Source organism: Oryzicola mucosus, from assembly GCF_014534685.1.
Taxonomy (GTDB): Bacteria; Pseudomonadota; Alphaproteobacteria; order Rhizobiales; family Rhizobiaceae; genus Oryzicola; species Oryzicola mucosus.
In genome coordinates, this window is sequence record NZ_JACVVX010000002.1 from 510,792 (window position 1) to 565,692 (window position 54,901).

At 63.6% G+C, this 54,901-nt stretch carries 57 protein-coding genes, 1 tRNA gene and 1 riboswitch (2 of these 59 only partly in view); of the genes, 27 read left to right on the forward strand and 31 right to left on the reverse strand.

Annotated features, from left to right (window positions below; translation table 11 throughout):
* From hflK to ICI42_RS08865, 4 genes are all read left to right on the forward strand, one after another.
* Window positions 1-793: the 3' portion of an FtsH protease activity modulator HflK gene (gene hflK, locus ICI42_RS08850; RefSeq protein ID WP_188164183.1), read on the forward strand. The gene continues 308 nt to the left of window position 1, outside the view; 793 of the gene's 1,101 nt are visible here — the last part of the coding sequence; the start codon falls outside the window, past its left edge; its stop codon occupies window positions 791-793.
* Entirely contained in the window at window positions 793-1,776 is a 984-nt protein-coding gene (hflC, locus tag ICI42_RS08855; RefSeq protein ID WP_188164184.1) for a protease modulator HflC, read from the forward strand. The genes hflK and hflC overlap by 1 nt, the downstream gene beginning before the upstream one ends.
* A gap of 11 nt (window positions 1,777-1,787) precedes the next feature.
* Window positions 1,788-1,973 (forward strand): DUF2065 domain-containing protein, encoded by a 186-nt coding sequence (locus ICI42_RS08860; protein ID WP_188164185.1) that lies wholly within the window; start codon window positions 1,788-1,790, stop codon window positions 1,971-1,973.
* 140 nt (window positions 1,974-2,113) lie between these two features.
* A complete protein-coding gene (locus tag ICI42_RS08865; protein ID WP_407945147.1) occupies window positions 2,114-3,595 on the forward strand; it encodes a DegQ family serine endoprotease in 1,482 nt (493 codons plus the stop codon).
* Between the two features lie 86 nt (window positions 3,596-3,681).
* Here the strand turns inward: ICI42_RS08865 and ICI42_RS08870 are convergent, their stop codons facing one another.
* From ICI42_RS08870 to serB, 3 genes are all read right to left on the reverse strand, one after another.
* Entirely contained in the window at window positions 3,682-4,668 is a 987-nt protein-coding gene (locus tag ICI42_RS08870) for a Bug family tripartite tricarboxylate transporter substrate binding protein (RefSeq protein ID WP_188164187.1), read from the reverse strand.
* 73 nt (window positions 4,669-4,741) lie between these two features.
* Window positions 4,742-5,314: a GNAT family N-acetyltransferase gene (locus ICI42_RS08875; RefSeq protein ID WP_188164188.1), complete on the reverse strand. Its 573-nt coding sequence runs from the start codon at window positions 5,312-5,314 to the stop codon at window positions 4,742-4,744.
* Window positions 5,311-6,198 carry a phosphoserine phosphatase SerB gene (gene serB, locus ICI42_RS08880; protein ID WP_188164189.1) on the reverse strand — a complete coding sequence of 296 codons (888 nt, stop codon included), beginning with the start codon at window positions 6,196-6,198 and terminating at the stop codon, window positions 5,311-5,313. Before serB ends, ICI42_RS08875 begins: the two co-directional genes overlap by 4 nt.
* Between serB and miaA the strand changes: the two genes are divergently transcribed.
* On the forward strand, window positions 6,197-7,105 hold the full coding sequence (miaA, locus tag ICI42_RS08885; protein WP_188164472.1) for a tRNA (adenosine(37)-N6)-dimethylallyltransferase MiaA: 909 nt from the start codon (window positions 6,197-6,199) through the stop codon (window positions 7,103-7,105). The two genes, serB and miaA, sit on opposite strands and share 2 nt — an antisense overlap.
* A 42-nt stretch (window positions 7,106-7,147) precedes the next feature.
* Here miaA and ICI42_RS08890 read toward each other — a convergent pair whose 3' ends face one another.
* The gene (locus tag ICI42_RS08890) at window positions 7,148-9,130 is read right to left on the reverse strand and encodes a BCCT family transporter (protein WP_188164190.1); all 1,983 of its coding nucleotides are present in this window, start codon (window positions 9,128-9,130) and stop codon (window positions 7,148-7,150) included.
* A 426-nt stretch (window positions 9,131-9,556) separates the two neighbouring features.
* Here ICI42_RS08890 and ICI42_RS08895 point away from each other — a divergent pair, with 426 nt between their 5' ends.
* From ICI42_RS08895 to ICI42_RS08925, 7 genes are all read left to right on the forward strand, one after another.
* Window positions 9,557-11,344, forward strand: coding sequence for an acetolactate synthase 3 large subunit (locus ICI42_RS08895; protein ID WP_188164191.1), 1,788 nt, complete (start codon window positions 9,557-9,559; stop codon window positions 11,342-11,344).
* Window positions 11,345-11,431: 87 nt separating this feature from the next.
* Window positions 11,432-12,004, forward strand: coding sequence for an acetolactate synthase small subunit (ilvN, locus tag ICI42_RS08900; RefSeq protein ID WP_188164192.1), 573 nt, complete (start codon window positions 11,432-11,434; stop codon window positions 12,002-12,004).
* Window positions 12,005-12,084: 80 nt separating this feature from the next.
* Window positions 12,085-12,681, forward strand: coding sequence for a LysE family translocator (locus tag ICI42_RS08905; protein ID WP_188164193.1), 597 nt, complete (start codon window positions 12,085-12,087; stop codon window positions 12,679-12,681).
* Between the two features lie 56 nt (window positions 12,682-12,737).
* Window positions 12,738-13,358, forward strand: coding sequence for a nitrile hydratase subunit alpha (gene nthA, locus ICI42_RS08910; RefSeq protein ID WP_188164194.1), 621 nt, complete (start codon window positions 12,738-12,740; stop codon window positions 13,356-13,358).
* Complete coding sequence (gene nthB / locus ICI42_RS08915) at window positions 13,355-14,014, forward strand: nitrile hydratase subunit beta (RefSeq protein ID WP_188164195.1); 660 nt, start codon at window positions 13,355-13,357, stop codon at window positions 14,012-14,014. Before nthA ends, nthB begins: the two co-directional genes overlap by 4 nt.
* The gene (locus ICI42_RS08920; protein ID WP_188164196.1) at window positions 14,001-14,363 is read left to right on the forward strand and encodes a nitrile hydratase accessory protein; all 363 of its coding nucleotides are present in this window, start codon (window positions 14,001-14,003) and stop codon (window positions 14,361-14,363) included. The genes nthB and ICI42_RS08920 overlap by 14 nt, the downstream gene beginning before the upstream one ends.
* Before the next feature lie 57 nt (window positions 14,364-14,420).
* On the forward strand, window positions 14,421-15,548 hold the full coding sequence (locus ICI42_RS08925) for an ATP-dependent DNA helicase (RefSeq protein ID WP_188164197.1): 1,128 nt from the start codon (window positions 14,421-14,423) through the stop codon (window positions 15,546-15,548).
* Here the strand turns inward: ICI42_RS08925 and ICI42_RS08930 are convergent, their stop codons facing one another.
* Entirely contained in the window at window positions 15,549-15,938 is a 390-nt protein-coding gene (locus ICI42_RS08930; RefSeq protein WP_188164198.1) for a SpoIIAA family protein, read from the reverse strand.
* 174 nt (window positions 15,939-16,112) lie between these two features.
* Between ICI42_RS08930 and ICI42_RS08935 the strand changes: the two genes are divergently transcribed.
* The 5 genes from ICI42_RS08935 to ilvC all read left to right on the forward strand — a co-directional run bounded on the left by ICI42_RS08935 (window position 16,113) and on the right by ilvC (window position 22,027).
* Entirely contained in the window at window positions 16,113-16,856 is a 744-nt protein-coding gene (locus ICI42_RS08935; RefSeq protein ID WP_188164199.1) for a pyridoxine 5'-phosphate synthase, read from the forward strand.
* Window positions 16,857-16,987: 131 nt separating this feature from the next.
* On the forward strand, window positions 16,988-18,910 hold the full coding sequence (locus ICI42_RS08940; RefSeq protein WP_188164200.1) for a potassium transporter Kup: 1,923 nt from the start codon (window positions 16,988-16,990) through the stop codon (window positions 18,908-18,910).
* A gap of 65 nt (window positions 18,911-18,975) precedes the next feature.
* Window positions 18,976-20,226, forward strand: coding sequence for an FAD-dependent oxidoreductase (locus ICI42_RS08945; RefSeq protein WP_188164201.1), 1,251 nt, complete (start codon window positions 18,976-18,978; stop codon window positions 20,224-20,226).
* Between the two features lie 94 nt (window positions 20,227-20,320).
* Window positions 20,321-20,980 (forward strand): TetR/AcrR family transcriptional regulator, encoded by a 660-nt coding sequence (locus tag ICI42_RS08950; RefSeq protein ID WP_407945144.1) that lies wholly within the window; start codon window positions 20,321-20,323, stop codon window positions 20,978-20,980.
* A gap of 27 nt (window positions 20,981-21,007) precedes the next feature.
* Entirely contained in the window at window positions 21,008-22,027 is a 1,020-nt protein-coding gene (gene ilvC / locus ICI42_RS08955) for a ketol-acid reductoisomerase (RefSeq protein WP_188164202.1), read from the forward strand.
* Window positions 22,028-22,265: 238 nt separating this feature from the next.
* On the opposite strand, the gene ICI42_RS08960 is transcribed toward ilvC, so the two are convergent.
* Window positions 22,266-22,808, reverse strand: a complete 543-nt coding sequence (locus ICI42_RS08960) for a BA14K family protein (RefSeq protein WP_188164203.1) — start codon at window positions 22,806-22,808, stop codon at window positions 22,266-22,268.
* Between the two features lie 141 nt (window positions 22,809-22,949).
* Here ICI42_RS08960 and ICI42_RS08965 point away from each other — a divergent pair, with 141 nt between their 5' ends.
* Both ICI42_RS08965 and ICI42_RS08970 read left to right on the forward strand, forming a co-directional pair.
* A complete protein-coding gene (locus ICI42_RS08965) occupies window positions 22,950-24,062 on the forward strand; it encodes an endonuclease/exonuclease/phosphatase family protein (protein ID WP_188164204.1) in 1,113 nt (370 codons plus the stop codon).
* A 5-nt stretch (window positions 24,063-24,067) separates the two neighbouring features.
* Window positions 24,068-24,790: a hypothetical protein gene (locus ICI42_RS08970; protein ID WP_188164205.1), complete on the forward strand. Its 723-nt coding sequence runs from the start codon at window positions 24,068-24,070 to the stop codon at window positions 24,788-24,790.
* A 9-nt stretch (window positions 24,791-24,799) separates the two neighbouring features.
* Here the strand turns inward: ICI42_RS08970 and ICI42_RS08975 are convergent, their stop codons facing one another.
* The 3 genes from ICI42_RS08975 to ICI42_RS08985 are packed head-to-tail and all read right to left on the reverse strand — an operon-like array spanning window position 24,800 to window position 28,045.
* A complete protein-coding gene (locus ICI42_RS08975; protein ID WP_188164206.1) occupies window positions 24,800-26,011 on the reverse strand; it encodes an ABC transporter permease in 1,212 nt (403 codons plus the stop codon).
* A complete protein-coding gene (locus ICI42_RS08980; protein WP_188164207.1) occupies window positions 26,011-26,715 on the reverse strand; it encodes an ABC transporter ATP-binding protein in 705 nt (234 codons plus the stop codon). Before ICI42_RS08980 ends, ICI42_RS08975 begins: the two co-directional genes overlap by 1 nt.
* A 4-nt stretch (window positions 26,716-26,719) precedes the next feature.
* The gene (locus ICI42_RS08985; protein ID WP_230980230.1) at window positions 26,720-28,045 is read right to left on the reverse strand and encodes an efflux RND transporter periplasmic adaptor subunit; all 1,326 of its coding nucleotides are present in this window, start codon (window positions 28,043-28,045) and stop codon (window positions 26,720-26,722) included.
* A gap of 120 nt (window positions 28,046-28,165) precedes the next feature.
* On the opposite strand from ICI42_RS08985, the gene ICI42_RS08990 reads away from it, so the two are divergent.
* The gene (locus ICI42_RS08990) at window positions 28,166-29,080 is read left to right on the forward strand and encodes a PhzF family phenazine biosynthesis protein (RefSeq protein ID WP_188164208.1); all 915 of its coding nucleotides are present in this window, start codon (window positions 28,166-28,168) and stop codon (window positions 29,078-29,080) included.
* 29 nt (window positions 29,081-29,109) lie between these two features.
* Here ICI42_RS08990 and ICI42_RS08995 read toward each other — a convergent pair whose 3' ends face one another.
* Both ICI42_RS08995 and ICI42_RS09000 read right to left on the reverse strand, forming a co-directional pair.
* Window positions 29,110-29,391 carry a hypothetical protein gene (locus ICI42_RS08995; RefSeq protein ID WP_188164209.1) on the reverse strand — a complete coding sequence of 94 codons (282 nt, stop codon included), beginning with the start codon at window positions 29,389-29,391 and terminating at the stop codon, window positions 29,110-29,112.
* A gap of 334 nt (window positions 29,392-29,725) precedes the next feature.
* A tRNA-Lys gene (locus ICI42_RS09000) sits at window positions 29,726-29,801 on the reverse strand.
* A 298-nt stretch (window positions 29,802-30,099) separates the two neighbouring features.
* On the opposite strand from ICI42_RS09000, the gene ICI42_RS09005 reads away from it, so the two are divergent.
* From ICI42_RS09005 to ICI42_RS09025, 5 genes are all read left to right on the forward strand, one after another.
* Entirely contained in the window at window positions 30,100-30,477 is a 378-nt protein-coding gene (locus ICI42_RS09005; protein ID WP_188164210.1) for an MliC family protein, read from the forward strand.
* Between the two features lie 51 nt (window positions 30,478-30,528).
* Complete coding sequence (locus ICI42_RS09010) at window positions 30,529-31,005, forward strand: HXXEE domain-containing protein (protein ID WP_188164211.1); 477 nt, start codon at window positions 30,529-30,531, stop codon at window positions 31,003-31,005.
* A gap of 421 nt (window positions 31,006-31,426) precedes the next feature.
* Complete coding sequence (locus tag ICI42_RS09015; protein ID WP_188164212.1) at window positions 31,427-31,621, forward strand: hypothetical protein; 195 nt, start codon at window positions 31,427-31,429, stop codon at window positions 31,619-31,621.
* A 110-nt stretch (window positions 31,622-31,731) separates the two neighbouring features.
* Window positions 31,732-32,058 carry a BRA0787 family protein gene (locus ICI42_RS09020; protein ID WP_188164213.1) on the forward strand — a complete coding sequence of 109 codons (327 nt, stop codon included), beginning with the start codon at window positions 31,732-31,734 and terminating at the stop codon, window positions 32,056-32,058.
* A 137-nt stretch (window positions 32,059-32,195) separates the two neighbouring features.
* On the forward strand, window positions 32,196-32,348 hold the full coding sequence (locus ICI42_RS09025; protein WP_188164214.1) for a hypothetical protein: 153 nt from the start codon (window positions 32,196-32,198) through the stop codon (window positions 32,346-32,348).
* A gap of 101 nt (window positions 32,349-32,449) precedes the next feature.
* Here ICI42_RS09025 and ICI42_RS09030 read toward each other — a convergent pair whose 3' ends face one another.
* The 8 genes from ICI42_RS09030 to cobA all read right to left on the reverse strand — a co-directional run bounded on the left by ICI42_RS09030 (window position 32,450) and on the right by cobA (window position 40,561).
* Entirely contained in the window at window positions 32,450-33,472 is a 1,023-nt protein-coding gene (locus ICI42_RS09030; RefSeq protein ID WP_188164215.1) for a sulfate/molybdate ABC transporter ATP-binding protein, read from the reverse strand.
* Entirely contained in the window at window positions 33,469-34,359 is an 891-nt protein-coding gene (gene cysW, locus ICI42_RS09035) for a sulfate ABC transporter permease subunit CysW (RefSeq protein ID WP_188164216.1), read from the reverse strand. The genes ICI42_RS09030 and cysW overlap by 4 nt, the downstream gene beginning before the upstream one ends.
* Window positions 34,359-35,183: a sulfate ABC transporter permease subunit CysT gene (gene cysT, locus ICI42_RS09040; RefSeq protein WP_188164217.1), complete on the reverse strand. Its 825-nt coding sequence runs from the start codon at window positions 35,181-35,183 to the stop codon at window positions 34,359-34,361. Before cysT ends, cysW begins: the two co-directional genes overlap by 1 nt.
* A gap of 314 nt (window positions 35,184-35,497) precedes the next feature.
* Window positions 35,498-36,484 carry a sulfate ABC transporter substrate-binding protein gene (locus ICI42_RS09045; protein WP_188164218.1) on the reverse strand — a complete coding sequence of 329 codons (987 nt, stop codon included), beginning with the start codon at window positions 36,482-36,484 and terminating at the stop codon, window positions 35,498-35,500.
* Window positions 36,485-36,663: 179 nt separating this feature from the next.
* Window positions 36,664-37,674, reverse strand: a complete 1,011-nt coding sequence (gene cobT / locus ICI42_RS09050; RefSeq protein ID WP_188164219.1) for a nicotinate-nucleotide--dimethylbenzimidazole phosphoribosyltransferase — start codon at window positions 37,672-37,674, stop codon at window positions 36,664-36,666.
* A 24-nt stretch (window positions 37,675-37,698) separates the two neighbouring features.
* A complete protein-coding gene (locus ICI42_RS09055; RefSeq protein ID WP_230980231.1) occupies window positions 37,699-38,466 on the reverse strand; it encodes an adenosylcobinamide-GDP ribazoletransferase in 768 nt (255 codons plus the stop codon).
* Window positions 38,463-39,776, reverse strand: coding sequence for a cobyrinate a,c-diamide synthase (locus tag ICI42_RS09060; protein ID WP_188164220.1), 1,314 nt, complete (start codon window positions 39,774-39,776; stop codon window positions 38,463-38,465). The genes ICI42_RS09055 and ICI42_RS09060 overlap by 4 nt, the downstream gene beginning before the upstream one ends.
* On the reverse strand, window positions 39,773-40,561 hold the full coding sequence (gene cobA / locus ICI42_RS09065) for a uroporphyrinogen-III C-methyltransferase (protein WP_188164221.1): 789 nt from the start codon (window positions 40,559-40,561) through the stop codon (window positions 39,773-39,775). Before cobA ends, ICI42_RS09060 begins: the two co-directional genes overlap by 4 nt.
* A gap of 53 nt (window positions 40,562-40,614) precedes the next feature.
* On the opposite strand from cobA, the gene ICI42_RS09070 reads away from it, so the two are divergent.
* Entirely contained in the window at window positions 40,615-41,730 is a 1,116-nt protein-coding gene (locus ICI42_RS09070) for a cobalt-precorrin-5B (C(1))-methyltransferase (RefSeq protein WP_188164222.1), read from the forward strand.
* Here ICI42_RS09070 and cobM read toward each other — a convergent pair.
* The 3 genes from cobM to cbiE all read right to left on the reverse strand — a co-directional run bounded on the left by cobM (window position 41,697) and on the right by cbiE (window position 44,336).
* On the reverse strand, window positions 41,697-42,461 hold the full coding sequence (gene cobM / locus ICI42_RS09075; protein WP_188164223.1) for a precorrin-4 C(11)-methyltransferase: 765 nt from the start codon (window positions 42,459-42,461) through the stop codon (window positions 41,697-41,699). The two genes, ICI42_RS09070 and cobM, sit on opposite strands and share 34 nt — an antisense overlap.
* A gap of 217 nt (window positions 42,462-42,678) precedes the next feature.
* A complete protein-coding gene (locus ICI42_RS09080; protein ID WP_407945145.1) occupies window positions 42,679-43,137 on the reverse strand; it encodes a cobalamin biosynthesis protein in 459 nt (152 codons plus the stop codon).
* Entirely contained in the window at window positions 43,122-44,336 is a 1,215-nt protein-coding gene (gene cbiE / locus ICI42_RS09085; RefSeq protein WP_188164224.1) for a precorrin-6y C5,15-methyltransferase (decarboxylating) subunit CbiE, read from the reverse strand. The genes ICI42_RS09080 and cbiE overlap by 16 nt, the downstream gene beginning before the upstream one ends.
* Window positions 44,337-44,550: 214 nt before the next feature.
* On the opposite strand from cbiE, the gene ICI42_RS09090 reads away from it, so the two are divergent.
* Window positions 44,551-45,318, forward strand: coding sequence for a cobalt-precorrin-6A reductase (locus tag ICI42_RS09090; protein WP_188164225.1), 768 nt, complete (start codon window positions 44,551-44,553; stop codon window positions 45,316-45,318).
* On the opposite strand, the gene ICI42_RS09095 is transcribed toward ICI42_RS09090, so the two are convergent.
* The 9 genes from ICI42_RS09095 to ICI42_RS09135 form a co-directional block, all read right to left on the reverse strand.
* On the reverse strand, window positions 45,282-46,046 hold the full coding sequence (locus tag ICI42_RS09095; RefSeq protein WP_188164226.1) for a precorrin-3B C(17)-methyltransferase: 765 nt from the start codon (window positions 46,044-46,046) through the stop codon (window positions 45,282-45,284). The genes ICI42_RS09090 and ICI42_RS09095 overlap by 37 nt on opposite strands.
* Window positions 46,043-46,792: a precorrin-2 C(20)-methyltransferase gene (locus ICI42_RS09100; RefSeq protein WP_188164227.1), complete on the reverse strand. Its 750-nt coding sequence runs from the start codon at window positions 46,790-46,792 to the stop codon at window positions 46,043-46,045. The genes ICI42_RS09095 and ICI42_RS09100 overlap by 4 nt, the downstream gene beginning before the upstream one ends.
* Window positions 46,789-47,421: a precorrin-8X methylmutase gene (locus ICI42_RS09105; RefSeq protein ID WP_188164228.1), complete on the reverse strand. Its 633-nt coding sequence runs from the start codon at window positions 47,419-47,421 to the stop codon at window positions 46,789-46,791. The genes ICI42_RS09100 and ICI42_RS09105 overlap by 4 nt, the downstream gene beginning before the upstream one ends.
* A complete protein-coding gene (cobG, locus tag ICI42_RS09110; protein WP_188164229.1) occupies window positions 47,418-48,881 on the reverse strand; it encodes a precorrin-3B synthase in 1,464 nt (487 codons plus the stop codon). Before cobG ends, ICI42_RS09105 begins: the two co-directional genes overlap by 4 nt.
* Window positions 48,878-52,210 carry a cobaltochelatase subunit CobN gene (gene cobN / locus ICI42_RS09115; protein ID WP_188164230.1) on the reverse strand — a complete coding sequence of 1,111 codons (3,333 nt, stop codon included), beginning with the start codon at window positions 52,208-52,210 and terminating at the stop codon, window positions 48,878-48,880. Before cobN ends, cobG begins: the two co-directional genes overlap by 4 nt.
* Window position 52,211: 1 nt before the next feature.
* Complete coding sequence (gene cobW / locus ICI42_RS09120) at window positions 52,212-53,249, reverse strand: cobalamin biosynthesis protein CobW (protein ID WP_188164231.1); 1,038 nt, start codon at window positions 53,247-53,249, stop codon at window positions 52,212-52,214.
* Complete coding sequence (locus ICI42_RS09125) at window positions 53,246-53,665, reverse strand: DUF1636 family protein (RefSeq protein WP_330999135.1); 420 nt, start codon at window positions 53,663-53,665, stop codon at window positions 53,246-53,248. Before ICI42_RS09125 ends, cobW begins: the two co-directional genes overlap by 4 nt.
* A gap of 36 nt (window positions 53,666-53,701) precedes the next feature.
* A riboswitch (cobalamin riboswitch) is annotated at window positions 53,702-53,902 on the reverse strand.
* A 46-nt stretch (window positions 53,903-53,948) separates the two neighbouring features.
* Window positions 53,949-54,179: a tautomerase family protein gene (locus ICI42_RS09130; RefSeq protein ID WP_188164232.1), complete on the reverse strand. Its 231-nt coding sequence runs from the start codon at window positions 54,177-54,179 to the stop codon at window positions 53,949-53,951.
* Window positions 54,180-54,230: 51 nt separating this feature from the next.
* A protein-coding gene (locus tag ICI42_RS09135; protein ID WP_188164233.1) for a winged helix-turn-helix domain-containing protein crosses the window boundary here: on the reverse strand, window positions 54,231-54,901 show its 3' portion. It continues 538 nt past the right edge of the window; the window shows 671 of its 1,209 coding nt (coding positions 539-1,209); its start codon lies off the right edge, out of view; the stop codon is at window positions 54,231-54,233.

The window sequence follows — 54,901 nt, forward strand, 5'->3', positions numbered from 1 at the left end:
GCAGGAGCTGTCGCAGCCGGGCCTGCACTTCCACTTCTGGCCGATTGAAACGGTCGAGAAGGTGTCGACGGCTGAAAAGCTCATCCAGATCGGCGAAGGCCGCGGCTCGACCTCGTCGGGACTGATGCTGTCGGGCGATCAGAACATTGTCGACGTGCGTTTCTCCGTCGCCTATCAGGTCAACGATCCGCAGGCTTATCTGTTCGGCGTCGCCGAGCCCGACGACATGGTGCGCCAGGTCAGCGAGAGCGCGATGCGCGAAGTGGTTGGCCGTCAGCCCGCGCAGGACATTTTCCGCGACGATCGACAAGGCATCGCCGATTCGGTGCGTGATGTCCTGCAGGGCACGCTCGACCAATATGGCGCGGGTCTTGCAATCAACGCGATCTCCATTGAGGACGCAGCGCCGCCGCGTGAAGTTGCCGACGCGTTCGACGAGGTTCAGCGCGCCGAGCAGGACGAAGACCGTTTCGTCGAAGAATCCAACCAGTATTCCAACCAGAAGCTCGGCCAGGCCCGAGGCGAGGCCGCGCAGATCCGCGAAGACGCCGCGGCCTATAAGAGCCGGGTCGTGCAGGAAGCCGAAGGTGAGGCGCAGCGCTTCGTCTCCGTCTACGACCAATATGCCAAAGCACCGGATGTGACGCGCAAGCGCCTGTTCCTGGAAACGATGGAAAAGGTGCTTGGCGGCTCCAACAAGGTGATCGTGGAGCAGGGCAACGGGCAGGGCGTCGTGCCCTATCTGCCGCTACCTGAACTGCAGCGTCGCAACACCACCGAGGGAGCGAACTGATGTCGAATCGTTTTGCTGTCATCGGGATCGCGGTCGTCCTCGGCCTGATCCTGCTTTACTCCTCGGTTTTCGTCGTGACCGCACGACAGCAGGCCATCGTGCTGCGCTTCGGTGAAATTATCGATGTGAAGACCGAGCCGGGCATCTATTTCAAGGCGCCTTTCTCGTTCTTCGGCGCCGACAACGTCCAGGTCATCGAAGACCGCGTGCTGGCCTTCGATCTCGACAACATCCGCGTCCAGGTTTCGGGCGGCAAGTTCTACGATGTGGACGCCTTCCTGGCCTACCGCATCAATGACGCGCGCCGCTTCCGGTCCACGGTGTCCGGCAGCGTCGAACTGGCCGAACAGCGCCTCAAGACGCGCCTCGACGCAGCCCTGCGCCGGGCATACGGCGTGCGCGGCTTCGAATCCGCTTTGTCAGAAGAGCGTGGTTCGATGATGCGGGAAGTCGCGGAGCAGCTTCGCCCGGATGCAACCTCGCTGGGTCTCGAAATCGAGGATGTCCGCATTCGTCGGACCGACCTGACGGCGGAGGTCTCGCAGCAGACCTATGAACGCATGAAGGCGGAACGTCTTGCGGAATCCGAGCGCCTGCGCGCCCGTGGCCGTGAAGCCGCGCAGCGTATCCGCGCCCGTGTCGACCGCGAAGTCGTCGAGATCACTGCCGAGGCTCAGCGTGAAGCCGAGATCGTCCGCGGTGAAGGCGAAGGCGAACGAAACCGCATCTTCGCCGACGCTTTCCAGCGCGATCCGGAGTTCTTCGATTTCTATCGATCGATGACCGCCTACAACAACGCCCTGAGCTCGAACGGCACCACGATGGTGCTCACTCCGGACTCGGAATTCTTCCGCTACTTCCGGGGACCTGAAGGGCTTTCGGGTGCAACGCCACCAGCAGGCGCACCCTCTGGCACGCCTGCTGCAACCGGCGCAGTCCCGCCCGCACCAGCCTCCCCGGCGCCTGCCGCTCCCGCAAACTAAGCGCGGCGGCAGTGCAGGACTTCTTAGCCGCCATAGGCCTCTTCCTCGTCTTCGAGGGATTGGTCTATGGCGGCTTTCCTGCTTTTGCGAAGCGTCTCGCAGCGCAAGCGCAGGACGTTCCCGAAAGCAGCATGCGCATCATGGGAACGGTAGCGGTCGCCATTGGCGTCGGCATTGTCTGGCTCGTTCGGGGATAACGCAGGATTTATCCGCTTCTCCTGGCCAAAGCCGCAAACGCGCCGTATTTGTTTCCATCATGTGCGCCATGCGCCGAGCGCCCCATCCATCCAACGCCGGGAGGCTATCCCTGATGACAACCAGGACCGTGATGCACGCCATGCGAAAGGCATGTCTTGCCGTAACCGTTGCGGCAATGACCGCGACAGTGGCTATACCGAGCTTCGTGACGCCAGCCGCCGCGCAAGGCCCTGAATCGGTCGCCGATCTGGCCGAGGGACTGCTGGGTGCGGTGGTCAACATCTCTACCTCGCAGAACGTGAAGGGCAGCGAAGGCCCCAACACCGTGCCGATGCCGAAGCTTCCCGAAGGGTCGCCGTTTCAGGACTTCTTCGATGAATTCTTCAAGGACCGCCAGGGTGGCCGCGGTGGCGAGGGCGGCTCCCGTAAGGTGCAGTCCTTGGGTTCGGGCTTCGTCGTCGATGCCGAACAGGGCTTCGTGGTCACCAACAACCACGTCATCGCCGATGCCGACGAGATTGAAGTGAATTTTTCCGACGGCTCCAAGCTGAAGGCGGAGCTGGTCGGCACCGACACGCGCACCGACATCGCGGTGCTGAAGGTCGATCCCGCCGGCAAGAAACTGACGGCGGTGAAGTTCGGCAATTCCGACACCATTCGGGTCGGCGACTGGGTGATGGCCATCGGCAACCCATTCGGTCTGGGCGGAACCGTGACTGTCGGCATTGTGTCAGCACGCAACCGCGACATCAATTCCGGACCGTATGACGATTTCATCCAGACGGATGCGGCGATCAACCGGGGCAATTCGGGCGGTCCGCTTTTCAACATGCAGGGCGAGGTTGTCGGCATCAACACCGCCATCATCTCGCCGTCGGGCGGCTCGATCGGCATTGGCTTCTCCATTCCTTCGGCGCTTGCGTCCGGGGTGGTCAACCAGTTGCGCGAGTTCGGCGAAACGCGCCGTGGCTGGCTCGGCGTTCGCATCCAGTCGATCAGCGACGAGATCGCCGAAAGCCTCGGCCTCGATTCCGCCAAGGGCGCACTCGTGGCCGGCATCATGAAGGGCGGGCCGGTCGATAACGGCTCGGTGCAGCCCGGCGACGTCATCATCAAATTCGACGGAAAAGACGTCGATGACACGCGCGACCTGACGCGCATCGTGGCCGAAAGCCCGGTCGGCAAGGAAGTTGATGTCGTTCTGATGCGCAAGGGCAAGGAAGAGACCGTCAAGGTCAAGCTCGGCCGCCTCGAAGACAGCACCGACACCGCCGAAGCCGACGATCAGGATACGGGTGAGGAACAGAACGACGTCGCGCCGACCGCCTCGGTGCTGGGCATGACGCTGACTGAGCTCAACGATGCCTCGCGCTCGGAATTCGGTATCGCCGAGGATGTCTCCGGCGTCGTGGTCAAGGAGGTGGCTGCGGACTCGGCTGCCGCCGAGCGTGGCATCGCTGCCGGCGAGGTGATCACCGAAATCGCTCAGGAGACCGTCTCGTCGCCAAAGGATGTGATCGATCGGATCGAGGCGCTGAAGAAGCAGGGCCGCAAGAACGCGCTGCTGATGTTGGCGGCGAAGTCGGGCGAGTTGCGCTTCGTGACCGTGCGCATGGATTGAGTCGGGAAAGCCGGTTAAGGCACTGAAATAAAACAAAAGGCGGTCGATCGACCGCCTTTTCTTTTTGTAAGCCGTAGAGGTTTTCGTCAGTCCAGCGAGACGCCGGCATCCTTGACGATGGGCTCCCATTTGGCCATCTCGGCCTTCACATGCTCGCCAAGTTCCTCCGGCGTCGAGCCGACGATGGTGGCGCTGAAATCGGCCATGCGGGACACGACGGCCGGATCGGCCATGGCCTTCTTGGCGGCCGCGTTGAGACGGGCCACGACCTCCGGAGGCGTGCCTTTCGGCGCAAACAAAGCGTTCCAGGTGTAGGTCTCGTAGCCGCTGACAGTTTCGCCGATCGCCGGCACGTCGGGGAAGGACGGCGCGCGCTCCTTGGTGGTGACACCCAGCGCCTTAAGCGTGCCTGCCTTGATGTGGCTGGACGACGAGGGGAGGTTGTCGAACATGATCGGCACCTGGTTGGCAACCACGTCGTTCAGCGCGGGACCAGCGCCCTTGTAGGGGACGTGCTGCATCTCGACGCCCGCCAGACTTTTGAACAGTTCGCCCGACAGATGCAGCGGCGTGCCGTTGCCGGAGGACGCGTAGCTGTACTGGTCGGGCGATTTTTTCAACAGGTCGATGAGTTCGGCGACGGAGTTGACGGGCAGCTGCGGATTGACCACCAGCACATTGGGTACCACCACAAGCAGCGATACCGGGGAAAAGTCGGTGATTGGATCATAGGGCTTGGTCTTGAGCATCAGCGGGTTGAGGGCATGGGTGGCCACTGTGCCCATCAGGATGGTGTAGCCGTCAGGATCGGCGCGGGCGACACGGTCGGCACCGAGATTGCCGCCGGCACCGCCGACATTCTCGACCACGATCTGCTGGCCGAGATCATCCGACATTTTTTGCGCAATGACACGCGCGACAAGATCGGTCGATCCGCCCGCGGCGAAGGGCACGACGAGGGTAATGGTGTTGGTCGGGAAATCTTGCGCGTTGGCCGATTGTACTCCGGCCAATGCAACACCGGCAGCCAGCGCGAGCGCGCCAAGGGTCGCGCGACGGGTCAGTTTCTTCATGAGCCTAATTTCTCCTCCGAGATGGTGGAGGAGCAGGATGCCTGCCCTATGCCGGTGTGGCAAGCGGAAGTGTTCAGGCGTCTTTTTGCCGTCGCGCCAGCCAAGTGGCGCGGGTAAGCCGGTAGAGGGCGTGGCACTTGAGGTGCGGATGGCTGTCGGGCACGCTGGGATGGTCGAAGAAGCCGTCTTCGACATGCTCCATGCCAAGCCGTTCCATCACCGAGGTCGACCGCGCATTGTTCCACACGGCGAAGGAGACGACCTCTTCTTCGCCCAGCGTCTCGAAGGCATAGTCGAGAAAGGCTTTAGCACCTTCGGTAGCGTAGCCCTTGCCCCAATATTCCGGAGCCAGCCGCCAGCCGATCTCAAGCGTGCCGCGCGGCACGAAGGGCTCGATCTTGGTGCGGTTGATGCCGATGAATCCAATGCATTCGCCGGTTGCGACAAGCTCGGCGGCCATGAAGCCGAAGCCGTTTTCGGCGATGTAGGCGGAGACCGTGTCCATCACTTCGTCGCTTGCGGCACGGTCGCGGCGGACGGCGAAAAACTCCATGATGGCGTCATCGGAGTTGAGCCGATGGAAGAACGGTCGGTCCTGTTCCTGCCAGTTGCGCAAGATCAGGCGTTCGGTGCGAAGAACCGTCATTGTTTGAAATCCTCGAGCCGGTAGCCCTGCAGATAGAGCAGGGCGCTGAGATCGCCATGATCGATGCGAACGCGCGCCAGAGCGGCGACGGCGGGCTTGGCATGGAGCGCCACGCCCATGCCGGCGAGGCGGATCATGTCGAGGTCGTTGGCGCCGTCGCCGACAGCCAAGGCATCGCCCAGGTCTAGCCCGAGCCGGGCGGCTATTTCGGTAAGCGCTGTGGCCTTCGCCTCGCGCCCCAGGATCGGGTCCGTCACCGTGCCGGTCAGGATGCCGTTCTCTTCGCTGAGCCGATTGGCGCGGTGCTCGTCGAAGCCGAACATGGCGCCGATCCGAGCGGTGAAGACGTCGAAGCCGCCGGACACCAGGGCGGTGTAGGCGCCATTGGCTTTCATGGTCTGCACCAGCGCCCGCCCGCCTTTGGCAAGCGTCAGCCGGTTTTCGATGATGCGGTCGACGATGCCGATATCGAGGCCTTTGAGCAGGCTAACGCGCTCGCGAAGCGCGGGCTCGAAGGCGAGTTCGCCATTCATGGCGCGGGCAGTGATCGCGGCGATATGGGCGCCGACGCCGATCTCGTCAGCCAGTTCGTCGATGCATTCCTGGTCGATCATGGTCGAATCCATGTCGGCTATGAGGATTTTCCTGACGCGGTTTCCCGCCTCCTGAACGACGATGTCGAGGGGTTCGCCGGCAAGGGCTCCACGCAGTGCCTGCTCCGCCTCTTCAGCCGAGATGCCGGATGGCAGTTGGAGATCGGCCGCTATATCCGAGGCCAGCCAGGCGATGCCGCTTGCGCCAACCGCCTGGAACGCTTTATCGCCTAGCGACTTGTGCAAAGCCGGCTTGGCGGGATTGGAAATCAGCGTGGCAACCAGGGACATGGCATCTTCCGGACGGGATAGAGGGCGGATCAGGAACGCGATCCTGATAGCTGGGCCGACCGCGAGCGGCAAGTCGGCACTGGCCATGCAACTTGCCGAAAAGCATGACGGCGTGATCGTCAACGCTGATTCCATGCAGGTCTATTCGGTCCTGCGCATTTTGACGGCGCGCCCCTCGGATGCGGAGACCGCTGGTGTGCCGCACCGGCTCTATGGCCACGTCCACCCTGGCGATGTCTATTCGACAGGCGTTTGGCTGCGCGATGTCAACGATCTCGTGGAGGACGGAGTGTTCGAAGGTCATCGGCCGATCTTCGTTGGCGGCACCGGGCTCTACTTTACCGCGCTGACCATGGGTCTGTCTGAGATGCCCGATGTGCCGAGTGACATTCGCGAGCGCTGGCGCTGGCGTCTGAACGAGCAAGGGTCGGCGCGGCTGCACGATATCCTGCTGCGGCTCGACAGCGCTGCTGCGATTGGCTTGCGGGCAAGCGACGGGCAGCGCATCGTCCGTGCGCTGGAGGTTCTGGAGGCGTCGGGCAAGTCGATCCTGTTCTGGCAAAAGCAACGCAGCGAACCGCTGGTGGATTTTACGACCGCCGATGCCGTGGTGGTCGAGCCCGATCGGCAGTGGGTGATCGATCGCATCGAAGCGCGGTTCGACGCGATGATGACGCAAGGTGCCGTGGAAGAGGTGCAGTCGCTGCTTGCATTGCGGTTGCGGCCCGAAGTTCCGGCAATGAAGGCAATTGGGGTGCCTGAGATCACCGCAGCGCTTTCCGGCAACATCACCTTCGAAGAGGCCAAGGTGCTTGCGAAAGCCGCTACGCGGCAGTATTCGAAGCGGCAATCGACCTGGTTCCGCAATCAGTTCGGGCCGGAGTGGCGGCGTATACGTCCCGGCTGATCGCTCAATGTTTCTGCCTGCGTCACCCTCAGGCCGGCCTCCTCACGAGTGCTCCGGAGCGGTCACCACCAGCGAGGTTTGCTCAGACTGGACGATGTTGAGATAACGCTCGTACTGGAAAAGAACATCGGAGATGATCTGCTCCCGTGACATCCCCATGATGTCGTAGCCTTTGCTTCCATCGGAGAAGAAGGTCTTCGCTTCATAGCGCTGGTCCATCTTCACGGCTTCGAAAACCGAGAACGCGGGCAGCTTGTGGCCCTTGCGTTGGACGCCATAGATGAAGTTGCGAAAATCCTCGGCCGGCGCGTTGAGAGAGACGGTTTCGGCTTCCGCGTTGTGTTCCACCGTGGCAGGGCGGCCTCGGCGCGACAGCTCTTCGGCAACGCTCTCGAGAGCCGGCAAGGCCGTCCTCTCGATGAAGCTGTCGATGTCCTTCACCGTCGGTGCGTTGATGATGAGCGCAAGTCTTCGTTGCCAGGTTATACCTGTCGCCGGATGGGCCTGCTTGGCAGGCTGGCCGTGCGCGTTCCCTTGTGCGACATCGGCTTTCATGCCCTTGAAAAGGGCCCAGACGAGAACAAGCAGGACAAATGTGAACGGCAAAGCCGTCGCAATTGTCGCGGACTGCAGCGCTCGGAGCCCTCCGGTCATGAGAAGCACCGCCGCGACGGTGCCTTCAATCGCGCACCAGAAGAGCCGCTGTGCCGCACCCGTGTTGGTCTCGCCGCCCGAGGCAATCGTGTCGACAACGAGTGACCCGGAGTCCGATGAGGTAACGAAAAAGATCGAAACCAGCAGGACCGCCAGCGTGGACGTGACGGCAGGCCATGGGAGATATTGGAAAAACTGGAAAAGCCCGACCGAAATGTCCGCCTGCACGTCTTTGGCAAGCTGTCCTGCGGCGACGGTCTGGTCGAGGAAAATCGCAGTGTTGCCGAAAACGGTCATCCATAGGAACGTGAAGCCAGCCGGGATGAACAGGACGGCGACGACAAACTCGCGGACCGTGCGACCTCGTGAAATACGGGCGATGAACATGCCCACGAAAGGCGACCAGGAAATCCACCAGGCCCAGTAAAACAGCGTCCAATTGTCGACCCAAGGTGTCGGTTCATACGCATAGATATTGAACGTGCGTAGCAGGAGGGTATCCAGATACAGCCCGATGTTCTGAACAAAATCGCGCATCAGCTGCGAGGTCGGGCCGACGGCAAGAACAAAGAGCATGAGCAGCACGGCGACGCCGAGATTGACCTCACTGAGGATACGAACGCCTTTCTCAACGCCGGTCACGACGGAACAGGCGGCAATCGCCGTGATGACGATGATCAGACCAACCTGCATGGTGATGGTCGCTTCGAGACCGAGCAGATACTCAAGTCCGGCGCTGATCTGCAGCACGCCGAAGCCAAGCGAGGTCGCCAGACCGAAGACGGTGCCGCAAATCGCGGCGATATCGACGACATGTCCCCAGAAGCCGTAAATCCGATGTTTAAGCAGCGGATAGAGGCCGGAGCGAATGGTGAGGGGAAGGTTGTAACGGTAACCGAAATAGGCGAGCGAAAGGCCGACGACGGCGTAAATCGCCCAGGCGTGAATGCCCCAGTGGAAGAACGTCACGCTCATCGCTTCGCGCTGCGCAGCGGCGGTCAGCGGATCCGCCGTTGGAGGAACCGCGTAATGCGTCAGCGGTTCGCCGACTGCGAAATACATCAGGCCGATGCCCATTCCCGCGGCGAAAAGCATCGCCATCCAGGAAATATAAGCAAAGTCAGGTTCGGAATCGTCAGGCCCGAGCTTGAGATCGCCGAACCGCCCGGCGGCCAGAATGATGACGGCGAATAAAAAGATGCCGACGGCCAACAGGTAGAGCCAGCCGAAACGCGCCAAAATTTCGGCTTGCAATGTGCCAAAAATGGCTTCCGCCTGTTCCGGGAGCAGCGCGCCAACACCGACAAACAGCGTTATGATGGCGACCGACCCAAAGAAAACCGGCTTATTAATTACGAACGTTGAAAACATATAGTCCCCCAAAACCATGAAGGACATTAGAAATGACTTAAAAACGTATGCTTCAGCCCCTCAACAACAGGAGTAAACTATGAACCGGTCATATGGTTCCAATAAAAGACGTAATGTCCGACGATGTTGCTCTCGGTTTCCGGCGACATGCGTTCATGCGCTGGACGATTGGTGGCTCGTTAGCGCGACCGCGATTATAATCGTGGAAGCCGTTGACAGAAGGCGATTTCCGTCATTATTGTCCCACCCATGAACAAAGCAACCATTCTTGTAGTAGGACTGCGCGTGGGCAAGGCGGTGTAACCGCCGGGCGAAATCCTCCCATGCGCAGAAGACAGGCTCCCTCGGGGGCCTTTTTTATTGCCTGAAAGACCCTTAAACGATCACCAGCCGCCGCCGGGGCGGACATAAGACGGGAAGAGACAAATGAGCAACGGACGTGGCCAGACAGAACGGCGTGAGATGACAGGCGCCGAAATGGTTGTTCAGGCGCTGAAGGACAACGGCGTGAAGCATCTGTTCGGTTACCCCGGCGGTGCCGTTCTTCCCATCTATGACGAGATTTTCCAGCAGGATGCCGTCGAGCATATTCTCGTCCGTCACGAGCAGGGCGCCGGCCACGCAGCGGAAGGCTATGCGCGTGCCACGGGCAAGCCGGGCGTCATGCTGGTGACGTCAGGTCCGGGTGCCACCAATGCGGTGACGCCGCTGCAGGACGCGCTGATGGACTCCATCCCCTTGGTCTGTATCACCGGACAGGTGCCAACGGCGCTGATCGGCTCGGACGCTTTCCAGGAATGCGATACGGTCGGCATCACGCGCCCCTGTACCAAGCACAATTGGCTGGTGAAGGACGTCAACAAGCTGTCGGCAATCATCCATGAGGCGTTCCATGTCGCCACAACGGGCCGTCCCGGTCCGGTGGTCATCGACATCCCCAAGGACGTGCAGTTCGCCAAGGGCATCTATACGCCGCCTCAGACCGCGCCGCGCACCAGCTATCACCCCAATCTCCAAGGCGACATGGAGAAGATCAAGGCCGCGGTCGCGCTGATGGCGTCGGCCAAGAAGCCGATTATCTATTCGGGCGGTGGGGTCATCAATGCGGGGCCGGAAGCGAGCCAGTTGCTGCGTGAGCTGGTTGAACTCACCGGTGCGCCGATCACCTCGACGCTGATGGGGCTGGGCGCCTATCCCGCAAGCGGCAAGAGCTGGCTCGGCATGCTGGGCATGCATGGCAGCTACGAAGCCAATATGGCGATGCACGATTGCGATGTCATGCTGTGCGTTGGCGCGCGGTTCGACGACCGCATCACCGGTCGGCTGGACGCGTTCTCGCCTTACTCCAAGAAGATCCATATCGACATCGATCCGTCGTCGCTGAACAAGAACGTGCCCGTCGACATCCCGATCCAAGGCGATGTCGGCCGCGTTCTGGAGGACATGGTGCGGCTGTGGCGCGCCACTTCCAAGACGGACAAGAAGGTGCTCTATCCGTGGTGGGAGCAGATCGCGAAATGGCGCGCGCGCGACAGCTTCGCGTTCAAAGGCAATGCGGATGTCATCATGCCGCAATATGCCATCCAGCGACTGTATGAGCTCACCAAGGACCGCGACACCTATATCACCACCGAGGTCGGCCAGCACCAGATGTGGGCTGCGCAGCATTACGGGATCGAGAAGCCGAACCGCTGGATGACGTCGGGCGGGCTCGGCACGATGGGCTATGGCCTGCCGGCGGCGCTCGGCGTGCAGATCGCGCATCCCGATGCGCTGGTCATCGATATCGCCGGCGACGCCTCGGTACAGATGACGATGCAGGAGATGTCGACCGCTGTGCAGTATGAGGCGCCGATCAAGATCTTCATCCTCAATAACCAGTATATGGGCATGGTGCGCCAGTGGCAGCAGTTGCTGCATGGCAACCGGCTGTCGCATTCCTACACCGAGGCGATGCCGGACTTCGTCAAGCTGGCGGAAGCCTATGGCGGCCACGGCATTCGCTGCGAAAAGCCGGGTGACCTGGATGCCGCGATCCAGGAAATGATCTCGGTGAAGAAGCCCGTCCTGTTCGATTGCCGTGTTGCCAACCTCGCCAACTGCTTCCCGATGATCCCCTCGGGCAAGGCGCATAACGAAATGCTGTTGCCCGACGAGGCAACCGACGAGGCCGTTGCGAACGCCATCGACGCCAAGGGCAGGGAGCTGGTGTGATCCGATGGACACATATCCGATCACCGTGGTCCAAGATCGCTGCAATGCTCCTGACGAAGCGCTTGAAAATCTAAGGAATTCGCTGACATGAACGCACAGCTACAGCCCACCGGCTCCGCCTATTTCATCGCCAAGGAAACCCAGCTTCCCGAGAGCCATACGCTGTCGGTGCTGGTGGACAACGAGCCGGGCGTCCTTGCCCGCGTGATCGGGCTGTTTTCCGGACGCGGCTACAATATCGAGAGTCTGACCGTGTCGGAGACCGAGCACGAGCAGCATCTGTCGCGCATCACGGTGGTGACGCGGGGCACGCCGCATGTGCTCGAGCAGATCAAGCACCAGCTCGAGCGCATCGTTCCGGTCCATCGCGTGGTCGACCTGACGGTCAAGGCGCAGGAACTCGGCCATGGCACGCCGCTGGAGCGCGAACTGGCGCTGGTCAAGGTCACCGGCACCGGGGACCATCGCGTCGAGGCGCTGCGTTTGGCCGAAGCGTTTCGCGCGAAGGTAATCGACGCCAACACCGAGCATTTCATCTTCGAGATCACTGGCAAGGGCTCCAAACTCGACCAGTTCATCGCCATCATGAAGCCGCTCGGCCTGGTGGAAATCTGCCGCACCGGCGTAGCGGCGATGAATCGCGGCCAGCAAGGGATGTAGCCGATAAAGGCGTTCGGCAGGCGCTGTCCTTACCGACCGTCGGTCGACCGGACAGCAGCGGCGTTCAACCGGGTAGCTTGATGTCTTATGACCTTTTTCTGGCTCTGCTCGCCTATGCCTTTGTGACTTCGATCACACCGGGGCCGAACAATTTCATGCTGCTTGCGTCAGGCGTGAATTTCGGCTTCGTGCGCACCATTCCGCATATGCTGGGCATCGGTGCGGGCTTTCTGTCGCTATTGCTTGGCGTCGGGCTGGGGCTCGGCGCGCTGCTGACGGCGTTTCCGGCGCTGCATGTGGCGCTGAAAATCGCCGGTGGCGCCTATCTGCTCTATCTCGCCTGGCGCATCGGCATGTCGCGCAGCTTGGGCAAGCATGGTGAGACCAAAGCTCGGCCGATGACATTCCTGGAGGCCGCCTCCTTCCAATGGGTCAACCCAAAAGCCTGGGTGATGGCTGTGACCGCCATGGCCGTCTACACCAGCCCCGAAGCGCCGTTCCTGTCGGTGCTGATCATCTCCATCGCGTTTGCGCTGGTCAACCTGCCGAGTGTTTCGAGCTGGGCCGGTTTTGGCGTCGTGCTTCGCGGCTTCCTGTCGGACCCGGTGCGACTGAAATGGTTCAACATCGCCATGGGCCTGCTTCTCGCGGCAACCTTGTGGCCCATGCTGCGCTGAGCGGTGGATGTATGATCCGTGTTGCGGGCTTCGCCGCCTGCGCTTAGGCTACGATCATGACCCACGATCACGACCACGATCATCACGACAACGATCTCGACCCGATGGCGGCGCGGGTGCGTGCGCTGGAGACGATCCTGACCCGCAAAGGTCTGGTCGATGCGGCGGCGATCGACGCCATTGTCGAGACTTACGAAACCAAGGTGGGACCGCGCAACGGCGCCCATGTAGTCGTCAAGGCCTGGAGCGACCCGGCCTTCGCCGATTGGCTGCGTCGGGACGCCACCGCTGCAATCGCCTCTCTGGGCTATGCCGGCCGGCAGGGCGAGCATATGCAGGCGGTGTTCAACACTGCAGAAACGCATAACCTCGTCGTCTGCACCCTGTGCTCCTGCTATCCATGGTCTGTGCTCGGGTTGCCGCCGGTGTGGTACAAGGCGCCGCCCTATCGCAGCCGTGCGGTGCTCGATCCGCGCGGCGTGCTGGCCGAGTTCGGTTTGGTCCTGCCGGAGGGACAAAAGGTCCGGGTTTGGGATTCGACCGCTGAACTGCGCTATCTCGTCATTCCCATGCAGCCGGAAGGCACGGAAGGCTGGAGCGAAGACCGCCTCGCGAAGCTTGTATCGCGCGACAGCATGATCGGCACGGCGGTGGCGCTTGCGCCGGAGGCCGCATGAACGGGCCGCAGGATCTCGGCGGGCAGATGGGATTCGGCCCTATCGCGCCCGAGGCGGATGAGCCGCTGTTTCATGCCGAATGGGAAAAGCGTGCGCTGGGGCTGACGCTGGCGGCGGGCGCGATGGGTCATTGGAACATCGACGAAAGTCGGCACGCGCGGGAATGCTTGCATCCGGCCGACTACTATTCATCCACCTATTACGAAATCTGGACCAAAGCGCTGGAGGCGTTGCTGAAACGGCACGGCTTCGTCAGCGATGCCGATCTGGCCGCGGGCGACGCGGTTGACGGAGCGGTTACGCCGAAGCGGGTCTTGAAGCCGGAGCAGGTAGCCGGGATGCTGCAACGCGGCAGTCCCTATGACAGGCCAATCGCCAGTGCCCCGCTTTTCCATGCCGGACACAAGGTGCGCACCAGGAATTTCCACCCGACCGGCCACACCCGCCTGCCGCGCTATGCCCGAGGCAAGGTGGGTACCGTTGAGGCCGTGCGCGGCGGGTTTGTGTTTCCCGACAGCCATGCCCACGGTCAGGGTGAGAACCCACAATGGATCTATACGGTGGTGTTCACTGGATCTGAATTGTGGGGAGAGGGCGCCGATCCGACCTTGCTCGTCTCCATCGACGCCTGGGAGAGCTACCTTGTCCCCGTCTGAGACAGCGGCGCTCGCCGGCACGCGCGACGAGGCGGTCTTTTCCGAGCCTTGGCAGGCGGAAGCCTTCGCGCTTGTCGTGGCGCTCAATGAGCGCGGCGTCTTTTCCTGGACGGAATGGGCCGATGCGCTGTCGGCTCAGGTTCGGCAAACCAATGCGGCGGCCGATGGCAGCGACTATTACGAGCGCTGGCTCGCCGCACTTGAAGCACTGCTGGTGCGCAAGGGTTTTATCGAACAGGCCGATGTCGAGGCGCTGACAGCGGCATGGCATCGAGCCGCGCACGCAACGCCCCACGGCCAGCCTATTTTGCTCGAAAACGATCCGATGCATCCGGAAAGCACGGTATAAGCCTTTCCCGCGCCGCCTGAGGTTCACAGGGGGCACCGAATCTGCTTTGTCGCGAAGATGCAATTCTCACCACAACAGGATGACGCGCTGCAGGCCGTCGCGCGATGGCTCAAGGGTGGAAAGCCGCAGGTGTTCCGGCTGTTCGGCTATGCCGGAACCGGCAAGACGACGTTGGCGCGCTATTTTGCCGAGAATGTCGACGGACAGGTGCAGTTCGGCGCCTTCACCGGCAAGGCGGCGCAGGTGTTGCGCTCGAAGGGCGCAACCAACGCACGCACGATCCACTCGTTGATCTATCGTCCGCGCGGCGAAGAGGCAGTCGAGAACGAGACCACCGGCAAGACGTCGATGTCGCCGACCTTTGCCATCAACCGCCAGAGCCCCATCGCCCGTGCCAAGCTTGTGGTCATCGACGAATGCTCGATGGTGGACGAGGCCCTGGGCCGGGACCTGCTGTCGTTCGGCACGCCGATCCTGGTCTTGGGCGATCCCGCGCAGTTGCCGCCGATTTCGGGCGGCGGTTTCTTCACCGAGCACGACCCCGACTTTTTGCTGACCGAAATCCACCGGCAGGCGCGCGACAACCCGATCCTGCGGCTGGCGCTGGATGTGCGCGAGGGGCGCGAGTTCATGCGGGGCGATTATGGCACCGCGCAGGTGATCGGCAAGGAGGACGTCAACCAGGATCTGGTTCTCGCCGCCGATCAGGTGCTCGTCGGGACCAACCGGACGCGCAAGCGCTACAACGCGCGGCTGCGTGAGTTGAAGGGTTTTTCGGCGACCTACCCGCGGGCCGGCGACAAGCTGGTCTGTCTGCGTAACGATCCCGCCAAGGGCCTTTTGAACGGTTCGCTTTGGAAGGTCATGACCTCATCACGCGAAACCGTGAAGCCCGGCATCAACCTTCTCGTCTCACCCGAGGAGGACGATCCCGAGCGGGGTGTGGCCAAGATCAAACTGCTCAAGGCGGCGTTCGAAGAGCCGGACAGCGAAATTCCGTGGCAGACCAAGAAGCGCTATGACGATTTCGACTATGGCTATGCGCTGACCGTACACAAGGCACAGGGCTCGCAGTGGGACAATGTCGTTTTGTTCGACGAAAGCTACGCCTTCAAGGAAACGCGCCAGCGCTGGCTTTACACAGCCATCACGCGCGCGGCGAAGCAACTGACCGTCGTGCGCTGATCACTCCGCCGGCAGGGGCGTGGCACCGATCCATTCCCAGGCCTCGGCCTCATGGTCATAGTCAAAATTGCGGCGCTCTTCCGCCTTGAACGGCCCGAAGGTCGTCATGGCCGTTCGGATCAGCCCCGGTCCGCCGACGAAGGCGAATTTGCGCGCGGGCTTCTGCGCTTCCCCGTCTTCCATGAAGATCGCCGACCAGTCGATGCCTTCGTAGTCGGTGACGCGAACGAGAATATCGATGGTCTCATGCATCATGGCGACCGCGTCGATGAGCCCATAGGCGTTTTCGATGTCGCCATCTGAGACATGGCCGACGATCTCCAGCGCACAAACATCCCCGCGGTCGGTTTCGATGCGACGGATGGCGGGTATCGGGTCGATGGGATTCAACAGCGCGTCCTTTCGCTTAACAAAATCAAGTTCTTGAAAACACATCAAGACCGGTTTGCGTTCCCGACGCAGGCCTGAACGCGTGTCTCGGTCTCTGGCGATTGCGGTTCCCGAGAGTGCAAGAGACGTGCTAAAGGCGCTGGCGTCAATGAGGATTGGTCCCAGGAGCGCACAATGTCCGCCAAGCTTTCGGTCAACCTGAACGCGATCGCCATGTTGCGAAACCGGCGCGACCTGCCATGGCCCAGCGTCACCGGCTTCGGACGCATCGCGCTCGCCGCCGGCGCGCACGGGCTGACGGTGCATCCGCGCCCTGACGAACGGCATGTGCGGTTCTCCGACCTCCCCGATCTGCGTGCCCTGATCGACGACGAGTTTCCGCAGGCAGAGTTCAACATCGAAGGCTATCCGAGCGAGGATTTTCTGCAATTGGTTGAAAAAAATCAGCCGGAGCAGGTCACGCTTGTACCTGACGATCCCTCGCAGAACACTTCCGACCATGGCTGGAACTTCGCCGATCACGCGGCGTTTCTGACGGCAATCGTCAAACGGTTGAAAAGAAGCGGGGTTCGCGTGTCGTTGTTTTCGGATTCGGACCCCGCTGGAATTGCCTCAGCTAAAGCGACGGGCGCCGACCGCATAGAACTCTATACTGGCCCTTATGGCGGCTGCCATTCCGATTCCGGAAAAGCTGTCAAGGAGTTGGAAAAGCTTGCGAAAACAGCCGATGCCGCGCGTGCTCTCGGCCTTGGAGTCAATGCTGGGCACGACCTGACCGTGGACAATCTGCCGGCATTGGTCCGAGCCATTCCCGATCTCGCAGAGGTGTCCATCGGCCACTGCCTGACAGCGGATGCCTTGGAGTATGGAATGGCTACATCCGTGCAGCGTTATCTCCACGCTTGCAGACAGAATTGAGTGTTCGGGTGCGACGCTTATGGGAAGGCGCACCGGGTCGAAGGACCGGCATAATGGTCTCAGGCTAAAACAGCTGTTGCTTTTGCGGTGCAGCAAGAGTAGAGCCCCGCGGCTTCATCGGAGTTCTCTTCATGGCCCATGCCACTGCTGGTAGTGAGGCGGAAACACCAGAACGAGCCGTCCATCCCGCGGCCCACTCTCCCAACATCAAGGCGCTGGTTCTCGCCGCTCTCGGCGTGGTGTTCGGCGATATCGGCACCAGTCCGATCTACGCCTTCCGCGAAGCGCTGGTCGCAGCGTCCTCCGGCGGCAATGTGGCCTCGCGCGGGGATATTCTCGGCGTATTGTCGCTCATCATCTGGGCGCTGACGATCATCGTCACCGTCAAATACGTGCTGTTCGTGTTGCGCGCGGACAATCGCGGCGAGGGCGGTACGCTGTCTTTGATGGCGCTGGCGCGCGGTAGCTACAAAAGCCGACCAGCGGTCATCCTGGCCCTCGGCATGGTGGGTGCCGCGCTGTTTTACGGCGATGCGGTGATTACGCCTGCCATCTCCGTCCTGTCGGCAGTCGAGGGTATGAATGTCGTCACGCCGACCTTCGAGCCCTATGTCGTGCCGTTGACCCTCGTCATCCTGGCTGTGGTGTTTTCGGTCCAGCGGTTCGGCACGCAGGGCGTAGCGCTGGTCTTCGGGCCGGTTACCGCCGTATGGTTCCTGGCGATCGGCTATTCCGGGCTGACCCATATCTTCGACGATCCCGAAATCCTTCTTGCGATCAACCCGGTCTACATCTTCCAGTTTCTCTACAACCAGCCCGAAGTCTCCTTCGTCACCATTGGCGCCATTTTCCTGGCGGTGACGGGTGCGGAAGCGCTCTACGCCGATCTCGGGCATTTCGGCCGCCGTCCCATCGTCATCGCGTGGCTGGCCATCGTTTTCCCATGCCTTCTTATCAACTATGTCGGCCAGGGTGCGTTCGTGCTGTCGCATGGTGGCGCGGTCGGGCATCCGTTCTTCGAGATGAACGAAGGCTGGATGCTGGTGCCCATGGTGGTCCTAGCCACCGCCGCCACGGTGATCGCCAGTCAGGCCGTCATCACCGGGGCGTTTTCGCTGACACGGCAGGCTGTGCAACTGAACATCCTGCCCCGGCTGCAGATCCTGCACACATCGGAAACGCAGTCGGGCCAGATCTATATGCCGCGCGTCAACATGCTTCTCGCTGTCGTGGTGATGCTTCTGGTGGTCGGCTTCGAGGATTCGAGCGACCTGGCCGCCGCTTACGGCATTTCCGTTACCGGCAACATGCTGATGACGACGCTGCTTCTCTTCGTCGTCATGAAGCGCATCTGGAAATGGCCGACCGCCGTCACCGTAGGCCTAGTGACTGTGTTCGGCTTCATCGACATCAGCTTCTTCTCCGCCAACGCCGTCAAAGTGCTTGAGGGCGGCTGGGCCTCGCTCGCTGTGGCGTTCACGATCCTGCTCATCATGTGGACATGGGTGCGCGGCAGCCGGCATTTGTTCGAAAAAACGCGCCGCAACGAGGTTCCGCTCGACCTGATCGCCGGGCAACTGGCGAAAAAGCCGCCGCAGATCGTCGCCGGAACCGCCGTGTTCCTGACCAGCGATCCGCAAAGCGCGCCGACCGCAATGATGCACAGCCTCAAGCACTATAAGGTGTTGCACGAGCATAATGTCGTCCTATCGGTCGTGACGGCGTCCGAGCCCATCGTGCCGGACTCCGAGCGGGTCAAGATGGAGGAAATCAATCCGTATTTCCGCCGCGTGACCCTGACCTTCGGCTATATGGAACAGCCCAACATCCCCAAGGCTCTGGCGATCTGCCGGAAGCAGGGCTGGAAGTTCGATATCATGACCACGTCGTTCTTCCTGTCGCGTCGTTCCCTGAAGGCTTCGCCCAACTCGAACATGCCGCTGTGGCAGCGCCGGATGTACATCACGCTGGCGCGCTCCGCCTCTGACGCCACCGAGTATTTCCAGATTCCGACCGGCCGTGTGGTCGAGATCGGTACGCAGGTCGGGATTTGATCGGTTCAAAATTCTTCCTTCTGATCGTTGGACGAGCTAGCAAGGCCGATCAGTAAGGGATTGGGATGCAACGACTCGACATCGCGATTGCCGGGGCAGGGCCGGCGGGTCTTGCGGCTGCGTTGTACCTGCACCGCGCCGGCCACAAGGTGACGGTGTTCGAGCGCTTCGAACAGGCCGCGCCGTTGGGGTCAGGGCTGATACTGCAACCCACCGGCCTCACAGTCCTGGCCGATCTTGGTCTTTATGACAGCATTGCCGCGCTCGGCAGCCGCATCGATCGGCTGCATGGTGCTGATGCCACAACCGGCCGCACCGTGCTCGACGTGCGCTACAGCGCGCAGGCCAAGGGCCGGCATGGTATCGCCGTCCACCGCGCCGCTCTGTTTGACGTTCTACACGAAGCCGTTGTCGCCGATGGCATCGCGGTGGAAACCGGTCGCGCGGCAGAGGCCGTTTTGACCGGCAGTCCGAGTGTCCTGCTCGATTCGAACGGCCGATCCATGGGCGCCTTCGATCTGGTTGTCGATGCCACAGGCAGCCGGTCGAAGCTGCGGCGTGTGCTGGCCGGAGATGCGGTCGAGCAGAAGCCTTTGCCCTATGGCGCGTTCTGGGCGTCGCTTGCGTGGCATGGCGAAGGCTTCGACCAACACGCGCTGGTGCAGCGCTATCGGCGCGCCAGCGTCATGATCGGCGTACTTCCCATCGGCAGGCCGCGACCGGGTGCGGCGCCGATGGCGGCGTTCTTCTGGAGCATCAAGCCGGAAGACGTTGAACGCTTGCGTCAGGCAGGAATAGAGGCCTGGAAGGACCGCGTGGTCTCGCTGTGGCCGGAATGCTCGGCCTATGTGTCGCAGATCGACAGCTTCGACGACATGACGCTGGCGCGCTATGGCCACCACACTCTGCGCCTGCCCGTGGCGCAGGGCTTTGCAGTGATCGGCGATGCCGCGCATTCGACCAGTCCGCAACTGGGGCAGGGCGCGAATATGGCGCTGCTGGATGCGGCGGCGCTCGCCCATGCGCTGAGGCACCACGCCGATCTTGCTGCCGCGCTGGATAGATATGCCCGTTCGCGCCGATGGCATCTGCGGGTGTTCCAGGCGCTGTCTTATGCCTTTACGCCGTTTTACCAGTCAGATTCAGTGGCGCTCCCCTTGCTGCGTGACAGGCTGGTGGCGACCGTCGCGCGTATTCCGCCTGCGCCGCAGTTTCTTGCCTCGATGGTCGCGGGCACAGTGGTCGATCCGTTTTCCCCAATCGGTCTGAAGGAAAGAGACTGGTGGGCGGATAAATTTCAGGAAATTCCCAGCTAGCCCTTGTGCGCGAAATCGGTTTGCGCGATAAGCCCGAACCGTAACGTACGGTACTGCCAATAGAAGCAGGCCGCCCAACACTTCGTTCGTCGGGATGATGCAGCAAAACGCTCCAAAAGGCATGGCGGAAGAACCGACGGCGCGTCAGCAGGACGTGCTGAACAGCGTTCTGCGCCTTCTCGTGGAAGAGGGCGAGAAGCTCACGATGACGGCTGTGGCGCGCCGCGCCAATTGCTCCAAGGAAACGCTCTACAAATGGTTTGGCGACCGCGACGGGCTGCTTGCCGAAACCGTCCGCTTCCAGGCGTCCAGCGTTCGCGCGCGCACCTATGACCGCCAGCATCTCGATGCAGGCTCGTTGCGCGACAGTCTTGAGAGCTTCGGCGCCAACTGGCTGCGGGTGATCTCGAGCGAGACATCGATCGCGCTTAACCGGGTTGCGGTGGCGCATGCGCTGTCGGGCCGCAGCAATCTCGGCTCCATCGTCTTGGCCAACGGCCGTTTTGCCATTGGCGACCGGCTTAAGCCGCTTCTGGAGGCCGGCCGCGAGCTGGGCCTTCTCGACTTCGACGATGTCGAAGCGGCATTCCGCACATTCTTCGGCCTGATGGGCCGCGACGTTCAGATCCGGTTGCTGCTTGGCGACCGGCTGGAGATGACTGAGGCCGAGATCGCGGGCGATGCCGCGCGGGCGACGCAGCAGTTTCTGGCTCTCTACGGAGCAAAACACCCGCCGGCGTCCGCCGGAACCTGACAACGAAGCGAGGGAAGGAACCCCAATATGCGTGTTTATTACGATCGTGATGCCGATCTCAACCTGATCAAGGGCAAGAAGGTCGCCATCATCGGCTACGGCTCCCAGGGCCGCGCCCATGCGCTGAACCTCAAGGATTCCGGCGCCAAGGAACTCGCCGTCGGCCTGAAGCCCGGCTCGGCGACCGCAAAGAAGGTCGAGGCCGACGGTCTCAAGGTCATGACGGTGGCGGAAGCGGCCAAGTGGGCCGACCTGATGATGATGGCTACGCCGGACGAACTGCAGGCAGACATCTATCGCGACGAAATCGCTCCGAACATCCGTGACGGCGCTGCCATTGCCTTCGCCCACGGCCTCAACGTGCATTTCGGCCTGATCGAGCCGAAGAAGACCGTCGACGTTCTGATGGTCGCTCCGAAAGGCCCAGGCCACACCGTGCGCGGCGAATATCAGAAGGGCGGCGGCGTGCCGTGCCTGGTCGCCGTTCACCAGGACGCTTCGGGCAACGCGCTCGACCTCGGCCTGTCCTACGCCTGCGGCGTCGGCGGCGGCCGTTCGGGCATCATCGAGACCAACTTCAAGGAAGAGTGCGAAACCGATCTGTTCGGCGAGCAGGTCGTTCTCTGCGGCGGTCTGGTCGAACTGATCCGCGCCGGCTTCGAGACGCTGGTCGAGGGCGGTTACGCCCCCGAAATGGCCTATTTCGAGTGCCTGCACGAAGTAAAGCTGATCGTCGACCTGATCTATGAAGGCGGCATCGCCAACATGAACTACTCGATCTCCAACACTGCCGAGTGGGGCGAATACGTCACCGGCCCGCGCATCATCACCGAGGAGACCAAGGCCGAGATGAAGCGCGTCCTCAAGGACATCCAGACCGGTAAGTTCACCTCCGACTGGATGCAGGAATACCGTTCGGGCGCTGCCCGCTTCAAGGGTATCCGCCGCAACAACGACAGCCACCAGATCGAGGAAGTCGGCGCCAAGCTGCGCGCGATGATGCCCTGGATCGCCAAGAATCAGCTGGTCGATAAGACCAAGAACTAAAAAAATCGTATTGACGCTGCCCCGGCGGCCGATTGGTCGTGGCTACCTGCGCTTCCGGTGCTGACGTACCCAGTGTACGCTCTGCTCCGGTTCCCGGCAGCCAGCCCACTCGGCTTACCGGGACGTGTCGCCACCGGCTTTTTCGTCAGTGGCAGCTCTATTTGGCAACGCCATCGGACATGACATAAAAAAAGCCGGCGGAGCGATCCGCCGGCTTTTTTATGTCGCGATGCGCCAATCAGCTGAATGGCGACCAGCACTGCTGGCGCGGACCGCCATAGGGCTGGAAGCTGTTGTCCCATGCCCGATACGACCGGTAGCGGTTGTAGCACCAGTTCACATGCGCCTGGGACAGGCGTGCGCGATAGACCGGGCGCGGCGCTACGTAGCGCGGCGGCTCGCGATAGACCGGGCCGCCGAACTGGAAATAGATGCCCGGGCCGCCGCCATAATGGCGCGGCGGGGGCGGCCGGTGCCAGCGGCGCCAGTCGTCATGACGGCCGCGGTCCCGATCCCAGCGCGGTCCGTCGCGATCCCTGTCCCGGCCCCAACGCGGTCCGTCCCGGTCACGATCCCAGCCACGTCCCTGACCGTCGCGGCGGCAGTTGTCGCCGGGTCGGCAGTTCCATTGGATTTGCTGCACGGCGCTGCCGGCTTTCGCCTCTGTCGCTGGGCTGGTTGCAATGCCGGCGGGGGCTGCCAAAGCCGGCGCGACAAAACCGGCCGCGAGGCCCGCGGCTACAAGGCCCGATCTTGCAAGTTGGTAGAGTTTGAACGACATCATCGTCTCCAGTTCTCAAACTTCAGCCCCACGCCGGCTTCGTTCGAAGGTGGGCTGACTATCTGCCAGTGTGGCTGAACGGGCGATGAACGCGCCGGGCGCTCTTGTATTCCCCGCAATCTCTAGGCAAAGCTCGCGCCCATGTCGTTTCGCATCGCCACCTTCAATGTCGAGAACCTGATGAACAGGTTCGATTTTTCCGGCTATCGCAACCAGCTCAACCAGGATCGAACGCTTGCGCTGTTCGAGATCCAGAGCGAGGCGGATTACCGGCTGCTGGAGCAGGCGCGCACCATTGCGCATGCCGACGACATGCGCCAGATGAGTGCTTTGGCCATCGCCGATACCCGCGCCGACATTATCTGCCTGCAGGAAGTCGACAATATCGGCGCGCTGAGGGCGTTCGAGTATGGCTATCTGTTCAAGATGATCGGCCAGGGCTACCAGCAGAAATACACGACGTCAGGCAATGACAGCCGCGGCATCGACGTGGCGGTGATGATGCGGGCCGAAACCCGGGACGGCCAGCCCATCGAATTCATCCGCATGACCAGCCACGCGCATCTGACCTACGAGCAATTGGGCCTGCATACGCCGGAATTGGCGGCGCTCAACGAACTGCCCAGCGAGCGAATCTTTCGGCGCGACTGCCTGGAGATCGACGTGAAGATCGGCGGACAGCCGCTGACGATCTATTCGGTGCATTTGAAGTCGATGGGGTCGCCGCGCAACGGCATGAACGGCCGCGACGCGACGATGCCAGTGCGCGAGGCGGAAGCCAAGGCCATCCGCCACATCATCGAAGAGCGGTTCGGCAAGGACTACGCGGGCGCCAAACGCTGGGTCATATGCGGCGATTTCAACGACTATCGCCAGCGTATCGTCATCACCGGCGACAGCTATGACGGCTACGGCTTCGAAGCGGTCGACGAAGCGCGTTCGTGCCTCGACCTGCTCTTGTCTGACGGGTTCGCGATCAATGCCGTCGAGCGCCGGCCTGAGATGGATCGCTGGACGCTCTACCACACGCGCGGCCCGGAGGAGCGGCATCTGTGCCAGCTCGACTACATCCTGTTGTCGCCGGCACTGGCGCGCGGCAATGCCCAAGCGGTTCCCGACATCATCCGTCGCGGGCAGCCTTATCGCACGGTCTTCCCGCAGGGGCAGGAGGTCGAACGCTATCCGCGCGTCGGCTGGGACCGGCCGAAGGCGTCGGACCATTGCCCTGTCGCGATCTCGCTCAATCTGGTGTGACACCCATGGCCTTCGATCTCCCCCGCGATGTCATTTTGCCGGTCGATGCGGTCGACGTGCGCCTGGTGAAGGAGCCGCATCCGTTCGAGCTGGAAAATGCAGAGGCCATAGCCTTGAATTGGGCGGGTGAGATTGCCGCGCGACCTGCTTTGTTCGACGGGCGCGTGGTGCTGTTGTCGTCGCTCGGCTATGCCGGACGCGTACTGACCGGCATCTGCCATGAGATCGGCTTCTCGACCTTCCTCTACTGGCGCAAGCTCAAGCCGGTCCCCAGCGCCGAGCATGCCTTTGCACACGGCATGCTGATCTCCTCCGACAATGCGCTGATAGCGATCCGCATGGGTCCGCAGACCGCCAATGCGGGGAAGGTCTATTTCGCTGCGGGCTCCTTCGAGCCGGAGGATTTCAGCGCCGACGGGCAGGTCATGCTGGACTACAACATGGCCCGCGAAGTCGGCGAGGAGACCGGACTGGACCTGGCCGAGGCCAAGCGGGCCGAGGGCCTGCAGGTGCTTTCCACCTTGGGCGGGACGGTGATCGTGCGCTGCTACCGGCTTCCGGAGGCAGCCGATGCGATTGCCGCCAGAATCCGGGATTTTGTTGCGCGCGATCCCGATCCGGAGATCGTCGGCCCCGTCATCATCCGCGGCAAGGACGACCTGCCCGAGGGCCTGATGCCGCATATGCTGCCGCTGGTGAGATGGCATTTCGAGGGGGCAGGGGAGTGAGCTGCCTTACTATTCGTGCCGCAACGCCTCGATGGGGTCGAGCCGCGCACCGCGCAGGGCTGGAAAAAATCCGAACACCATGCCGATCAGCGCCGAGAAGCCGACGGCCATGAGCACCACGGCAAGGCTGGGCGCAAACGGGATCGACAAGGCTAGCGACGCGGCACCGGCGAGCGCGAGCCCGATGGCGATGCCAATCAGCCCTCCGAGCACCGACAATACGGTGGCTTCCACCAGGAACTGAATGAGGATGTGCTTTTCATGCGCGCCGATGGCGAGCCGGATGCCGATCTCGCGCGTGCGTTCGGTCACCGAGACCAGCATGATGTTCATGATCCCGATGCCGCCGACCAGCAGGCTGACGCCGGCGACGGCGCTCAGCATGCCGGTCATGGTGCTGGTGGCGCTGGCCATGGCGTCGGCGATCTGCGTCATGTCGCGGACGTTGAAATCATCTTCCTTGTCGGCGGTGATGCGGCGCGTGTCGCGGATGATGTCCTCGATGCGGGTCTGAAGTTCCGACGTCGGCGTGGCATCGTCAGCCGCGACATAGATGGTCTCGATGTTACGGTTGCCGGCGATGCGGCGCTGGAAGGTCGTCAGCGGCATCATCACGACATTGTCCTGGTCCTGGCCGAAGCCGGTGTAGCCCTTGGGCTCGAGCAGGCCGATAATGTCGCAGCTCATGCGACCGACGCGGATGGTCGACCCCAGCGGGCTCGCCGAGCCAAAGAACTGCTGACGTACCGTTTCGCCGACCAGGCAGACATTGGCGCCGCTGCGGATTTCAGCATCGCTGTAGAGCCTGCCATCGATCACCGCGAGGTTGCGCGCATCGAAATAGCCGGTGTCGGAACCCGTCACCGAGACCGACAGGCTTTCGGTGCCGGAAACGACAGTGACGGTTTTCTGCGAAGCACCGGAAATGGCGCGTGCACCGAGCAGGTGGGCACGCAGCGCGGTTACGTCCTTGTCCTCCAGCGGACGATTGGAGCGGACGGGAGGCTGGCCAGGCGTCGGCGGCCGGCCGGAGCGCACTGTCAGCAGGTTGGAGCCGAGCGCCGAAATGTCGGACCGCACCTTGGCTGTCGTGCCGCTGCCTATGGTCAGCATGGCAATCACCGCCGCGACGCCGATGACGATGCCCAGAAGCGTCAGGAAGGAGCGCAGCACGTTGCGACGGACGGAGCGAAGGGCGAGCCGGATGGTTTCGAGCAGCATCAGGCGGCCTCCGCCCGCAATGTGTCGGAGGCGATCTGCCCGTCGCGGAAGGCGATGGTGCGGCGGGCATAGGCGGCGATGTCTGGCTCGTGCGTGACCATGACGATGGTCAGGCCGTAATCGGCGTTGAGCCGCGTCATCAGTTCCATGATCTCGTGGCTGCGCGCGGTGTCGAGATTGCCGGTCGGCTCGTCGGCGACCAGAAGGGTAGGGCGGGTGACGATGGCGCGTGCAATGGCCACGCGCTGCTGCTGGCCGCCGGACAGTTCGGCCGGTGTGTGATGTTCGCGACCCTCGAGCCCGACTTCGCCCAGCGCCTGCATGGCGAGCTTGCGCCGCTCGCCGCTGGCCATGCCGCGATAGATCAGCGGCAGCTCGACATTTTCCGCAGCCGTTGTCCGCGGCAAAAGGTTGTAGCCCTGGAAGACGAAGCCGATATGCAAATTGCGCAGGATCGCGCGGCGGGTGCGGTCGAGCCGCCCGGCATCGATGCCCAGAAAGCCGTATCGCCCCTTTGTCGGGGCGTCGAGGCAACCGACAATGTTCATCGATGTGGATTTGCCCGAGCCGGAAGGCCCCATGATGGCGACGAAGTCGCCGCGTTCGATGGACATATCGACGCCGGCCAGCGCGTGCACCCGCGCCTCGCCCTCGCCATAGGTCTTCCAGACCTTCTCGAAGCTGATCAGCGGGGCTTCTGCCATCGCGTCAGTTCCGCACCGTGCTGGAGCCGGTGACGATCTGGTCGCCGACCGCGAGGCCGGAGACCACCTCGGTCCTATCGCCATCGCTGACGCCGGTCTTGACGCGGGTGGGGGTCGGCTGGCCGTCCTTCAGGACGAACAGGAGACGCGTGCCGTCCATCGCTGCTTCCGCCCTTCCAGCGTCCGCAGGCCGGGTCGCGCGGCCACCCGGTCCGCCAGGGCCGCGCGAGCGGCCGGTGAACATGCTGAGAAGGTTGAAGCTACCGCCGCGTTCAGCTCGCTCGGTGGTCGGCCTGTAGCGGAAGGCTGCTGTGGGCACGGTGATAACGCCCTTGGCCTCCTTGGTGACGATGGAGACCGTGGCGGTCATGCCGGGACGCAGCAGCAGCTCGTCATTGTCGACATCGAGCTTGGCGTTGTAGGTCACGACATTATCGGTGGTAACCGAGGCATAGGCAATGTCGCGGATTTCGGCTTCGAACTGGCGTTCAGGGAAGGCGTCGACGGTGAACTTCGCCTGCTGGCCTTTCTGCACACCGCCAATATCCGCCTCGTCGATGGCCGCCTTGAGCTCCATTTTGGACAGGTCGGCGGCGAGCACGAACAGAATCGGCGCCTGGGTGGAGGCGGAGACCGTCTGGCCGGGATTCACCGATCGCGTCAGTACGACGCCGTCGATGGGGGCATAGATGGTGCTCTTTTCCAGATTGGCCTGGGCAAGCTTAAGGTCCGCCTCGGCAATCGCCAGGCTGGCCTGCGCCGAGCTGACGGCGGCCTGCGCGCGGTCGCGCACGGCGGTCGCTGCTTCCAGCGCCTGCTGGGTCGCCATGCCACGCCCCGTCAGCGATTCCGTACGGCCGAAACTCTGCTGGCTTTCCGTCAGCGTGATTTTCGTGTCGTCCAGCTTCGCCCGCGCTGCATCGGCGGAGGCTTGTGCGCGCTCGACCTCGGCCGACAGCCGCTCCCGGTCCATTTCGGCAAGGACGTCACCTTTCCGGACCTGCTGGTTCTCTTCCACCGGCACGGAGCGAATAACGCCGGAAAGCTCGGACGAGATATCGACCTGCACCAATGGTTGCAGCGTACCTGTGGAATTCACTTCGACGGTCAGGTCCCCGGTGGCAGCCGGAACGGTGGCGAACTGGATGCGCTCGCCACCGGAGGTGTACCACTGGTAGCCTGCTATGCCGGCAGCACCGAGCGCCAGGACCGCCAGCACCCAAAGCATGCGGCCGCGCAGGCGCTTGGTGCGCCCCTTGCCGTCGAGGCCAAGCTCGGCCTCCAGGTCCGGTACAGGTTCCTTGACGGAACGATTGACAAGCTGATCCAAGCCAAATCCTATCGCAAGCTATGCCAGCCATAGGGCTGGCATAGGTCAGAGATCGCCCTTAAGGGCTCAGAATACAAATTAAATTTCGCTCATGTTTGGAGCGAACGGAAAGCGAGACGCATGGACCGGGACAGACACTACGCCATATACGACGTGTTTACGCGCGACAGGCTGGCCGGAAACCCGTTGGCTGTTGTCTTCGATTGCGAGGGGCTGTCGGACGCCAGGATGCAGCAACTGGCCGGTGAGTTCAATCTTTCGGAGACGGTGTTCGTGCTGCCGGCGCTGAACCCGATGCATCGCGCCCGGATCCGCATCTTCACCCCACATTACGAGATGCCGTTCGCCGGCCATCCTACCGTGGGCTCGGCGATAGCGTTGGCTCAGGCCGCCGATACCGCTGCGTCATCGGGCATTTTCGTGCTCGAAGAGAAGATCGGCCCGGTGCGTTGCGCCGTAACCGAAATCGACGACGTCGCCTTTGCTGAATTCGACCTGCCCAGTCTGCCGCAACCCGTTTTGCTTGAAGTGGAGGCGGCGGTCGTCGGCGCTGCCCTTGGGCTCGGGCCGCATGAGATCGGATTTGAGAATCACAAGGTCAGCGCCTGGTCGGCCGGCGTGCCTTATATAACGGTGCCCGTTTCGGGTCTCGAAGCCGCAGCCAAGGCGCGGCTGGACATCGATGCCTGGTTCGCCTTCGCGCCATACAAGAGCCCAACCGCGGTGGCGTCTGCCTACATTTACTGCCGCGAGACGCTGCTGCACGATAGCGCCTTCCACGCCCGCATGTTCGTTGCCGGGCACCCGCCCTACGAGGATCCGGCGACAGGTTCAGCGGCTGCGGCTTTCGCCGGCGTCGCGCGGCACTTCGACGATCTGCGCGATGGTTCTCACCGTTTGTGGATCGAGCAGGGGCTGGAAATGGGCCGCCCTTCGCGCATCCGACTCGAGCTGGACGTTTTGGACGGCGCGCTCAAGCGAGCGCGCATCGGAGGCCATGCCGTAAAGGTCGCTGAGGGGATAGTGCGGGCTTAATTCGTACCGTTGAACGTCGTGGACATCCGCTAATCGACGGTTGGGGTGGCGCTGGTGTGTTTGAGCGCCGCGACGATCGCAGATTCGGACGCCGTCGCCTCAAGATGGGCCGCCTTCAGGTTGCGAGCCGTCTCGGTCACGCGCAAGGGCTCCGCTGTCGCGTCGGCCGCTTCGGTCGTTTCGGCGATGGAAACCGCAAGGCCCAGATCGGAGCCGGTCCGCTCACTGGGGCTGGAATGCTCCTCGACAATGCGAGACACAACCCGCCAGCCGACATAGCCCAGCGCCGCAGATGCAAGAAAACGGATCATAGAAGTGTTCCTTTTCCGCTTAATGACTGACAGCAGGGTTGGTTCCTGCGCTGAGTCACCGGTGGGAAAAAGAAAAAGCCCGCTGCGGGAGGAGGTGCAGCGGGCTCAATTCTAAAGGAGGCGAGGGAGGAGGTTCGCCGCCTTCGGGCGTCGGCATCGCATCTGGGAGGAGTAGATGGCCGACCACCCAAATCTAGGCACTCATCGCTCATGCTGCAATGCACAATTTTGCATAGCGGGTCTGCGCCGACGTCGTGGCTGGCGTTTGGCCGCGGCCAAAGACGGAGCCAGGCTTTCGCCGCCATCCGCTTCTCGCCTAAGTCTTTGGAAAGATTGGTGGGTGTGCACAGGATTGAACTGTGGACCCGCTGATTAAGAGTCAGCTGCTCTACCAACTGAGCTACACACCCACTGACCGGCAACGCCGACCGTGGGCGGCATATACCCACAGCCCTTCGGCCTGTCCAGCCCTGCACGACGATTTTGCGACAAAGTTCCGCAAGTTTTCCGTTGAGGCACCATGTTCGGTAAGTCCGTGCGCGCTTGGTGAATAGGCTAAGCAATTGTTCGAAAACGCCTTTACGTGCTTGATGGGCTGTTGGTGTCGCCTCGCACCGCGCATCTTGCCCGACGCGCAAATGCTGTGAAAAACATTGCGACGGTCGCGTACCGATGTTTCAATGCCTTTCGGGCAATGGGATGTTTGCGATGTTCTTACGGAATGTGACTGCCGCTACGGTGTTGTCGATGGGGCTAGGCCCAGTGTCCGCGCAGGAGGTTGATGCGTCCTCGATCAAGCTCACACTCGATCCGGCGGCCAATGGCGAGGTGATTTCCGTCGATTATCGATGCGGCGGCGCTGCAACCGTGAACGTCCGTTATGTCAATGCGGACCCGAACACACTTGCCGTCATCCCGGTTGACGGACAATCGCTTATCTTCGTGTCGACGCTGTCGGGGTCGGGCGCGCGCTACGTGTCGGGAAAATACGAGTGGTGGTCCAAGGGTGCCGAGGGCACGTTGCGCGACCTTACGCAGGATGAGAATGCAGATCCGGTCATGACCTGCCAGGAGGCGGGACAATAGCGGGCTCTCATCGGCCGGGGTTTCCAGTTTCTTCGCGGTCGGAGCAGTACCATGGACTTGTCTCACTGGATTTGGCTGGCGACGGCGGCATATGCCATTCACGTGCTTGAAGAATTCTCGCTGGACTGGCGCAACTGGGCTCGCGCGGTGATCGGATTGCCGGTGGAATGGAGCGATTTCTACATCGTCAACGCGCTGGTCATCGTGTTGGGCGTGGTGGCAGCGAACCTCGCAGATGTGTGGGTCGGCGTCGCATTGGCGTTTCCGGGGCTGATGCTCGTCAACGCGATCTTTTTTCACATTCTGCCGATGATCAGGACGCGCGGCCGATTCTCGCCAGGCACTATTACGGCGGTGATCCTGTTTCTGCCGATCGGCGTTACATGCTATCGGGTCGCCGTCGGCTCCGGTCGCCTCGACCTTTGGTCGCTGATAGGCTCGGTTCTTCTTGCCGCCGCGCTGATGGCCACGCCCATCGTGTTGCTGAACATCAAGGGCTGGCCCTATTTCCGGCAGGACCGCCTCTAAAACCGTGCCATCTGTGTTCGACGCTTTCTATATCCGTAAATCTTAACGCTGCGGACAGATTTTGTATCCGGCCGAACACAGTGCTCTTGCGCTCGGCCTGCTTATGATTAGGATGGCTAAGTTCTCATCCAGTCGATCAGAACACGCCCAAATGAGGTTCAGGCTTGCACCTGGGAGGGGGTAGCCTGAACCTCGCACTTTTGCGGATGCCCGTTTTCGAGGCAGAATCCAACAATCCGATTTTCGTTTTTCTTCGATCTTCTGACACTGTTGGGCCCTTCGGCAGTCGTCCGAAAAGGCTTTGAAGAACTTTCCACAAGATTGGTAGACATTGTTGACATCACGAACCTCAACGCCATACTCATAGGCGTGAAGTGCTTTAGTGCCGTCCTTTTCAACCCCTGAATTACAGGAGATGACCATGACGACGATAAGCAGCGGTGTTTGGATTTCTGCTCTGACCGAGCGTCTGAGAGACGCATTTTCCTGGCCGTTGTCGGTCGTTCCGCAAGCCTTCGCGGACGCTGACACATCACTTCGCGAGCCTGAAGCGGACAAACTTCCAGAGTTGGATGAGACCGCTTACTGGGCTTGGACAGCCTACGGTTACTGGTAACTTCGGCGTCAGTGTTTTAGTCGAGCGGCAAGGCAATCGTCTGGCTGCAAGGAAGCCCCGCGCGGACATGTATTTGGGTACCGCGCCTCTTTTCCCGAGAGGAGAAACCCATGAACAGATTGCTTCCCCCTCTGCATGAAGGCCATGCGCCGATCTTTCTGCATCAGGCATTCGAGGATGCGCTGGAGGCCTTCGAGGCCTGGCATCCCGGTACATCGGAACCTCTGGTGGAGTTCGAGGAACGCCGCGTGCCGATAAGTTCCGTTTTCGGACGCATGCGCAGTTGCACCGACACGCTGCCGCTGCGCATCGCCGACCATGTCGGCGCCCTGCTGGGTTCCGAAGCCGGGCCGCTGCTGGACAGCGGACAGGCAACCTATGCGGAAGCAGCCATATTGCTTCGCGCGATGGCCGTGGAGCGGCTTAGAAATTCGTGATTTCACGAAACCTCTGGCGGAGGGACGACGTTCCCTCCGCTGGCCTCCGGACAGCACATGGTTCCGCAGACTGCCGAAAAATAGCAATCGACAAAGTCTACCGAATTAGTAGTCTAGTGCTCATGATGGAGATCGAGATGGCACAGACCCAATTTATCTCAAGTCGCAGCGAGGATGTCGATCCGCGCCCGCTGACAAATCAGTCGGTTCCGGCGAAATCGTTGTTCGCCTACGCGGTTTTCAGCATTGCTTTTGCTTTCACCGCCGCCATGGTCTTCGGCGTTATATAGGCGCCGAAGACCACCATTCTTTATTTGATGAAAGATAATTCCAGCAATCGTCTGGCCTAATCCAGACGGTTGCTGGTCAAGTAAGGCAGGATTTTGCTTGGTCAGGCGCTGGCGAACAGCCGCGCTCTCTCGATTGTCACCACACCACGCTGCTGAGCTGTGACGACCGTTTCCGGCGCCACATCCAATTCGACCGCTTCGCCGGATTCGGTGACAGCAAGGATTCGCCGGCCGGATGGCTTGTCGATCACGCGGGCGACGGTCGCGGAGATCCCTTCACCTTCATTCGCCCAGTCCAGATCGGCCGGCCGCAGGAATACATCGACAGCGCCATCGGGAAAGCCGGGCGCCTCGATCCTGGCATTGCCAATGGCAGCGACGCCGGAGGTGACCATGGCCTTAAGTTTGTTGGTGTCGCCCAAAAACTTCATGACGAAGGCCGACGAGGGCTGGCGGCAGACCTCTTCGGGCGTGCCTTCCTGCACGATCTGGCCGTCATTGAGGATCACGACGCGATCGGCGAGGTCGAGCGCCTCTTCCTGGTCATGCGTGACGAACAAGGTGGTGATGCCAAGCTCCTGATGGATTTCGCGCAGCCAGCGGCGCAGATCGCGCCGTACGTTGGTATCGAGTGCGCCGAAAGGCTCGTCGAGAAGCAGCACCTTGGGATCGACTGCAAGCGCCCTGGCAAGCGCCACGCGCTGCCTTTGACCGCCTGAAATCTGCGCGGGAAAGCGGCTGCCAAGGCCGTCGAGTTTCACCAGCCTCAGAAGATCGGCGACCCGTGCGTCGATCTGCGCCTTGCTGCGCTTTTGCTTCGACACCTTCATCCCAAAGGCGATGTTCTCGTCCACCGTCATATGCGGAAACAGCGCGTAATGCTGAAAGACGAAGCCGACGCCGCGGTCGCGTACCGGAATATCGGTGGCATCGACACTGCCGAAATGGATCGAGCCGCCGTCGGCATATTCGAGCCCGGCGACCATGCGCAGAATGGTTGTTTTGCCGGAGCCTGACGGCCCTAGCAGCGCCACCAGTTCGCCGCTCTCGACCTCCAGCGACACGCCGCGCACGGCGCGAAAGCTGTCGAAGGATTTTTCCACGGAATCGAGGCGGATTTTCATTTGGCATTCTCCGTAAGCACGGCGACGGGGGCGGCAAGGGCAGGGCGGCGGCCTGCGCCGCGCCGTTCAAGCGCGACCTTGGCTGCCAGCGTGACGACCGCCAGCAGCGCCAGGATGGACGCGGCGGCAAAGGATCCCGCGGTCTGGTAGTCGTGGTAGAGCAGTTCGATATGCAGCGGCAGCGTGTTGGTCTGGCCGCGTATGTTGCCCGAGACAACGGAAACGGCTCCGAACTCGCCCATGACGCGCGCGTTGCACAGTACGACGCCGTAGAGCATCGCCCAGCGGATGTTGGGCAGCGTGACGGAGAAGAAGGTGCGCCAGCCCGAAGCGCCGAGCGAGGTGGCTGCTTCCTCCAGGTCGCGGCCTTGCGCCTGCATCAGCGGGATCAGTTCACGCGCGACGAATGGTGCGGTCACGAACATGGAGGCCAGCACGATGCCGGGCAGGGCAAACAGAATCTTGATGTCGGCGTCGGCCAGCATTTCGCCGAACAGGCCTTGCAGGCCGTAGACGAAGAGATAGGCGACACCAGCGACGATAGGCGAGATCGAGAAGGGGATTTCGATCACCACCAACAGCAGGCGGCGTCCGGGAAAGTCGAATTTGGTGATCGCCCACGCGGCGGCGACACCGAAGGCCGTGTTGATCGGCACGGCGATCAGGGCCGTCACCACCGTCAGCATGATGGCATGCACCGTATCGGGATGCGCAATCGTAGCCGCATATAGCTGCCAGCCCTGGCTGAAGGCGTGGAAGCCGATGACGGCCAGGGGTGCGACGATGAACAGGGCCGTCACGACCAGCACGACGGCGATCAGGATGGTGCGGAACAGCGGGTTGTCGCCGACGCGCGGCGGGCGCTTGATTTTGGCTGTGGCGGACATCAATTCTTCACCGTGTAGCGCAGTGCGCGCGCCTGCAGCAGGTTGGTGACGGCCAGCATGACGAAGGCCGTGATGAGCAGCACCGAGGCAATGGCCGCGGCCGCCTGGTAGTCGTATTCCTCAAGTCGGATGAAGGCGAGCAGCGACGTGATCTCGGTTTCATGGGGCTGGTTTCCGGCAATGAAGATGATGGCGCCGAACTCGCCGAGGCAGCGGGCGAAGGACAGCGACACCCCAGCGAGAATGGCCGGCGTCAACAGCGGCAGGATCACGCGGCGGAAAATGCTGGCGTCCGAGCCGCCAAGCGATTGCGCCGCCTCCTCCAATGCGGGGTCGAGGTCTTCCAGCACCGGCTGCACGGTTCGGACGATGAAGGGAATGCTGGTGAAGGCCATGGCCACCATGATGCCCAGCGGCGTGTAGGCGACCTTGATGCCGAAATTGCTCAGGAACGAGCCGAACCAGCCATTATGCGCGAACAGCGTGGTCAAAGCGATGCCGGCAACTGCGGTGGGTAGCGCGAAGGGCAAATCCACCAGCGCGTCGATCAGGCGGCGTCCGGGAAAGCGGTAGCGTACCAGAACCCAGGCCAGCGCCAGGCCGAAGACGAGGTTGAACAGCGTCGCGCCAAGCGCCGAAAGCACTGTCACCCGGTAGGAGGCGACCGCGCGCGGCGACGACACGATCGCCCAATAGTCTGCGAAGCCCAGGCTCGCGGCCTTGAACACCAGCGCGCCGAGCGGCAGTGCGACGATGATCGAGACATAGACCAGCGTGATGCCAAGCGCGAGCGGCAGACCGGGAAGGACGCGACGGCGGGTCATACGGGTGTCTTCGCAGTTGCTGGATGGACAAACGCTGCGGTTAGCGCTCTACGGCGCCCCCCTCTGTCCTGCCGGACATCTCCCCCGCATGGGGGGAGATCGCGTTGTGGGGTCGGATTTCGCCAATCGCCAACGTTGGAAATGAGGCGTGGTTCAAGAAACTGCCAATCTCCCCCCATGCGGCGGAGATGTCCGGCAGGACAGAGGGGGGCAACATGGAGCGGCAACGCTGATTGCACAGCTTTTTCCTGATTCACAGAACAAACCGGCAGGCTTTAAGCCTGCCGGTCATCAACCCGAAAAGGGCGGTAAGATCAACGCTTGCCGTAGATTTGGTCGAGCAGCGCGCCTTCGGCGAAGTGCTCCTTCTGCACCGCGTCCCAGCCGCCGAACACGTCTTCCACGGTCACGAGACGGACATTGGGGAAGTTGTCCTTGAATTCGCCTGCGACGGCTTCATCATGCACACGGTTGCCGTTTTCAGCCGCGATCTTCTGGCCTTCCGAGGTGTAGAGGAAGTCGAGATAGCTCTTGGCAAGCTCGCGCGAGCCGCGCTTGTCGACCACCTTGTCAACGACGGCGACGGGAAATTCCGCGAGCAGGCTGACCGACGGGACGACCGCGTCGAATTTGTCTGCGCCGAACTCCTTGCGGATGCCGGTGGTCTCGGATTCGAAGGTGATCAGCACGTCGCCGATTTCGCGCTCCACGAAGGTGGTGGTTGCCGCGCGGCCACCTGTGTCGAACACCGGCACATTGTCGAACAGCTTGGTGACGAATTCCTTCACCTTGGCATCGTCGTTGTTGAAGGCTTCCTTGGCGTAGGCGATGGCTGCCAGATAGGTGTAGCGTGCGTTCCCCGAGGTCTTGGGGTTCGGGAATACGAGCTTCACATCGTCACGGACGAGATCGCTCCAGTCCTTGATATTCTTGGGATTGCCAGCGCGCACCAGGAAGGACGGCAGCGAGTAGAAGGGCGACGCCTTGTTGGGGAAATTGTTCTGCCAGTCGTCGGAAACGAAGCCGTTCTTCGCCAGGAAGGAAATGTCGGTAACCTGGTTGAAGGTCACGACGTCGGCTTCCAGCCCTTCGACGATTGCGCGGGCCTGCTTGGACGTGCCGGCATGCGACTGGTCGATGGTTACGCCCGGATGCGCCTTGACGAAGGCGGCGTTCACCTGGACGAACAACTCGCGCGCCACGTCATAGGACGCGTTGAGAAGCTTGTCGGCGGCCTGCGCCTGTAGCGGCGCGGCGAGAATGGCGGCGAGGGCGGCCCCGACCAGAAGCAGGCGTTTCATAAGTTATCCTCGAAAAAGCGAATTGCTGTAGTCGCAACAATAAGGGTCGCTCTGCGATTTCGGTAGGCAGAGGAAGGCTGCGGAAGCGATTAGAATAAAATTCTACTCCAATTTAGCGTTGCTAACTGGAATAATATTCTTGATCACATCGAAATCGCTTTCAAGGAAGCGGTGTCTGGCTATTTGTCCGAAACACCCGCTTCGGCAAAACTGGCCATCCGAGAATGACATTCCAATGCCGAGCGAACGATGTTGATCGCCAGACAGGCGCCGGACCCTTCGCCCAGTCGCATGCCAAGATCGAGCAGCGGCGCCAGGGACAACTCATCCAGCAACCGGCGATGCCCGGCTTCCGCCGAGACATGTGCCGCAAGCGTGTGATCCAGTCCGCCGCGATACAGGCGCGCGAGAGGTGCGGCGGCCGCCGTGCAGACGAAACCGTCGAGCAGCACCGGGATGCCGTGCTTCCGGGCTGCCAGAACCGCGCCCAAGATGGCAGCCAGTTCGCGGCCGCCGAGGGAGGCGGCGATGGCCAGTGGATCGGACAATTTTTCCGCGTGGCGCTGCAGGCCGGCATCAATGGCGGCTGCTTTGCGGCTCAGGCCGGCGTCGTCGACGCCGGTGCCACGTCCGGCCCAATCGCGGCCGCTGCCGCCAAACAGTGCCGCGGCGATTGCCGCGGCGGGCGTGGTGTTGCCGATGCCCATCTCGCCGAAGCCGATCAGGTCTGTGCCGGGCTTGACTGCGTCATAGCCGGTCGAGACGGCGGCGAGGAAATCGGCCTCGTCCATTGCCGCTTCTTGGGTGAAGTCGGCGGTGGGGCGGTCGAGATCGAGCGCGATGACGTCGAGTTCGGCGCCCGCCGCGCGCGCCAGCTGGTTGATGGCAGCACCCCCATGCGCAAAATTGGCGACCATCTGAACCGTCACCTCAGAGGGGAAGGCGGAGACGCCTTGCGCGGTGACGCCGTGGTTGCCGGCAAAGACGATGATGTTGACCTTGTCCAGCTTCGGCATGTCGCGCCCCTGCCAGCGCGCCAGCCATGCGGCGATGGTTTCCAGCCGTCCTAGGCTGCCCTGCGGCTTGGTCAGCGTGTCCTGGCGCTGTGCCACGGCCTCGGCCGCGCTGTCGCTGCCGGCGGGCAGGTCGGTGCAGGCGGAACGCAATTCGTCGAGCGTTTTGAAGGCCATGGCGCGAAAAACTCCGAAACAGAATCAGGTCAGGATTGCGGATGCGATGAGCAGAAGCGTGATTTCGGCGATCTGCTGCCATGCGCCGATCGTGTCACCGGTCAGGCCGCCGATCTGGGCGATGCAGAGACGTCTGAAGGCGAAGAAGAGAACGCCGAGAACAAGAACCGAGACCAGCAGGCCCTCGGCTCCAAGCAGAAGCAGGGCGGCGAGGCCGATTGCCGCGGCAATTGCCGCCGTGGCGTCCGAAACGCTCCCGACCGTCACCGAAAGTCCTTCGTTGCGGGCCTGCGGCAGCGCGACCATGAACAAAGGCATGGCAGCGCGCGAAGCGATATGGGCGGCGAGCAGCGCCAGCAAAACCGAGCCGGGGGCGGCGATTGCAGCGAGCGCGCTCCAGCGCAGCAGCACGGTGAGAAGCAGGGCCGCGGCGCCATAGGTGCCGACGCGGCTGTCGTGCATGATCTCGAGTTTGTGATCCTTGGTCCGGCCGCCGCCAAATCCGTCAGCGGTGTCGGACAGGCCGTCTTCATGCAGGCAGCCGGTGGCCAGCATGCCTGCGGCAAGCGCCAGGGCGGCCGCGGGGCCGGCACCCAGCCCCAGCCACCAGGCAAATCCGTAGAAACCACCCGCTATGAGGGCCACGACCAGCCCGACGATGGGTGCCGACCAGATGGCGTCGCCCAATGTCCGGTCCCTGACCACGAAATGCGGCAGCGGCAGGCGGCTGAAGAAGACCATGCCGATGGCGATGTCGCCGGTGATCGTCTTGAGACCCGCCATGGCGCTCATGCCCTCGCAATGGCGTGGAAGAAGGTGCCGCCGACCAGCCCGCGCCGACCGCCGAACGTGCCGAGCGGTTTGCCCTGTCCGTCGGCGATGTCGCCAAGGGGCTCGTCCTGACCAGCGGCCGTCACGCGGGCATAATGGAATTCATGCCCGCGGATCGTCTCGCCGGCCTTGCCGATGGCGCAGTCCGCGCCAAGCGTGGCCTGGCGGTAGCCGAGGTTCATCTTGCGCTGAGCGAAGCTGGTGGCATGGCCCAACAGACCGAGCATGGCATGGGTGTGGCCTTCGGCGTCCTCGATGCCTTCGCCGAGTACCATGAAGCCGCCGCACTCGCCATGGACCGGCTTCCGCGCCGCGAAGGCGCGCGTGCCGTTGAGGAAGCGGGCATTGCCGGCAAGCCGACCGGCATGCAGTTCGGGATAGCCGCCGGGCAGCCAGCAGACGTCGCAATCGCTTGCCGGGGCTTCGTCGGCCAGCGGCGAAAACGGTACGAGTTCCGCCCCCGCCGCATGCCATTGGGCGCTGATGTGTGGATAGAGGAAGGTGAAGGCCGCATCCTGCGCCAGCGCTATGCGCTGCCCCGGCGGCGGCAGGGCGATGGCCGGTTGCCCTGCCTGTGGCTCAATCGGCATTGTCAGCGCCAGGATGGCATCGATGTCGAGCGAGGCTTCGGCCATGTCGGCCAATCGGTCGAGATGGGCCTGCAGGTCGCCATGCTCCTCTGCCTGGACGAGGCCGAGATGGCGCTCCGGCAGGCTGAGGGTGGGATCCCGCAAGATGCCGCCGACGACGGGCAGGCCGATGGCTTCGATGGCGTTGCTGGCGAGCGTCCGGTGACGTTCGCTGCCCAGCCGGTTGAGAACAACGCCGGCAATGCGAACGGCGGGGTCGTAGGTGGCAAAGCCCTTGGCGACGGCCGCTGCCGTCTGCGACTGGCCCGACACGTCGAGCACCAGCAGCACCGGCAGGCCGTAGAGCCGGGCGAGATCGGCTGCGGCGCCCGAACGGCCTGCGGGCGCCGGAATGCCGTCGAAAAGACCCATCGCGCTTTCGAGGATGACGATGTCGGTGTCGCGGGCGGCATTGGCGGCCAGCGCGTTCAGCAAGGCGGGCGGCATCGCCCAACTGTCGAGATTGGTGCCGGGCAGGCCGGTTGCGGCGGCGTGAAAGCCGGGATCGATATAGTCGGGGCCGGATTTCGCGCCGCGTACCTTAAGTCCCCGCCGCGCCAGCGCGCGCAACAGGCCGATGGTGACGCTGGTCTTGCCCGAGCCCGAACGCGGTGCGCCGATGATCAGCCCGCGCGCCGTCATGGCCGGCCCATCAGTTCGGAGCGCATCGAGACGATGTGGCCGACCACCACCAGCGAGGGCGATGCCATGCCTTCGGCCTTGGCGCGTTCGGCGATGTCGCCCAGCGTGCCGATCAGCACGCGCTCGGCAGGCGTGGTCGCGCTTTCGACGATGGCCACCGGCGTGTCGGCGGCAAGGCCACCGGCCGCGAGACGGCGGGCAATGGATGGCAGAGTGGCGAGGCCCATATAAACGACCAGCGGCTGACCGGTGCGGGCGAGCGCTGCCCAGTCGAGATCGTCGTCATCAAGGTCGGCTGCATGGCCTGTGGCTAAGGTGATCGCTTTGTTGATGCCGCGCATGGTGGTGGGGATGCCAACTGCCGCCAGCGCACCAAAGGCGGCGGTGATGCCGGGCAGGACGCGGAAGGGGATGTTCTCGCGCACCAAAGCCAGCGCTTCCTCGCCGCCACGCCCGAAAATATAGGGGTCGCCGCCCTTGAGCCGCACCACCTTGCGGCCTTGGCGGGCCAACTTCACCAGAAGCGCTGTGATATCATCCTGCTTCATCGACGGCTTACCGCCACGCTTGCCGGCGAAAAACAGCTCGGCCTTGTCGGCTACAGCCACGATGTCGGGCGACACCAGCGCATCGTAGACCAGCGCGTCGGCCTGATCGAGCGCGGAGAGCACATCGAGCGTCAGGCAGCCGGGATCGCCGGGACCGGCGCCGGCCAGCCAGACATGGCCGGCTTCGAGCGCGGTTTCCTTCAGCTTCAGACGGGCGAGGGCATTTTCAACTGTCATGAAACCCGCTTTCGCCGATGACGAGGGCGTTCGGCAAGCCTATAGATCGGCTCATGAACAGCGAAGACACACCTTTGCGCCGCGGCTGGACGACCGGGGCCTGCGCCACCGCCGCGGCCAAGGCGGCCTGCGCGGCCCTTCTGGGGCGCGGCTTGCCCGACCCGGTTGAGATTTCCCTGCCGAGCGGACAGTTGGTGGGGTTCGCTTTGGCACAGTCGGCCGAGGGTGAAGGTTTCGCATCCGCCAGCATCGTCAAGGATGCCGGCGACGATCCCGACGTCACCCATGGCGCCCTGGTGACCAGCACGGTGCGGCGCGGTGCCGAGGGCAGCGGCATCACCTTCAAGGCCGGGCCGGGCGTCGGCATTGTAACGCGTCCCGGCCTGCCGATCCCGGTCGGCGAAGCCTCGATCAACCCCGTGCCGCGCAAGATGATCGCGCAGGCGATAGCCGAGATCGCAGGCGAGGGGGCGGATTTCGAAGTCGAGGTCTCGGTGGCCGACGGCGCGGAAATCGCGCTCAAGACGCTCAATCCACGCCTCGGCATTTTGGGCGGCATCTCGATCCTGGGCACGACGGGCATTGTCATTCCCTACTCCTGCTCGGCCTGGATCCACTCCATCCATCGCGGCATCGACGTGGCGCGCGCCATGGGGCTCGACCATGTCGCGGGGTCCACCGGCAACGCGTCTGAAATGGCGGTGCAGACATTCCATGGCCTGCACGAGGTTGCGCTGATCGACATGGGCGACTTCGTCGGCGGCATGCTCAAATACATCCGCGCCCATCCCGTGCCCCGCGTCACCATTGCAGGCGGCGTGGCCAAGATGACCAAGCTGGCGCAAGGCATGCTCGACGTTCATTCCAAGCGCGGCTCGGCCGATCTGGAAACGCTGGCGACCCTCGCGGTTCAGGCGGGTGGAGACGCTGCCCTGGCCCTGCGCATCGCGGGTGCCAACACCGTAGCCGAAGCTTTTGCGCTGTGTACGGAAGCGGGCGTGCCGATCGGCGACGCCATTGCCGCCTCCGCCTGGCAGACGGCGGCACCCGCGCTCGATCATCCCGAGATCGCCCTGGAAATCCTGGTCTTCGATCGTGACGGCGCGTTGCGCGGCCATGCCCCGTTCGCGCCGTCTCATGATCCCTCGCGCCCCCGGAAGCGCCGCTGATAGGTGGCGTCGTAAAGCGAACTCTCGCGAAAACCCTCAGCGCCCAGAGAGGGGCCAACGAAGACGATGGCGGTGCGCTCGATTGGATCGGCTGCCAGCCTTTCCGCAATGTTGCCGAGCGTCGCGCGCAGGATACGCTCGTCCGGCCATGAGGCGCGGAACACCACCGCGACCGGGCATTCCGCGCCATAGAGCGGCGTCAGTTCTTCCACAATCCGGTCGATGGCGTGGATGGCGAGGTGGATGGCCAGCGTTGCGCCGCTCTGGCCGAAAGTGGCTAGCGTTTCCCGCGCGGGCATTTTCGAGGCGCGACCGGAAACGCGGGTGAGAACCAGGCTCTGCGCCACTTCGGGAATGGTCAGTTCCCGCTTCAGCGCTGCTGCCGCCGCCGCGAAAGACGGCACACCGGGGGTGAGCGAGTAGGGGATGCCATGCTGTTCCAGCCGCCTGATCTGCTCGGCCACTGCGCTCCACACCGACAGATCGCCCGAATGCAGCCTTGCCACGTCATGCCCCGCTCTGTGGGCCAAGACATACTCCGCCTCGATCTCGTCCAGCGACAGGGGGGCGGTGTCGACCAGCCGCGCATCCCTGCCGCAATAGGACAACAGCTCCGGCGAAACGATGGAACCGGCATACAGGCAGACCGGACAGTCGGCGAGCAGCTTTGCCCCGCGCACGGTGATCAGATCGGCAGCACCAGGCCCGGCGCCGATGAAATGCACGGTCATGGGCGGTCTCCGGGCAGGGGAGGTTGGGTAGTGAAGTATCTTTTTTGAAGCACCCCCTCACCGCCTCGCTGCGCTCGGCACCTCTCCCCCTGCCTGGGGGAGAGGAACCACGGCCTCACGAGCTGCGGCTTAAAACCAGCTAGGGTTCCTCTCCCCCATGAAAGGGGGGAGAGGTGCCAAGCGAAGCGAGGCGGTGAGGGGGGCTGGAACTGCAAGGTCATACAGCACTACCCCGCTGGTTGAGACCAACAAATCTTGGGGTATAAACGTCTCTGGCATTTTCCTGCACAGTCTCCTTGCTCACCGCCAACGCGCAGGTGGCGCCGCCATGCGACAGGCGCGGACCCAGAAGCTTCGCCCCGGAACCTGCGGCAATCAATGCCGCAGCCTCCGACACGGATGCGGTTCCGGCGACATCTCGCGACAGCGACGACCGCGTCAGCGTTTCGACCGCAGCAGCCTGCTCGTCCGCGACGATCTCCAGCTTTATCCCGAGCCCGACAGCCACCGCCCGGATTGCGGGTTCATCTGATTTGTGCGCCGTCGTGGCCAGCGCCGAAAGCGCCGCCCGTTCCACGCCATGGGCCGCGCAGACGGCGTCGATAGCGGCCAGCACGTCCGCTTCGCTCACGCCCTTGCGGCTGCCGATGCCCGCCACGATCATGGCTTCACCCACGCCCATTGCGTGACCGGCATGGCGCTGCGCCAGCCCGTCATCGAGCCGACGGGCGACGCGCGCGAGACGGCAAGGCGCAGCAACTCGCCGCCGCGCGCGGCATGGGCAGCCAGCAACACCGCTTCCATCTGCAGCGTCACAGCGTTCGCCACCAGCCGCCCGCCGGGCCGGAGCGCGGCAATCGCCGCATCCATCACGCCGTCATCCGAGCCGCCGCCACCGATGAAGATCGCATCCGGCGCAGGCAGCCCCGACAGTGCGTCAGGTGCTGCGCCCTCGACCAGCGTCAGGCCGGGTACGCCGCACTGGCTGGCGTTGCGGCGGATGCGGGCGGCACGCTCCGCATCCGCCTCGATGGCGATGGCGTTCAGCGAAGGGTGCGACAGCATCCATTCGATGCCGATGGAGCCGGACCCCGCGCCGATGTCCCACAGCAGTGCCCCACGCCGGGGCGCCAGGCTCGACAGGGTGACGGCGCGGATTTCCCGCTTGGTGATCTGCCCGTCATGCTCGAACAGATCGTCGGCGAGGCCTGAGGCCAGCGGCAGGATGCGCGCCTGCTGATTTGATTCAACCTCGACGGCCAAGACGTTGAGCGGGTTGATGTTTTCGAGATCGAAGTGCTCCGCGATGGCGGTGCGGAGCCGCTCCTGCGCACCGCCCAGCGCTTCCAGCAGCGTCAGCCGTGAAGCGCCGAAGCCAGCCTGCGCCAGCAGGGCCGCGATAGCTTTGGGCGCGTCGGCGTCTGAGGTCAGAGCGATGATGCGTGTTCCTGGATGCAGCAGCGGCCGGATCAGATCGATGGCAAGGCCGTGCAGCGAGACCGTCTCGATGTCCTGCAGCGCCCAGCCCAGCCGCGATGCGGCGAGCGAGAAGGCGGAGGGGGCGGGCAAGGTGCGCATCTCGTTGAGCGGCACATGGCGCGACAGCGTCACGCCGACGCCGTGCAGGAACGGATCGCCGGAGGCCAGCACCACGACGGATCGACCGCGCAGGGCTACGACATCCGTCATCGCCGTGTCGAAAGGTGTCGGCCAGGGCCGGGCGGTGCCGGATATCAGGCTTTCCGCCAAAGCGATGTGGCGCTTGCCGCCGAAGACATGGGCCGCGCCGGCAATGGCCTGTTTGGCCGCATCGCCGAGACCGGAGATGCCGTCCTCGCCGATGCCGACGATGGTGAGCCAGGGGTTAGCGGACATGGCAAATGCCCCATGGAGCATGGCTGCGGCTCGTGTGGATTCGAATTCGCCCTACGTTGCCCCCCTCTGTCCTGCCGGACATCTCCCCCCTCGCGGGGGAGATGTCCGGCAGGACAGAGGGGGGCGCCATAAAGCGAGTACGATGATGGGGAGCGATTGCGAAAAGCCCCTTTCGACCCCATAGACAAGAAGAACGAGGCCCGCAGACCGCACCATGACCCCACGCATTCTCATTCTTGGCGGCACGACGGAGGCGCGGCAGCTGGCCGGCCGGCTGGCGGCGCGTGGCGGCTTCGACATCACCCTGTCGCTGGCCGGACGTACCGAAAATCCCGTCGCGCAGCCCGTTCCCGTGCGTGTCGGCGGGTTCGGCGGTGCGAACGGACTTGCCGGCTATCTGGGCGCCGAGGCCATCGACCTGCTGATCGATGCCACGCATCCCTATGCCGCGCGGATTTCTGCCAATGCCGCCAAGGCTGCGGCGATGGCCGGAGTGGACATCCTCGCCCTGCGCCGGCCCGGCTGGGAGCCGGTCGAAAGCGACCGCTGGACGCTGGTGGACAGCGGCGAAGAGGCTGTCGGAGCCCTGGGCACCGAACCGAAACGCGTGTTCCTGGCGCTGGGACGGCAGGAGCTTCTGCCGTTCGAAACGGCACCGCAGCATGCCTATGTCATCCGCAGCGTCGATCCCGTCGAGCCGCCATTGGCGGTTCCGAATGCGCGGTACATTCTGGCGCGCGGACCGTTTGCCGAAGCGGACGAGGCCGCGCTGCTTGCCGAGCTCGGCATCGAGGTGATCGTCGCCAAGAATTCGGGCGGCTCGGCGACCTACGGCAAGATCAACGCGGCCCGCGCGCTCGGCATTGCGGTGATCCTGTTTCGCCGTCCGGCGCTGCCCGAGGTGCCGGATGCCGCTTCGGTCGCGGGAATGCTGGACCTGATCGATCATCGCTGGCCAACCGCCGAAAAACGCGGCGTGTAGACCAGCGGCCCTTGCCCGTCGCGCTCGATGATGCGCGTTTCGGGCGAGCCGATCATTACGCAGGTCGCCATGTCGGCCTGAGCAGGGTCCGCTTGGCCAAGCTTCGCAATCGCGATCTTCTCGTCGGGGCGCCCTGCCGCGCGGCCGAAGACGACCGGCGTGGTCGCCGGCAGCACCCCGCGCAGCAGCTCGAACGCCTTGCCGAGCTGCCAGGGCCGCGCCTTGCTGATGGGGTTGTAGAGTGCGATGACGAAGCCGGCTTCGGCCGCCGCTTTCAGCCGCCTTTCGATCAGGTCCCACGGCTTGAGATTGTCCGACAGCGAGATGGCGCAGAAATCATGGCCGAGCGGCGCGCCGATACGGGCGGCCACGGCCAGCATGGCGGTTACGCCGGGTACGACCTCCAGTTCGATGCTGCGCCATTCCACGGGACCAGCCTCGATAGCCTCGCAGACGGCAGCCGCCATGGCGAAGACGCCGGGGTCGCCGCCCGAGACAACAGCCACATGCGCGCCCGAGGCCGCTTTTTCCAGGGCCGCGCCGGCACGCGAGATTTCCTCGCGGTTGTCGGAGGCGACCGCCGTCTGGCCCGGCTTCAGGTCGAGCCGGTCGAGATAGGGTTTGTAGCCGTAGAAGAAAGTAGCGGAAGCCACCGCCTGGCTCGCCTCAGGCGTGACCTGCGACGCGTTGCCGGGGCCAAGCCCGATGACGACGAGACGGCCGCTCACAGCTCGGCCTCTTCGCGGCCTGTCCAGCCGGCAACCAGCACGATGGAGAAATAGGGCGCCTTGTCGTCGCTCTTGTCCTTGAGCGGCATGTCGTGCGTCGTCGGCATGGTGCCGCGCTCGACATAGACGGCGCGGTCGAGCTTGCCGGTGGCCTCCAGCGCGCGGCGGATTTTCGCCAGGTTTCGGCCGACCTTCATGATCACGGCGGCGTCGGTGTCGGCCAGCCGACGGGTCAGTTCGAATTCGCTCATCGTGCCGGGAAGCACCGTCAGCACGTCGTCGCCCTGCACGATCGGCAGGCCGGTCTGCGACCAGCAGCCCGACATGGCGGTGACGCCGGGAATGACCTCGGTGGGATAACGATGCGCCAGCCTGATATGCAGATGCATGTAGGAGCCGTAAAACAGCGGATCGCCTTCCGACAGCACGGCGACGGTCAGGCCCCGGTCGAGATGGTCTGCCACGGCCTGTGCGGACACTTGATAAAAATCTGTGATCGCCGAACGGTAGTCGTCATGGCTTTTGTCGATCTCGGTTGTCACCGGATAGAGCAGAGGCAACTCGATCACGCCGGGGCGGAAATGCGCCTCGGTGATGGTGCGGGCATTGCCGTTGTTGCCGCGCTTGGCGAAGTGGGCGATGACATCGGCCTCGGCCAGCGCGCGCACCGCCTTCAGCGTCATCAGTTCTGGGTCGCCGGGGCCGGTTCCGACGCCGATCAGCCTGCCTTTGCTCACGGCGTTCACAGGCCCGGCCTCGCCAGGGAATTGACCGCAGCCGCCGTCATGGCGCTACCGCCCAGCCTGCCGCGCACAATGGCATAAGGCACGCCATGCGAGTTCTCCGCCAGTGCATCCTTGGACTCTGCCGCGCCCACGAAGCCCACCGGCATGCCGATGATGGCAGCGGGTTTGGGCGCGCCGTCGCGCAGCTTTTCGAGCAGGTAGAACAGGGCGGTCGGCGCGTTGCCGATGGCTATTACGGCTCCGGCCATGCACTCGCCCCACAGGTCCATGGCCGCTGCCGAGCGCGTGTTGCCGATGCGGGCGGCAATCTCGGCCGTGCGCGGATCGCGCAGAGTGCAGATCAACTCGTTCTTGGCCGGCAGGCGCGCCTGGGTGACGCCGCGCGCCACCATTTCGGCGTCGCACAGGATCGGTGCGCCGGCCTGCAGGGCTGTGCGCGCCGCAGTGACGAAGCCTTCGGAGAAGACGAAATGCTGCGCTGCCTCGACCATGCCGCAGGCATGGATCATGCGGATCGCGACATCGGCCTCGGCATCGGAAAAGCGCGCAAGGTCCGCCTCCGAACGGATGATGGCGAAGGAGCGCTCGTAGATCGCCTGTCCGTCGTGAATGTAGTCGTAGGCGGTCATGCTCTTTCCTGTGTCGTCGTTTGGTCTGGCGTCAGGACCGCCGGGCCGAGTCGGGCAAGGCAGGCTGCCGCCGTCTCGCCGGCCCTGCGCTGCGCCCGCAGTGTGGCTGCCAGGCGCGCCAGTGTTTCGGCGGCTTCATATCGTGCGGTGTAATGCGCCGGAAGCCCTTTCGCGGTTCCGGCAACGACAAAACCGACGCCGTTTTCGTCGCCCACCAGAGTCAGCGCCGCCGGCGTCGGGTGCGCGCAGCCCTTGGCGCAGCCTGAAATGTGCAAGGTCATCGAACCGTTGAGCATGTCGGCGGCAAGGGAAGCGGCTTCCCGGGCCACGGCGCGAGTGTCGAAATGGCCCGACGCGCAGGCCGGTGCGCCCGGGCAGGCGGCGATGCGCAGGCGCGGATCGGCGGGGTTTGTGATGAAGCCGATATCCGCCGCAACGGCCTTGAGCTTTTCGCATCCAGCCGCATCCAGGCCCAGCACGATCAGGGAGCGCGGCGGGGCGGGGCGGATGCCGGTAGCGCCTAGGGCATGGGCCGTCTCTCCGAAGGCCGCCATATCGGCGGCGTCCATGCTGCCATAGGGCAGGGCGATGGAGAGGGCAGTGGTGCCGGATGTGAGAGACCGGATGCCAAGGGGAACCGGGCGCTCTACGTCGCCCCCCTCTGTCCTGCCGGACATCTCCCCCGCGTGGGGGGAGATCGGCAGTTCCACACTCCCCGCCTTTTCTGCACCGTTTGCGATTAGCGAAAGCCGACGCGACGGCTTAATCTCCCCCCTTGAGGGGGAGATGTCCGGCAGGACAGAGGGGCGTGCGGGCCGCAAGAGCATCTCAATGCCTACCGCCAAATCCTTAGCCCGCGCGTCTCTTCCTCTTGCCGCTACCTCTTCTAACACCTTCAGCGCCGCTTCAGCAGCGCCGGCCTCGTCGAACACCCCGCACTCCCGCGCCGTCTTGGCGTCGCCGCCGATTGTCAGCCGCCAAGCATTCTCCCGTTCTGCCACCAACCTGACATCGGCGATGATTTCATCAAGGTCAAAAGCCCCGCCACCATCGACGATCACCGAGACTTTCGGACCCAGCCGCGCCGCCAGGCCAGCTTCGTCAACCCGTTTCCGTATCCGCTCCGCCAGCGGTCGTGCGTCGGCGACCTCAGTCGGATCGAGCCCAGCCAGCGGCCCGGTCTCGACGGGCACGCCGGTGCGCGCTGAGATGCCCAGCGTGTTGACGTCCTCCGCCAGTGCTGTCGCGCTCTCCTCCGTCAGTCCCCTGATCTGCAAGCTGCCGCGGGCGGTAACCTCGACAATGCCGTTGCCATGGGCGGAAGCGGATAAGCACAACCCGATCAACTGCTTGGCCGAGATCTCTCCAGTGACCGGGTTGAGCCGAACGAGAAGTCCGTCGCCGGTCCGCATCGGCGCCGACAAGGCCGGGCAGGCGCCACGACGCGCAAACGGGGTCATGCCGCCTCCTTCGCTTCCGCGATCAGTGCGGCGAGGTCGTCGTCCACCGAGTTGCGCAGCGGGTGCCACAGCCCGCGCCGGCGCGCGGAGGCGAAGCGCTCGGCGATGAAGGCGGCGGCCTTCGGGTTTTCGCGCAGCATGAAGGCGCGGACCGTCTCGTCGGCGATATAGGCGTCGTAGACCGCGCCGATCAGTGCCGAGGGAATGGCGTTGGTGGTCTCGGCAAAGCCGATCAGCCGATCGACTGTCTCGGCGAATTCGGAGGCGCCGCGCGGGCCGTGGCGCATCTGGCCGTCGATGAAGCGGCGGTTGACGGCGCGCGCCCGCACCACCCGCGCCACCGCTTCGCCAACCGAACGGGGCCTTGGCCTGTTGGGATCGGTGGTGTCGAGCACGATCACGTCCGCCTTGCCGCCAAGGGCCGCGATGGCTGCCGAAAAGCCGCCAATGAAAGCGACGTCGGCCGAGCCTTCGAGAATGTCGCGGCCGGGATCGTCGCCGGTATGCACGAGAAGATCGGCGTCGGCGAGTTGGGCCGCGAAACCCCCGGGTGTTGCGGTGCCGTCGCCATGTGCACCGCCATAGGCATGCGAGGCGGCGTCGAGATAGGCCCGGCCGATCTCGTCGCGGCTTTCCCACCGCCCGCTGGCGAGCAAATCTTCCGCGCCCGAACCGTAGGTGCCGGGGGAGGAGCCGAAGATGCGCGGCAGCGCCTTGCCCGCCTTGCGGGTTTCGGCGGCGAGCGGGTTTTCGGAACTGTCCTCGTCGCGGGCGGCAACGGCCGCCGCTGCCGCATCCATCAAGGCGATCTGGGTCGGGAACATGTCGCGGAACAGGCCGGAGATGCGGAACGTCACGTCGATGCGCGGCCGGCCGAGGCTGGCGGGCGGCAGCACCTCGATGCCGGTGACGCGGCCCGTGGCGGCGTCCCATTGCGGCCGGCAGCCCATCAGCGCCAGCCCCTGGGCGATTTCCTCGCCGCCGGTTCGGAGCGAAGCGCTGCCCCACAGGTCGATGACCAGCGCGCGCGGCCAGTCGCCATGGCTTTGCATGTAGCTGACCACCACCTCGTCGGCGGCGGCCTTGCCGAGATCGAACGCGGTCGGCGTGGGCATGGTGCGCGGGTCGGCGGTGAACAGGTTGCGACCAGTCGGCAGCACGTCGGTTCGGCCACGTGCGGGTGCGCCGGACGGGCCGGCCGCGATATGCCTGCCGTCGAGCGCGTCGATCAGGGCTGCGCGTTCGGCGTCCGCGCTGGCCAGCCGCGCTGGCTCGGTCTCGCCTTCGGGCGCCTCGCCATAGATGTGCAGCCCGTCCTTGATGGCGAAATCCTTGAGGTCGCACAGCCAGGCGTCGATGCGGCGCAGCGCCTCGTCCGGCGCGTCCGTGTTGGCCACGCCTGCATCCGCCGCGAGGCCGGTCTGTGCCGCCGTCTCGACGATCAGTTTGGCGAGCCGATCGCGCCGGCGGCGGTCGAGCCCATCGGCCTGGGCGTATTCGTCGACCAGTCGCTCAAGGCGTTGCTGATGCTCGTCCAGCCCGGCCGCTGCCATGGGCGGGGGCAGGTGGCCGAGCGTGACGGCCGCGATGCGGCGCTTGGCCTGCGCTGCCTCGCCGGGATTGGAGACAATGAAGGGATAAACGACCGGCAGCCCGCCGGTCACGATTTCGGGAAAGCATGTGTCGGAGAGCGCCACGACCTTGCCCGGCAGCCATTCCAGCGTGCCATGCGCGCCGACATGGACGATGGCATGGGCATTCAGCCTGTGCTGCAGCCAGAGCCCGAAGGCAAGCAGTTCATGGCGCGGCGGCAGGGTCGGGTCATGGTAATCGGCTCGCCGGTCGGCGGATTGTCCGCGATCGGGGGCGAGGGCGACGGTGACGTTGCCGAAGGTGACTGCGCGGAAGCGTATCGTCGGCGAGAGTGAAAATGAGCGCCAAGCTTGGGTGTTGGCTTCAACCGCACCCCATGCTGCCTCAACCGCGCTTCTCACCGGGTCGGGTAGCTTTCCAAAAAGCCCAGCATAATCTTCCGCCGCAATCCCTTCACCGCCACGCTCCAGCAAATCCAGCAACTCACGCGCGGATTCCGGAATCCCGTCAACGGCATAGCCTTGCGTCTTCAGATCCCGAATCATCGCCAGAACGCTGTTTGGCACGTCGAGGCCGACAGCGTATCCGGTGCGGCCGGGGGCGCTGGGATAGTCGGGCAGCAGGATGACGATGCGCCGCTTCGCGCGCGGCGTGTGGATCAACCGCACCATGGCGGCGATGCGGCGGGCGACCTGTTCGACGCGCCCCGGCTCCGGCCGATTGGCAAGCGGGCGAATGCCAAGATCGGCGTCCTCAGCCGTCTCGTCCTTGAACGACACCGCGCCCGCGAGGATGCGGCCATCGAGTTCCGGCATCACGACATGCATGGCGAGGTCGGCCGGCGCCAGGCCGCGCGGGCTTTTTTCCCAGGCTTCGCGGCGCGTGGTGGCGACGATGACCTGGAACACCGGCACGCCGGCGCGGTCGAACAGCGTTTCGGCGCCCGGGTCCGCGCCAGCCGCAAAGGCTGTGGCGGTGACGATGGCGGCGGGCGTCAGGTCCTTCAGCGCCTGCTCGACAAAAGCCAGCGAAGCCGGCTCCTTCAGGCTGGACACGAAGATCGGCACCGGCGTCAGGCCCTGCGCGCGCAGCGCTTCCGCCAACGCATCGATGGGCGCGACATCGGCAGCCAAGAGCATGGAGCGGTAGAACAGGATGGGGATGACGGGGGTTTTATCGGCACCCTCCCGTTCCGGCTTATAAAACCCCGCCTTCGGCACCGAGACCGCGTCTTCCGCCTGCACACTGCCATCCACCAATCCGGCCAGCCGGCGCACCAGACCGCGCATATTCTCCGGCCCGCCCTCTCGGAAATAGCCAAGCAGGCCGTCCAGCTCCTCGCGCTGAAGCGTCGAGAGTTCGATCAGCCGCACATCCTCGTCGCGGCATTCGCCGGGCAGCAAAGCGAGCTTGATGCCTTTTTCGCGGGCTATGGCTGCGAGCTGGTCGCAGCCATAGCGCCACCAGTCGTAGCCGCCCAGGATGCGGACGAGAATGATCTTGGCATGGCTCGCGACCCTGTCGATCCAGAGATCGACCGACATCGGGTGCCGCAGGTCGCGCAGTGCAGCCAGCCGCATTGCGGGCAGGGCGGCCTGCGCTTTCCATGCGGCGGCCATGCCCGCCAGGTCGCTGTCGCTGAAGGACAGCGCCACCACATCCGCCGGCGTCTGGCGCAGGTCGACCGGCTCGACCAGATCGTCAAGCGATGCCGAGGATGTGGTCAGGATGTGCATTTTATCCTACCAAAATCTTCTCGATGGCCGGACGATCGAGCCCTTTGAGCCCGATCACCACCAGCCGAGAGCGGCGGTCGTCGGCGGTCGTCCAGGCGCGGTCATAGTAGTGGTTGACGCGCGGGCCGACCGCCTGCAGCAGAAGCCGCATCGGCTTGCCGCCGATATCGACGAAACCCTTCACCCGCAGCACGTTCTCTTCTTCCGCCGCGCGGGACACGCGGGCGGCGAGATCGTCGGGGCTCGCAACGGAAGGCAGGTCGATGACGAAACTGTCGAAATCGTCGTGCTCGTGGTCGACTTCGTCGTCGTGGTGGGTCTTGCGGTTTTCGATGTCGTCTTCGACGGCGAGATCGAGGCCGAGCAGCACGTTGGGATCGACCTTGCCATGCGCGGAGGGAACGATGCGGACGGCGCGTGAAATGTGCTCTGCAATGATGGCGTTGGCACGGGCCGTGGCTTCGGCGTCGAGCAGGTCGCTCTTGGACAGGATGATGAGGTCGGCGCAGGCGACCTGGTCTTCGAACACCTCTTCAACCGGATCCTCGTGGTCGAGCGTAACGTCTTCGGCGCGCTGCGCCTTCAGCGCGTCCATGTCGTGGGCGACGCGGCCCTCGGCCAGCGCAGGCCCGTCGACCACCGCGATGACGCCGTCGACGGTGACGCGGCTCTTCACGCTCGGCCACTGGAAGGCCTGCACCAAAGGCTTGGGCAGAGCGAGGCCGGAGGTCTCGATCAGGATGTGATCGACCTTGGGCGTGCGCGACAGGATCTGGTCGAGCGCGGGCACGAAATCGTCGGCCACGGTGCAGCAGATGCAGCCATTCGCCAGTTCGACGATGTTCTCCTCGGGGCAGGCCTCGACGCCGCAGCCTTTCAGGATTTCGCCGTCGATGCCGACATCGCCGAACTCGTTGACGATGATCGCGAGCCGCTTGCCGCCGGCGTTTTCGAGAATGTTGCGGATCAGCGTCGTCTTGCCGGAGCCGAGAAAGCCGGTGATGACGGTGCAGGGAACGCGCGAGGCGGAAGCGGTCATGTCAAATCCTTGGTGATGGAAAGAGGCGGGATGCGCGCGACGAGGCCGCGCTTGAGCGAATCGGGGCGGCCGCGCCAGGGGATCAGACCATCGGTCGCGTTGGCGAAGAGCTGCGCGCCGGTGATCAGATCGGCAGCGCTGTCGGGCTTGAGATCGCCAAAGACATAGCTCCAGCAGCCGTCGCGCAGCATGGCCGCGCTGAGGCGGCGCTTGCAATTGCCCAGACATTCCACGCTGCGGACATGGATGGGCAGGCCATGGGCCGCGGCAAGGGTGTCGTCGGCCAGCTTTTCGCCTGCGCGGGGGCGCATGTCGGAGCCGTTTTCGTCCCGGCAGGACGAACAGACCAGCACGGTGACTTCGGCCCCGGCCGAAGCAGCTTCGTCCCTTGGTGGGAACTCTGCATCCGTTTTCACTTCATTGCTCCTCTTCCGGACACCCGCCGGACGATCGGATTTCTATCTGTGACGGCAGGTCTCCTGGCTCGCGGGTCTCAGCCCTTGCCGCCTTCCCGGATCATATCCAGTGGCATTCGGCGCGGGCTCGTCGCTTACAGTTGCGGGTACAGCCGCGGATTGAGGCTTTTCGCCCGCACCGCGTTCCCTCTTAGCACCTCTCGTTGCGGAGAGGCGACCGTCGCAGTCGATTTAGGCCGTTGGCCCATGCCGAGTCAACGCGGCACCTTGGCCATTCTGTTGGTCAGGTCGGCCCGTATCCCGGCTTCTTGTAGAGATGTGCGCTGTGCGCCTCGATCTCAGGCTTGTAGACGGTTTCCGCCCAGTCGGCAGGGTCCACATCCTCTATCGCAATGGAAAGCGAAGCGTCCGAGCAGCCGGAACTCGCCATCATCGCAGCCGTGAGCGCATCGGTGATGGCCCGTTTTTGTTCCTCTGAACGGCCGGTGTACATCTTGACGCTGATATGCGGCATGCTTCCTCACTGGGCTTGTGGTTTGTCTCTCGCCTGCCGAATATAGCGACTTTAACCAGAAGCTGAACCGATGAACCTTTTCAGCGTCGGCCCAAGGTCGCCTTTCTCCTCGATCACCAGCCGCTCCAGCCCGAGCCAGCCGCGCATCACGTCCAGTTCCTGATACAGCGCCTCTGCGGTTTCCGGCGGCGCGAGGGGCTCGGCGAAGGCTGCGTGAACGCGCAGGATGCCGGCGCCGCGCTCGGCGCGCAGATCGACGCGAGCAACGATCTTGTCGCCGAGCAGGAAGGGCAGCACGTAGTAGCCATATTGCCGCTTTTCGGCCGGCGTATAAATCTCGATGCGGTATCGGAAGTTGAACAGGCTTTCGGTGCGGGAGCGTTCGAACACCAGCGGGTCGAAGGGGGCGAGCAGGGCCCGGGCCTTGATCTTGCGCGGCATAGCAGCGGATTTGTGCAGATAGGCCGGGCGGTTCCAGCCTTCCACGGTCACCGGAATCAGTTCGCCATCCTCGACCAGTTCCTCCAGCCGCCCTTTCATATCGGCCGGCGACAGCCGGAAATAATCGCGCAGGCACATGGCTGTCGCCACGCCATGAGCGCGGGCGGAAATGCGCAAAAGCTGGCGATGCGCCTCTTCCGGTGCGATGTCGGGATGATTGTAGACGGCAGACGGCAGCACGCGTTCGGGAATGTCGTAGAGCCGTTCGAAGCCGCGGCGGG

What these genes read in the sequence shown, in the direction of transcription:
- hflC (WP_188164184.1), top strand. Translation starts at nt 793, where the DNA reads ATGTCGAATCGTTTTGCTGTCATCGGGATCGCGGTCGTCCTCGGCCTG.
- ICI42_RS08865 (WP_407945147.1), top strand. Translation starts at nt 2,114, where the DNA reads ATGCGAAAGGCATGTCTTGCCGTAACCGTTGCGGCAATGACCGCGACA.
- ICI42_RS08870 (WP_188164187.1), bottom strand. Translation starts at nt 4,668, where the DNA reads ATGAAGAAACTGACCCGTCGCGCGACCCTTGGCGCGCTCGCGCTGGCT.
- ICI42_RS08875 (WP_188164188.1), bottom strand. Translation starts at nt 5,314, where the DNA reads ATGACGGTTCTTCGCACCGAACGCCTGATCTTGCGCAACTGGCAGGAA.
- miaA (WP_188164472.1), top strand. Translation starts at nt 6,197, where the DNA reads ATGGCATCTTCCGGACGGGATAGAGGGCGGATCAGGAACGCGATCCTG.
- serB (WP_188164189.1), bottom strand. Translation starts at nt 6,198, where the DNA reads ATGTCCCTGGTTGCCACGCTGATTTCCAATCCCGCCAAGCCGGCTTTG.
- ICI42_RS08890 (WP_188164190.1), bottom strand. Translation starts at nt 9,130, where the DNA reads ATGTTTTCAACGTTCGTAATTAATAAGCCGGTTTTCTTTGGGTCGGTC.
- ICI42_RS08895 (WP_188164191.1), top strand. Translation starts at nt 9,557, where the DNA reads ATGAGCAACGGACGTGGCCAGACAGAACGGCGTGAGATGACAGGCGCC.
- ilvN (WP_188164192.1), top strand. Translation starts at nt 11,432, where the DNA reads ATGAACGCACAGCTACAGCCCACCGGCTCCGCCTATTTCATCGCCAAG.
- ICI42_RS08905 (WP_188164193.1), top strand. Translation starts at nt 12,085, where the DNA reads ATGTCTTATGACCTTTTTCTGGCTCTGCTCGCCTATGCCTTTGTGACT.
- nthA (WP_188164194.1), top strand. Translation starts at nt 12,738, where the DNA reads ATGACCCACGATCACGACCACGATCATCACGACAACGATCTCGACCCG.
- nthB (WP_188164195.1), top strand. Translation starts at nt 13,355, where the DNA reads ATGAACGGGCCGCAGGATCTCGGCGGGCAGATGGGATTCGGCCCTATC.
- ICI42_RS08925 (WP_188164197.1), top strand. Translation starts at nt 14,421, where the DNA reads ATGCAATTCTCACCACAACAGGATGACGCGCTGCAGGCCGTCGCGCGA.
- ICI42_RS08935 (WP_188164199.1), top strand. Translation starts at nt 16,113, where the DNA reads ATGTCCGCCAAGCTTTCGGTCAACCTGAACGCGATCGCCATGTTGCGA.
- ICI42_RS08940 (WP_188164200.1), top strand. Translation starts at nt 16,988, where the DNA reads ATGGCCCATGCCACTGCTGGTAGTGAGGCGGAAACACCAGAACGAGCC.
- ICI42_RS08945 (WP_188164201.1), top strand. Translation starts at nt 18,976, where the DNA reads ATGCAACGACTCGACATCGCGATTGCCGGGGCAGGGCCGGCGGGTCTT.
- ICI42_RS08950 (WP_407945144.1), top strand. Translation starts at nt 20,321, where the DNA reads ATGATGCAGCAAAACGCTCCAAAAGGCATGGCGGAAGAACCGACGGCG.
- ilvC (WP_188164202.1), top strand. Translation starts at nt 21,008, where the DNA reads ATGCGTGTTTATTACGATCGTGATGCCGATCTCAACCTGATCAAGGGC.
- ICI42_RS08960 (WP_188164203.1), bottom strand. Translation starts at nt 22,808, where the DNA reads ATGTCGTTCAAACTCTACCAACTTGCAAGATCGGGCCTTGTAGCCGCG.
- ICI42_RS08965 (WP_188164204.1), top strand. Translation starts at nt 22,950, where the DNA reads ATGTCGTTTCGCATCGCCACCTTCAATGTCGAGAACCTGATGAACAGG.
- ICI42_RS08970 (WP_188164205.1), top strand. Translation starts at nt 24,068, where the DNA reads ATGGCCTTCGATCTCCCCCGCGATGTCATTTTGCCGGTCGATGCGGTC.
- ICI42_RS08975 (WP_188164206.1), bottom strand. Translation starts at nt 26,011, where the DNA reads ATGCTGCTCGAAACCATCCGGCTCGCCCTTCGCTCCGTCCGTCGCAAC.
- ICI42_RS08980 (WP_188164207.1), bottom strand. Translation starts at nt 26,715, where the DNA reads ATGGCAGAAGCCCCGCTGATCAGCTTCGAGAAGGTCTGGAAGACCTAT.
- ICI42_RS08990 (WP_188164208.1), top strand. Translation starts at nt 28,166, where the DNA reads ATGGACCGGGACAGACACTACGCCATATACGACGTGTTTACGCGCGAC.
- ICI42_RS08995 (WP_188164209.1), bottom strand. Translation starts at nt 29,391, where the DNA reads ATGATCCGTTTTCTTGCATCTGCGGCGCTGGGCTATGTCGGCTGGCGG.
- ICI42_RS09005 (WP_188164210.1), top strand. Translation starts at nt 30,100, where the DNA reads ATGTTCTTACGGAATGTGACTGCCGCTACGGTGTTGTCGATGGGGCTA.
- ICI42_RS09010 (WP_188164211.1), top strand. Translation starts at nt 30,529, where the DNA reads ATGGACTTGTCTCACTGGATTTGGCTGGCGACGGCGGCATATGCCATT.
- ICI42_RS09015 (WP_188164212.1), top strand. Translation starts at nt 31,427, where the DNA reads ATGACGACGATAAGCAGCGGTGTTTGGATTTCTGCTCTGACCGAGCGT.
- ICI42_RS09020 (WP_188164213.1), top strand. Translation starts at nt 31,732, where the DNA reads ATGAACAGATTGCTTCCCCCTCTGCATGAAGGCCATGCGCCGATCTTT.
- ICI42_RS09025 (WP_188164214.1), top strand. Translation starts at nt 32,196, where the DNA reads ATGGCACAGACCCAATTTATCTCAAGTCGCAGCGAGGATGTCGATCCG.
- ICI42_RS09030 (WP_188164215.1), bottom strand. Translation starts at nt 33,472, where the DNA reads ATGAAAATCCGCCTCGATTCCGTGGAAAAATCCTTCGACAGCTTTCGC.
- cysW (WP_188164216.1), bottom strand. Translation starts at nt 34,359, where the DNA reads ATGTCCGCCACAGCCAAAATCAAGCGCCCGCCGCGCGTCGGCGACAAC.
- cysT (WP_188164217.1), bottom strand. Translation starts at nt 35,183, where the DNA reads ATGACCCGCCGTCGCGTCCTTCCCGGTCTGCCGCTCGCGCTTGGCATC.
- ICI42_RS09045 (WP_188164218.1), bottom strand. Translation starts at nt 36,484, where the DNA reads ATGAAACGCCTGCTTCTGGTCGGGGCCGCCCTCGCCGCCATTCTCGCC.
- cobT (WP_188164219.1), bottom strand. Translation starts at nt 37,674, where the DNA reads ATGGCCTTCAAAACGCTCGACGAATTGCGTTCCGCCTGCACCGACCTG.
- ICI42_RS09055 (WP_230980231.1), bottom strand. Translation starts at nt 38,466, where the DNA reads ATGAGCGCCATGGCGGGTCTCAAGACGATCACCGGCGACATCGCCATC.
- ICI42_RS09060 (WP_188164220.1), bottom strand. Translation starts at nt 39,776, where the DNA reads ATGACGGCGCGCGGGCTGATCATCGGCGCACCGCGTTCGGGCTCGGGC.
- cobA (WP_188164221.1), bottom strand. Translation starts at nt 40,561, where the DNA reads ATGACAGTTGAAAATGCCCTCGCCCGTCTGAAGCTGAAGGAAACCGCG.
- ICI42_RS09070 (WP_188164222.1), top strand. Translation starts at nt 40,615, where the DNA reads ATGAACAGCGAAGACACACCTTTGCGCCGCGGCTGGACGACCGGGGCC.
- cobM (WP_188164223.1), bottom strand. Translation starts at nt 42,461, where the DNA reads ATGACCGTGCATTTCATCGGCGCCGGGCCTGGTGCTGCCGATCTGATC.
- cbiE (WP_188164224.1), bottom strand. Translation starts at nt 44,336, where the DNA reads ATGTCCGCTAACCCCTGGCTCACCATCGTCGGCATCGGCGAGGACGGC.
- ICI42_RS09090 (WP_188164225.1), top strand. Translation starts at nt 44,551, where the DNA reads ATGACCCCACGCATTCTCATTCTTGGCGGCACGACGGAGGCGCGGCAG.
- ICI42_RS09105 (WP_188164228.1), bottom strand. Translation starts at nt 47,421, where the DNA reads ATGACCGCCTACGACTACATTCACGACGGACAGGCGATCTACGAGCGC.
- cobG (WP_188164229.1), bottom strand. Translation starts at nt 48,881, where the DNA reads ATGACCCCGTTTGCGCGTCGTGGCGCCTGCCCGGCCTTGTCGGCGCCG.
- cobN (WP_188164230.1), bottom strand. Translation starts at nt 52,210, where the DNA reads ATGCACATCCTGACCACATCCTCGGCATCGCTTGACGATCTGGTCGAG.
- cobW (WP_188164231.1), bottom strand. Translation starts at nt 53,249, where the DNA reads ATGACCGCTTCCGCCTCGCGCGTTCCCTGCACCGTCATCACCGGCTTT.
- ICI42_RS09130 (WP_188164232.1), bottom strand. Translation starts at nt 54,179, where the DNA reads ATGCCGCATATCAGCGTCAAGATGTACACCGGCCGTTCAGAGGAACAA.